Genomic DNA, 54,294 nt, shown 5'->3' with positions numbered 1-54,294 from the left:
CGACATCACCGGCGGCCTGCGCGGCGACTTCAACCTGATCGGCCAGAATTGGCGATGGGAGGTGTTCGGGCAATATATCCGCGACCGCGAGGACACGCGCGGCATCGGCACGGTCAACCAGTCGCGGCTCTCACTGGCGCTCGACGCGACCACCAATTCGTCCGGGCAGGTCGTGTGCCGTTCCGGCGTGAGCGGCTGCGTGCCGGTCAATCTGTTCGGCGTCGGTTCGCTCAGCACGGCGGCGGCGGGCTTCCTCACGCCCGAGCGCGACAGCTACAATACGTTCGTGCGAACGGTGGCGGGCGGCTCGCTTTCGGGCGCGTTGTTCGATCTGCCTGCCGGTCCGGTCGCGGCGGCGGTGGGTGTCGAATATCGACGCGATTCCTTCTCGGGCAATCCGAGCCCGTTCGACATTGCCGGCGACTACGGCTCGGCATCCAGCGTCGCCGTCTCGGGCGCATATGACGTCAAGGAGGCGTTCGGCGAGGTTCGCGTGCCGCTCCTCAAGGATCTGCCGTTCGCCAAGTCGCTGTCGCTGGAAGGCGCGGTCCGTTACTCCGATTACTCGTCGGTCGGCGGCGTCGTCGCCTACAAAGGCGGTGCCGAATATGCGCCGATCAGCTGGGTCCACTTCCGTGGCGCCTATAACCGCGCGGTGCGCGCGCCGAACGTGGGCGAACTCTACACGCCGATCGCGACCGGCTATACCGGCGGCACCGATCCCTGCGACAAGAGCCAGACGCGCAGCGCCGCCCGGCTGGCGCTCTGCGTCGCCCAAGGCATCAACCAGGCGGACATCGCGGGCTTCACTCAATCGGCGCTGGGTCTGACCTCGCGCGGCGGCGGCAATCCCAACCTCAAGGCCGAAAAGTCCGATACCTATACGATCGGAACGGTCATCTCGCCGCCGTTCATCAAGCGGCTCAACCTGACGGTCGACTATTTCAGCGTGCGGGTGAACGACGCGATCGTCCAGCCGAATGTCAGCCAGGTGCTGAACGACTGTTTCGCGACGCTCGACCCGAGCAATGCGAGCTGCCGCGGCATCGTGCGCGATTCGAGCGGGCAGATTCAGTATGTCACCACGCAATATGAGAATGTCGGCTATCTGAAGACGTCGGGTATCGACGCGCAGCTCGACTATCGGGTGCCTTTGCCGAGCGGCTTCTCGCTGCTCAGCGAATCCTCGCAACTGTCGTTCCAGGCGGTGGCGAGCTGGCTGTTCCACAAGACGCAGAAGACGCTGGCAAGCACCCCGGCGCAGGATTGCGCCGGCTATTATGGCGCAGGTTGCTCGTCGGGCTCGGGCGGCTTCATCCTGCCCGACTTCAAGCTCAACATGGCGGCCACCTATAGCAGCGGCCCGCTTTCGTGGCGCTGGCAGGCGCGCATGATCGGCGATCTCAAGCTGTATCCCACCGCCGTGGCCTACGTCACCCACGTGCCCGCCGTCTGGTATGTCGACTCGACGGTGGCGCTGGACGTGAGCAAGACGCTGCGGCTGTTCATCGGCGTCAACAACATCGCCGACAAGCAGCCGCCGATCCTTGGCACCACGCTGGTGGGCGATGCGAACGTCGACGTGTCGCTCTACGATGTCGCCGGGCGACGCTTCTTCGGCGGCGTCACGATGAAGTTCTGAGCGATCGAGACAGCGGCCGTGTCGATCCTCAATTGGGGGTCGGCGCGACCCGCTTTCATACCCTTGCCGGAACGCGCGCCTCGCCGGTCCGGGCGCCGAGCAGCACGCCGGCCGCGACAAGGCCCATCATCCCCGCAGCGACGAACGCCGGCAGGTAGCTGCCGGTCTCCTGCCGCACGAGGCCCGCGCCGAATGCCGCGACGGCGGCGCCGAGCTGATGCCCGGTCTGGATCCAGCCGAACACGATCGGCGCCTCCGCCTCGCCGAACGCCTGGTTGGCGAGCTTGACCGTCGGCGGCACCGTCGCGATCCAGTCGAGCCCGTAGAAGATCGCGAAGACGACCAAGCTAACGCTGTCGAAGCTGAGGAACGGCAAAGCGATGAGCGAAAGCCCGCGCAGGCCGTAATAGACGATCAGCAGCTTGCGCGGATCCGATCGGTCGGTCAGCCAGCCCGAGGCGGTCGTGCCGATCAGATCGAAGAAACCCATCATCGACAGTAGCCCCGCCGCTGCGACCGGCGCCACGCCATGATCGCCGCAAAAGGCGATCATGTGCGTGCCCACCAGTCCGTTGGTGGTCAGCCCGCAAACGAAGAAAGTGCCGAACAGCAGCCAGAAGACCGGCCGCCTGCCCGCCCGCATCAGCACGGCGATGGCGAGCCCGAACGTCCGGGCCTGCCGCATCGGTGGTGGCGGCGCGTCATCGGCGGCCTCGCCGAAGCGGCGCGTGCCGATGTCGCCGGGATGCTCGGGCACGACCAACGCGACGATGGGCACGAGGATCAGACAGGCAAGGCTCACGGCCAGCACCACCGGCCGCCACGCGCCATCGCGCGACAGCCAGGCGAGGAATGGCAGGAAGATCAGCGCGCCGGTCGCGGTGCTGGCGCTGAGCAGCCCCATCACCAGCCCCTGCCGCGTCGCGAACCAGCGATTGACCACCGCCGCGCCGAGCACCGAGGCGACCGCGCCGCTGCCGATGCCGGAGAACATGCCCCAGCTCAGCACATAGTCCCACGGCGTCCGCATCCACAGGCTGACAAAGGTCGCCACCGCCATCAGCGCTAGGCCGCCCAGCATCGTGCGCCGGATGCCGATCGACAGCATCAGCGCCGCCGCGAACGGGCCGACCAATCCATAGAGAAAGATGCCGACCGCCGCAGCGAAGGAGATGGTCGCACGATCCCAGCCGAAGTTGAGCTGGAGCGGACCGATCAGGACGCCCGGCGTCGCGCGCAGCCCTGCCGAGATCAGCAGGGCCGCGAACGTCACCGCCACGACCAGCCCGACATGGACGCGCGGCGAGACCAAGCCCGTGCGATGAAGCAGCCGGCTCATCGCCTGCATCCCGCGGACATATGTGCCGCCGCCAGCCTATGATCGAGCATCATATCTCAACCTAAACTGGCGAGCGGCGGCCGCGCAACGCCGCGGCGCGCGGTCAGAAGCTGTGCGAGACGGTGAAGCCGAAGGTGCGTGGATCCCCCGGCTGGCCGACGACGAGCCCGGTGCTGCCCGACTGGGTCGCCAGCAGTTCATAGTAATTCTGGTTCCAGACGTTGCGCACCCACCCGAACAGGTTCCAGCGCCCGCCTTCGCGATAGCCGACGCGGATGTTGCCCAGCGCATAACCGTTCACGTCGGTGTAGAGCGAGCGCGACGGGTTGGACGAGAATTTGGAGCGGTAGCTGCCGTCATAGCCCAAATAGAACTCGCCGGGCAGGCCTACCCCGGTCGCCGGCAGATCATATTCCGCGCCATAGGATGCCGCCCAACGCGACACGCCCGGCAGCCACTGGCCCGAGATATCGCAATTGGCCGGGCTGACCGTGCCGGTGCCGGCCGGGCTAGCCGGGATGGCGGCGGTCGCGGTGGTGCCGCCGGACAGCTCCGGCGGGCACGGCGCATCGCGGAAGTGAATATACTTCGCGTCGGTGAAGGCACCGTTGAAGTAGAGGTTCAGGCGATTGGTGGGTCGCACCGCGGCATCCACTTCGACGCCGCGCGTACGCACCTTGCCGGCATTGGCGAGATAGCCGCGCAAAACGCCCAGCTGGCCGTTGGTGACGGTCGCCTGATAATCGTCGATGTCCGTCCAGAAGGCCGCGACGTTGATCGTCGCGTGCAGCGGCGGGATCTGCGTCTTCAGGCCCAGCTCGTAATGGTTGACCTTCTCGGGCCGGACCGTCGCAGAGGAGAGGATCGGGTTGTTGTTCGCGTCGAGCGGCAGGCCCGACAGGTTGATGCCACCCGATTTGTAGCTGCGCGCATAGGTCGCATAGCTGTTGATCGTCGGGCTGATCGCATAGGCGAGCGTGAGGTCGCCCGATACGTTCCAGTTGTGGAACTGCGGATCGTAGCTTTGCGGCGCCAGCACGCCGCGCTGGTCGCTGGTGAGCGTGGTGCTGCCCGTGCCGGTGGTCACCACCGAGAGGTAGTCGCCCTTCTTCTCATCGTAATTGACGCGCAGCCCCGGCGCGAGCGACAGCTTGGGCGTGATATGCCACGTCACCTTGCCGAAGGCGGCGGCGCTGGTGTTGTCGAAGCCGATCGTGTTGCGCGCGGTGAGCCCGTTCAGCGTCGCCGGATCGCGACCGCCCGCGCTGGTGGGGTTGAGCAGGAAGGCGCTCGCCGCCGAGCCCTGCACCTGCAGCCCCTGCGTATCGACGCGTTGATGGAAGAAGAAGACGCCGAACACATAATCGAGCGCGTGCGTGCCGTTCGAGGCGACACGCAGTTCCTGGCTCACCTGCCATTGCTGCGACGGGTTGGCGGAGACGGTCGTGATCGGCAGGCCGATGAAATCGCGGTCGTTCGATGGCTTCCAATCCCAGAAGCGCCAGGCCGAAACCGAGGTGATCGTCGCCGGACCGATGTCCCAGTTCGCCAGCAGCGAGACGCCGCCGAGCTTCTGCTTGGCGCGGAGTGCCGTATCGACGTCGGTGATGCGATCGAACGCGTCGGTCGAGGGCACCGCATAATTCTGCGCCGCGGCGAGTGCCGCATATTGGCGGTTGAGCGGGCGCTGGGTCGCGCCGACGCGCGCATAATATTGCACGCAGCACCGCGGGTTCTGCTGATTGAAGTCGCCCGACAGGGTCAGATCGAGATTGTCGGTGGCCTTCCACAGCAATTGCCCGCGGAAACTCTGATTGTCCTGGCTATTCTCCCACTCGTCCTGCCGCACGTTATAGACCGTGCCGCGCCGGGTGGTGATCGAGGTCGACAGGCGGATGGCGAGCTTGTCGTCGATCAGCGGCCCCGACGCCGAAGCCTTGCCCTGGAAGAAATCGTAATTGCCGCCGCTCAGCTCGACGCGCGCCTCGGGCGTGAAGCTCGGCGGCCGAGTGATGATGTTGATCGCACCGGCGGTGGTGTTCTTGCCGTACAGCGTGCCCTGCGGCCCGCGCAGCACCTCGATACGCTCGGTATCGGTGAAGTCGAACGTCGCCGATGCGATCCGGCTATAATAGACCTGATCGACATAGATGCCGACGCCCTGCTCGATCCCGTCGTTGGTCAGGCCGAACGGCGCGCCGAGCCCGCGGATATTCGCGGCAGAGTTGCGCGGGTTGGTCGAGTAGAATTGCAGCGTCGGCTGGATCTGCGTCAGCTTGTTGACATTGTAGGTGCCCGTTTCCGCGAGCGCCGTGCCGCCGACCACCGACATGGCGATCGGCACGCGCTGCACGGACTCGTTCCGCCGCCGCGCGGTGACGACGATATCGCCCGATGCGTTGGCGGTCGCCGGGCCGGTCCGCCCGGTCTCCTGGGCCTGCGCACCGGACGCCGGCGCGGCGCCGGGAGTCTGCGCAGCCGTACCGGCGCCGGCCGCGATCTGCGCGGCAAGCGCCAGGGTCATTGCGATGGTCACGAACATTGCCTCCCTATTTCGCCGACGACTACCCGTCAGTCCGATGGGAATTAAGGCAATGCTGCTTGGCGCCGCCCAAGCTGACGTTTAGCGCAATGGCCCTGGCGAGCAGCGCCTGCCGATCAATGCGCCGAGGCGGCCTCGTAATAAGCCGGCTGGGCGATATCGGTAAGGAAGTCGGGCCCGGTCGGCTGCCACCCGAGCAGGCTGCGCGTGCGCGCGCTGGATGCCGCCATATCGCGACCGGCGAACATCGCGAACCAGCCGAAATAGGCCTGTGCCTCCTCGGGCGACTTGGCGACCACCGGCAGCCCGAGCCCTAGGCCGATCGCCTCGGCGATCGCCTTGAACGGCACCGCTTCGTCCGCGACCGCATGATAGGGGCCACCCTCGGCACCATGCTCCAGGGCCAGCCGATAGGCGCGTGCCGCATCCTGCCGGTGCACGCCCGACCAGCGGTTGCTGCCGTCGCCGATATAAGCGGCCGCACCCTGCTCGCGCGCGATGCCGATCAGGATCGGGATGAAGCCGTGATCGCCCTTGCCGTGGACCGACGGCGGCAGCCGCATCGCGGCGGCACGCACGCCGGATGCGGCGACGGCCTCCGTCGCCACCTCGGACATGCGCGGCAGATGCTCGGACGGCGCCGGCGAGCGATCCTCTTCGGTTGCGAGCCGGCCGGTGCCGAGCAGGCCGACGCCCGACGTGGTGATGAACGGCCGATCGCTGCCGCGCAGCACCTCGCCGATCGCCTCGATCGCGCGGCGATCGTCCTCGGCATTGGCGGCGAAGCGGGAGAAATCGTGATTGAAGGCGGTGTGGATCACGCCGTCGGCGCCCTCCGCACCGGCGCGCAGCACATCGAGGTTGGCGAGCGCGCCGCGCAGCACTTCGGCGCCCGTCGCGACGACGCCCGCCGCGCCCTCGTCCGAGCGGGCGAGCCCGACGACCTGATGGCCGTTCGCAAGCAATTCGGTGACGACGGCCGATCCGACCCAGCCGGTCGCGCCGGTAACGAAAACGCGCATGATCTATCTCCATTCGATCGTTGCACGCGGCATATGCGGATCGCGAACATCCTGTTACAGTAGTGATCTTATCCTGTTATAAGAGCTAATCGGCTGGCTATGGCGACATCCGAACCAAACCGCCTCGGCGACTATCTCCGCGCACGACGGTCGCGCCTCGATCCGATCGCACTGGGGCTGCCGGCGAGCCGGCGGCGTACGCCGGGGCTGCGCCGCGAAGAGGTGGCGCAGCGCGCCAATATCAGCCCGACATGGTATACCTGGATCGAGCAGGGGCGCGGCGGCAATGCCTCGGCCGACGTGCTCGACCGCATTTCCCGCGCGCTGATGCTGACCGAGGTCGAGCGCGAGCATATCTACCTGCTCGGCCTCGGCCGCCCGCCCGAGGTCCGCTATCGCGGAAGCGAGGGCATCTCCCCGCGGCTTCAAGGCGTGCTCGACGCCATGGTCTACACGCCGGCGACGGTGCGCACCGCGACGTGGGACATTGTCGGCTGGAATCGCGCGGCCGCGATCATTCTCGGCGATTATGGCGCGCGGCCGCCGGGGCGACGTAACGTGCTGCGCATGATCTTCTGCGATCCCGCCGTCCGCGCTGCCCAATATGACTGGGACAGCGTCGCGCGCACATTGGTGGCGTCGCTCCGCGTCGATGCGGCGCGCGCCGGCGCCGATGCCGAGGTCGCGCCGTTGGTCGAGGAACTATGCCGCGCCAGCGCGGAGTTCGCCGCAATGTGGCGTGACAACGACATTGCCGGGCACGCACATGGCTTCAAGCGCCTGCGCCACCCAGTCCTCGGTGTGCTGGAGATGGACATCTCGTCCTTCGCGGTCGAAGGGCGCCCCGACCTCAGCATGGTGGTCTACGCGCCCAACACCCCCGAAGGCATCGCGGCCGTCCGCGCGCTGATCGAGCGCAGCGACGACGGCCCCGCCGGATCGGATCAGCGCAGCGGCACGGTGTAGATGAAGAAGGGGCCGGCATCCTGCCCCTTCATCTCGGGCGTGCGATAGCGCAGCTTGGCCACGGTGGCGTAGACATTCCCGCGATACGCAACGGCGGACGTCGTGCCCGGCTTGCCTCCTGTCACCGTGCGGATTTCCAGCCGGTCGCCGGCGATCGTCGCTTCGGAAATGCCGCCATGATCCCCGGCCTCGCCGAACAGCAGCCGGCCGGGCGCCACGAAGCGCATTCCGTCGGGGCGGTCGAGCGGGCGCGACGGCGTCAGCTCGACCAGCGCGCCGGGATCGCCCGTTCGATCCAGCGGCAGGCGGAAGAGGCGATTGGTGCGCACCGAGCTGAGGTACATCGTCCCGTCGCGATCGAATGCGATCCCGTCGAGCCCCTCGAGGCGCGGATCGGCCAGCCAGACGTCGAGCGCGGCCGCGCCCTTCTTCAGGCGGATGATCCGCCCGCCCGCGGTCTCGCTGATGTAGAGATTTCCCGCGCGATCGACCGCCATGTCGTTGCAGGTCGATTTGGCGCCGCCCGGCATCGGCCAACGCCCCTTCGGCGCCGCTGTCCGGATATCGAATGCGAGCAAGGCGGATGCGTGGTCGCGGACCTCGTCCGGATCGCCGATCTTCGGCCGCCCGCACGCCCACAAGAGCCCCGCGCGATCGTCGGCGAACACGCCGAGCATGCCGACCATGCCGCTCCGCGCCGGATCGAGCCATTCGGTCGCGGCTGCATCGCCCGGTCGCGCATGCCAGATCGCGCCGTCGTCCGCCCCGCTGGTGAACAACTCGCCGCCGCGCGTGACGGTGATGCTCTCGGGAAAGATGCGTCCGCGCGGAAACGCGATGTCGCCCGGCGGCGCCGCGCCCAGCAATGCCAGGGCAGCGCTCATGCCCAGCAACGGCCGTCCGAACCGCATCTTCGCACCCTCCCCGCTTGTGGCCGGCAATCTGTCGCATCGCGGGTGGCAGGGCAAGCGCCGCGCGGTCCCGCCATAGCACCGCTTGCCAAACCCCCTCCGCTCCCGGCATGACCGGCATGCGGCAAGTCGTCGCGCTGGCCGGGAGCCGAAACGATGCCGTCGCCAACGCCCCGCCTGCCGCGCATGGCGCTGATCGCCGCGATCCTCGCGCTCGTCATCCTGGTCTTCGCGTGGGTCGGGGGCTTTCTGTCGCCGGGCCGCGTCGGCGGCGGCGGGCTCGCCGACGCGCTCCAGGCCGCCAACGGCAAGGTTTATCCAGGCTTCCGCCGCGCCCATGCCAAGGGATTGTGCGTCAGCGGCCGGTTCGAGGCGAACGGTGCCGGCGCGGCGCTTTCGCGCGCCAGCCTGTTCCCCGCCGGATCGGTGCCGGTGATCGGCCGCTTCTCGACCGGCGGCGGCAACCCGATGGCGCCCGATGGCCGCGTCGTATTCCACGCGCTCGGGTTGCGCTTCGTACTGCCCCATGGCGAGCGCTGGCACATGGCGCTCGATCATACGCCGATCTTCATCGCCTCGACCGTCGCCGATTTCGTGGCGCTCCAGAACGCCGCCATTCCCGATGCCAAGACCGGCAAGCCCGATCCGGCGAAGATGAAGGCGTTCGCGGCCTCGCACCCCGAGACGCAGGCGTTCCTCGATTATATGAAGACCGCGCCGCTGCCGTCGAGCTTCGCCAACGGCACCTATTACAGCATCGATGCCTTCCGCTTCGTCGATGCCCAAGGGCAAAGCCGCCTCGTCCGCTGGCAATTCGAGCCCGAGACGCCGTTCGCCGCGCTCGACAAAGCGACGCTCGACAAGCAGCCGAGCGACTTCCTGTTCGACGATCTGCTCGCACGGACGAAGCAGGCGCCGCTGCGGTGGCATATGATCCTGGTCGTCGCCAATCCGGGCGACCGCACCGACAATGCGACGGTGCGCTGGACCGGCCCGCATCGGCAGATCGATGCCGGCACGCTGATCCTCGATCATGCCGCGACCGAGACGCAGGGCGATTGCCGCGACTATAATTACGATCCGCTGATCCTGCCCAAGGGCGTGGCGGCATCCGACGATCCGATCCTCGCCGCCCGATCGGCCGCTTATTCGGCCTCCTTCCGGCGACGCACGAAGGAAGGGCCGCGGGTGGACGCCGTGACGAGCGCGCATGCGACGGGAGGCGGCCAATGACGACCGAACGTTTCGCGCTGCCCGCGCGCATCCTCCATTGGCTGATGGCGGCGCTGATCCTCGCCATGCTGCTGATCGGCGCGGGCATGGTCTCGACCGCGACGTCGCGCTATCCGGAGCTGCTGGCATGGCATCGCCCGATCGGCATCGCCATCCTGATCCTCGCGCTGATCCGGCTGGCGGTGCGGCTGACGCATCGCCCGCCGCCATTGCCCAGCGACCTGCCGCCGTTGCAGGTCGCCGCCGCCAAGGGCTCGCACTATCTGCTCTACGCGCTGATGATCGGCATGCCGCTGATCGGCTGGGCGATGCAGTCGGCCGGCGGCTATCCGATCATCCTGTGGAAGGGCGTGGTGCTGTTTCCGATCCTGCCGCACGATGCGCTCGCTTATGGCTGGCTGCGCTTCGCGCACGGCCTGCTCGCTTACGCTTTCTTCCTGCTGATCCTCGGCCATCTCGGCGCGGCCCTGTTCCACGCGCTGATCCGTCGGGACGGGGTGTTCAGGAGCATGGCCGGCTGAGATGTAAGACCATGCAACCGGTGACAACAGAGCATCGGCGTTTAAGATGAGAACCAAACATAGGAGAGGAAATGCCGATGGTCCGCACATTCTGCGCGCTCGCGCTCGCCCTGCTGGCATTGCCGGCTGCCGCCGCCACCGATAGCCGACCGCCCATCACGGGCATCTCCCACCTCGCGGTCTATTCGACCGACATGGCCGCCACCGAGCATTTCTATGCGGTGATCCTCGGCGGCCGAAAGGCCAGCGATCCCGAGGATGCGGCCGGCGTCCGCTATTATTTCAGCCCGCGCCAGTTCGTCGAGGTGCTGCCGGCACCCGCCGGGCATGGCCCCAGCATGCTCGCCCACGCCGCCTACGTCACGACCGATGCGGCGGCATTGCGCGCCTATCTCGTCGCCCACGGCGCGACCGGCGTATCACCCGTCAAGCGCGGCGATGGGGGCGACCAATGGTTTTCGATGAAGGATCCGGAGGGCAATCTCATCCAGCTCGTACAGCCGGGATCGAGCGATACGACGCCCAGCGCCGGTGCGATCAGCGGCCGGATCATCCATGTCGGCTATCTCGTCCACAATCGCGCCGATCAGGACCGCTTCTACCGCCAGTTGCTCGGCTTCCGTCCTTATTGGTACGGCGCGATGCGCACGGACGCGGTCGACTGGATCTCGCAGCAGACGCCCAAGGGCAGCGACTGGCTGGAATATATGATGGTCGGACCGGGCTCGACCACGCCGCTCGACCATGTCGACGCGCGCGAGCTGGGCGTGCTCAACCACCTGTCGCTGGGCGTGCGCAACATGGAGGCGACGATCACCCAGCTCATCGCCGAGGATCGGCTGAGCCCGCGCCACGACGGCCCGCAGATGGGCAAGGACGGCAAATGGCAGGGCAATCTCTACGACCCCGACGGCACGCGGGTCGAGCTGATGGAGTTCCAGCCGGTCACCAAGCCGTGCTGCTCGGGATTCACGGCGCCTAGCCCGACGAAATGACGCAGGCCGATCAAGCCCTGGCGCGCGTCCCCGAGCGCGCCAGGGCAAAGGTCTCGACGATCCGGTCGAGTTCCTTCGCCCGCGCGCCGGTCTCCGCCATCGTGAGGTTGAGCCGTTCCACCAGCGCCGAATTGTCGACGGTGAACTGATCGACCTGCCCCACCGTCGCGTTGATTTCCTCGATCGCCTGCGCCTGCGCACGATTGGCGTGGGCGATACTCTGGAGATGCTCGGCATTGTCGTGCGCGGCGGTCATCATCGCGCCCAGACTGTGCGTGACCTCGGCCATCATGCGGGATCCGCTGGTCATCTCCAGCCGGGTCTGGTCGATCAGCAGACCGGCCTCGCTGGAGGCCTGTGCGGCGCGTTCCGCGAGGCTTTTGATCTCGATTGCCACCACCGCGAAGCCACGGCCCGCCTGACCGGCACGCGCCGCCTCGATCGAGGCATTGAGCGCGAGCAACGAGGTTTGCGCGGCGACCTGATCGATCATGTCGATCACGTCGGAGATGGTCGCCGACGATGCGTTGAGCCGCTCCATCGTCGCCTGCGCGTCGGCGAGCACCATGTTGCCCGCTTCGGCCGAGCTGGCTGCCTCGCGCCCCTTGCGGCTGGCCAGTTCCGCCTGTGTGGCATTGTCGGCGACGGTTGCCGACAGGCGCTGGATCGCGCCCGACGCGCCGCGGATCGCATGCGACTGCCGCTCGGTTCGGTGCGAAAGCTCGCCCGCATCCGACAGCAGGGCGCCGGTTGCAGCCTTCAACTGCCGCGAGGTGCCGTCCAGTTCGTCGATGATCTCGCCCAGCCGATCGGCCACCGCGTTGGTATCCGCCTTCAGCTTGGCGAAGGCGCCCCCATGGTCACCCTCGACGCGACACGAGAGATCCGTCCGGGCGAGTGCCGCGAGTACCCTCCCCGTCTCTCCCAATCCGCTTTCCATCGTTGCGACCAGCTGGTTGATCGAGCGGGCCAGCATGTTCAGTTCCGGATCGGGGAAACTTTGCGCCACGCGCGGCGAAAGGTCGCCTGCAAGCGCTGCATCGACCACCCTGCCAAACGATCGCTGCAGGCTCGCCGTCATCTCGGACCGCGTTCGTGCCTCGTCGGCCAATCGGGTGACCTCCGCCTCGGTCAGCTCGACGATCCGCGCGCGATCCGCGCGGAACACGCCGACAGCGCGCGCCATGCCTCCAATCTCGTCCGCGCGGCGATCCATGCCGTCGGGCAATGCCGTCGTGCGTCCATCGACGATATCGTTCATGCTGCGGACGATCGCCTTGAGCGGCAACAGCACGAACCGGGCAAGGATAGCCCAGATGATGATGAGCGCCGCAAGCATCACTCCGGCACTGAGCACGATATCGTGCCACACCGATGCATAGAGATCGGAATATGCCGCCGCGCGGTCGATCGCGACACCGACGAACCAGTCGGCTCGGGGTAGACCGGGCACATGGGCGAAGGTGACCAGCTGGCGCCTGCCCGCGGCGGTCACCTCGGACACGCCTGAGCCGATCGGTGGGGGGTGTCCGTCGAACAAGCGTGCAAGTGGCTGGCCCGTCGCGCTTTTGTCCGGATGGATCAAGACCGTCCCGTCGGCATCGACCATGAACACCTGGGTGTGGCGCAGATGGTCGCCTTGCAGCATTCGCGTAAGCGCGGCGATGGAGAAGTCCGCTCCGGTCACGCCGACGACATGATCATTACGCCGCAGGGGTGTTGCGATGGTAACCACGTCGGCGGCGAGCGACGCGTCGGGATAAGGGCGCGTGACGATCGTGTCGCCCTGCGCCACCGCCTGCCGATACCAGGGCCGCTTGCGCGGGTCATAGCCACGCGGCAACTCGCGAATATGGGGATAATTGTAGAAGCGGCCGTCCTCGGCGCCGAAATAGGTGCCGAGGAAACTGTTCAACAGCACCTTATGCACGAATGCAGCGTCAGGCGCGCTGCCGGGCGGCAATTGCGCGACGTCCTCGTTGGCCGAGACCACCAGCATCCGCCGGCCGTCGAACCATAACCCGACGGTCCGCGCCTGCATCTGGGTGAAGCGGTCGAGCCGCTGGCTCACCTCGCGCTGAAGCTTTGCGCTGCCATGTTGATAGGAGATGATCGCGGCGATCGCGAAGATCGCAATTCCGACCGTCGTCGTGGCGATAAGCACGCGCGCCACCAGGCTTCCCGACGCCTTGTCGAGAAAAGCGGCCACTCCCCCCTTGGCAAGCCCGTCGAGCATCCGCCAATATTGCGGAAAATGTGTAAAAACGCGCTTAACGGCGGATTAGGAGTGGGACGGCGATGCGGACGAGGATTTTTGTACTTACAGCAATGTTGATCCTCGGTACGCCTGCGGCGTCGGCGGAACCGGATCCTGCGCCTGTTGCCCCGATCGCTCTTACCACAATCGACTTATGGCCAAACGGCGCGCCGGGCGTGACGAAGCGCAAGGACGAGGCCGAGATCGGCCGCGATTATTGGGTGCGCAACGTCCATCGCCCTTCGCTGCTCGCCTTCCCCGCCAAGGCCGACCACAATAATGGCGCGGCGATCGTGATCTTTCCCGGCGGCGGCCATCGCCTGCTCGTCTGGACCAACGAGGGCACGAAGGTGGCAACCGCGCTCAACCGCATGGGCGTCTCGGCATTCGTGCTGAAATACCGGCTCGCGCGCGAGCCGGGCTCGCCTTACTCGATCGAGGGCGACGCCGCGGACGATGCCCGGCGCGCGATCCGCTGGGTCCGTGCCCATGCCGCCGACTATGGCATCGCGCCGGATCGGATCGGGGTAATGGGCTTCTCCGCCGGCGGCGAACTGGTGTCGCTGGTCGCCGACAATCCGGAGCCTGCCGGACGACCGACGACCGATACGATCGACACGGTCAGCGCACGCCCCGATTTTCAGGTGCTGGTCTTCCCCGGCCCGCTCGGCATCCCGGCGAAGGCGATCGAGCATGCGCCTCCGGCCTTCATCACCGCGGGCAGTCTGGACAAATGCTGCGCCACGCCGTCGGTCGCGCTCTACGAGCAGCTCCGCAAGGCCGGCATCCCGGCCGAGCTGCACATGTATGCCGAGAGCGATCACGCCTTCAATCTCGACGAATCCAACCGCATCTCGATCCTGCACTGGCCCGACCGATTGAATGACTGGCTCGCCGACGGCGGCTGGCTGGAACCGCGCCGACCGCCCTCGCCACCCCATCATTAACCGGATGCTTACGCGCCGACCCTAAGCTGACTGAACGGCGCGAAGGAACGGGACGCGATGAAGAGTTGCTTGGTGGTCGACGATTCGAAGGTGATCCGCAAGGTGGCGCGCCACATCCTCGAGACCATGGATTTCGCCGTGTCGGAGGCCGGCGACGGCCAGGAGGCGCTCGATCGCTGCCGCGAGGCGACGCCTGACGTCATCTTGCTCGACTGGAACATGCCGGTGATGAGCGGGATCGAATTCCTGCGCGAACTGGGCACCGTCGACCTCCCGCATCGTCCCAAGGTGGTGTTCTGCACGACCGAGAATGGCGTCGCCCATATCCGCGCCGCGATCGAGGCGGGCGCCGACGAATATGTGATGAAGCCGTTCGATCGCGAAACCCTGGAAAGCAAGCTCCAGATCGTCGGCATCGCCTGAGCGCGCGGCCGATGGCGCGCGCGCTCCCCTTATTGCGCGGAGAACCGCCGCAGCCCGAGGTGCGGGTGATGATCGTGGACGATTCCGCGGTCGTCCGCGCGGTCCTCGCCCGCATGCTGGCGGCCCACGAAGGCTTTCAGGTCGTCGGCTCCGCCGGCAGCGCCCCCGAGGCGCTGGGGCTGCTCGGGCAACTCGACGTCGACATCATCCTGCTCGACCTCGAAATGCCGGGCATCGGCGGCCTGGCAGCGCTCCCCGATCTGCTTGCCGCGGGACATGGCGCGAAGGTGCTGATCGTGTCCTCGGCCTGTGCCGAGGGCGCGGCCGCGACCGTTTCCGCCTTGCGGCTGGGCGCGGCCGATACGCTGGTCAAGCCGGGTGCGGTCGGCTTCGCCGGCCACTTTGCCGAAGAATTGGTCGAGCGGATGGCGCGCATTGCGCATCCCCGTACGCACGTCGCGCCGCATCACGAGCCCACCCACAGTTTTACCCCGGCGCCGGTCGTGCCGATCGCATGCATCGGCATCGGCGCATCGACCGGCGGCGTGCATGCGCTCGCCACCTTCTTTCACGCGCTGCCCGCCAGCGTGACCGCGCCCATCCTCATCACTCAGCACCTGCCGGCGCCGTTCATGCCCTATTTCGTGCCCCAGCTGGCGGAAATGGCCAGCCGCCCGGTACGGCTCGCCGCGGCTGGGCTGCGACCGACCGAGGGCGAGATCATGCTCGCGCCCGGCGACGGCAGCCTGTCGCTCGCGCGTTTCGGTGGAGAGGTCCATATACGGCTCGATCGTCGCCGCTCGGCTTCGGGCTTCCTGCCCTCGGTCGATCCGATGATGGCGACGATCGGGGAATGCTACGGTCCCGCTGCCGTGGGCGTGATGCTCAGCGGCATGGGGCGTGACGGCGCGACCGGCGCCGAGACGCTGGTGGCAGCCGGCGGCACGCTGTGGGCGCAGGATGCCCAGACATCGGTGGTGTGGGGAATGCCGGGCGCGGTGGCGAATGCCGGTCTGGCGCAAGATGTCTTGCCGCCCGAGGCGATCGCCAGCGCCATCGCCTATCGCAGCGGAGGCGGTGGGGCATGGAGATGACGCCGCTCGCGGTCCGCGCTCTATCCGGCCTGTTCGAGCAGATGACGGGCCAGCAGCTCGCCGATGGCCGCCGCTGGCGGATCGACGTCGCGCTGCAGGCGGTGATGCGCGCGCGCGACATTGGCGGCCTGGACGCGCTGGCGGCCCAGGTTGCCCATCCCGGCGCCACCGAACTGCGCGCGACGGTGGTGGAAGCTTTGCTCAACCACGAGACGTTCTTCTATCGCGACATGGCCGCCTTCCGCACGCTGGTGGATGAAGGCCTGCCGCATCTGGCCGAGCGGCGCGGCGCGGCGCGGCGGCTGCGCATCTGGTCGGCGGGCTGCTCGACCGGTCAGGAACCTTATTCGATCGCGTTCGCACTCGCAGCGGCCGAAACGCGCTGGCGCGGCTGGACGATCGAGATCGTCGGCACGGATGTCTCTCCCGTCGCCATCGGTAAAGCGCGCGCGGGCGTCTATTCCCAGTTCGAGGTACAGCGCGGCCTGCCGGTCAGGGATCTGATCACGCGCTTCGACCCGGAGGGCGAGGCCTGGCGGGTGCGCCCCGCCGCGCTGGAGGGCGTGTCGTTCGCGGTGCATAACCTGCTCGACCCGCCGCCTGCCGGCGAATTCGACGTGATCCTGTGCCGCAATGTCCTGCTCTATTTCTCGGCGGCGCGGCGGCGCGACGTGTTCGACCGGCTCACCACGGCGATCGCGCGCGACGGGGTGCTGATGCTGGGGGCGGGTGAGACCGTGCTGGGCCAGACCGACGCCTTCCGCACCGATCCGGCGCTACGTGGCCTCTACCGCCCCGCAACGGCTCCCTAGGCGGCATCGGGCGCGTCGCCCGGAATAGCGCTGGCGTGACCGCCGCTGCCGACGCTATGCGGAGTGCCGATGCCCGACGCGATCCTCGATTGCCCCTCGCCGAACTTCGACACGCGCGCTTTGCCGGTCAGCATCATCGTGCTTCATTATACCGGCATGACCGACGGGCCGTCGGCGCTGCGCCGGCTGTGCGATCCCGAAGCGAAGGTCTCCAGCCATTATCTGGTCGCCGAGGATGGCCAGGTCGTGCGGCTGGTCGACGAGGACAAGCGCGCCTGGCATGCCGGCAAGGCGCATTGGCGCGGCATCGACGACGTCAACTCGGCCTCGATCGGGATCGAGCTCGTCAATCCCGGCCATGAATTCGGCTACCGGCCCTTCCCCGCGCCACAGATGGAGGCGCTGATGCCGCTGATGGCGGACATCGCCGCGCGCTACGGCATCACCCGCGGCAATATCGTCGGCCATTCCGACGTGGCGCCGGCGCGCAAGCAGGATCCGGGCGAACTGTTCGAGTGGGAGCGGCTGGCGCGGGTCCGGCTTGCCCTGCCCCGCCCCATCAGGCACCTGACCGATCCGCACTGGTCCGACAGCGGCTTCCTGCTGGCGCTCGGACGCTTCGGCTATGACGTGGTCGATGGCGAGGCGGCGGTACGCGCCTTCCAGCGCCGCTTTCGGCCCGAGACGATCGACGGCGTCGTCGACGGCGAAACGCGCGCCATCCTGCTCTCGCTGCTCACCGGCGGCGACAAGGGCGCGGAAAAGCGGCTCACCGCCGGCTGAGACGCACGCTCGACTTCGCTGCTCGTTACGCCTAGGACCGCCGCGCCAGAGGGCCGGGCGGCCGCCGGCGCGGGTTTCCGCGCGGGAGGAAAGTCCGGGCTCCGAAGAGTGACGGTGCCGGGTAACGCCCGGCGGACGGCCTGGCGACGGGCCGTTCAGGGACAGTGCAACAGAAAGCAGACCGCGTGCCGGGCCTCGGCTGCACGCAAGGGCGAAAGGGTGCGGTAAGAGCGCACCGCGCTGCCGGCAACGGTGGCGGCACGGCAAACCCCACCGGGAGCAAGACCGAATAGGGACGGCATATGGGCTGACTCGGCCCCGTCGTCCGGGTTGGTTGCTTGAGGCGGCGCGCGAGCGTCGTCCTAGAGGAATGGTCGCCCATCCGGCTTCGGCCGGTGGACAGAACCCGGCTTACAGGCCCTCTGGCGCACGTCCTGCGGTAGCGATTCACGCGCCGTTGCACTATCTGGGTCGCGATGGCGCGCTTCACGAGATCGAACGACTGGGGCTTCCCCCGCTGGCGGAGCTACGGCAGCGAGCGCGGGGCGACGCAGGTCCGGATCTGCGACCGGCATGGTTGCGACCGGCCGGGCGACTGCCCTGCCCCCAAGTCACCCAACAGCCCCGAGCGCTGGTATTTCTGCGCCGATCATGCCGGCGAGTATAATCGCGGCTGGAACTATTTCGAAGGGCTCTCGGCCGAAGAGGCCGCCGCACGCGAGGGTGCGGAGCGGCGCGACGCCTCGGGCTTCGAGCAATCGCGCCACTATCAGTGGGGCGGCGCTGGTGACGGCAGCCGCTCGCGCGACGAGATGCGCGCGCTCGACGTGCTCGGGGTCGAGGCCGATGCCGGCTTCGACGAGATCAAGGCGGCGTGGCGCCGGCTGGCAAAGGCCAACCATCCCGACGTGCGGCCGGGCGACCAGGATGCCGCCGATCGCTTCCGCGCGGTCCAGGCGGCGTGGGATGTGTTGCGCACCGCCGAGGAACGTCGCGCCGCATGATCCGCCACGCCTCGGCGCGGTGGCGCGCCGCGATCCTCGTCTGCGCCAAGTGCGAGAAGAAGCTGGGCGGCAGGGGTTTCGGCCCCGACGGGCGCAAGCCGCTCTCCAAGGTGCTGCGCAAGCATGCGGGCGGGGGCAAGGGGCGCAAGGCGTCGATCGGCGTGATGCAGACCAAATGCCTGAAGATCTGCCCCAAGAATGCCGTGACGGTGGTCGACGGCGCCCGCCCGCGCGACTGGCTGATCGTCGCCGCCGGCACGCCGATCGAGGATGTCGAAGCGGCGCTGGACGCGGCCGACGCCGAGCCACGCGCCGGTCGTCTGGCCGCAATCTAGCGCGACCGGCCCGCCTTACGCGAGGCGGGCGGCGGTTTCCCGGATCAGCGCAATCATGTTGGGGATGCCCTGTGTGCGGTTCGAGCTGAGCTGGCGCGACAGATCGAACGGCGCGAGCGTGGCGGTGATGTCGGTCGCGAGGATATCCGCGGGCGCATGATCCTGCACGCTGGCGAGGACCAACGCGATGATCCCCTTGGTGATCGCCGCATTCGAATCGGCGAGGAAATGCAGCCGCCCGTCCGGCAGCCGCGTCGGATAGACCCAGACCGAAGCCGAGCAGCCCCGAACCAAGGTGGCGTCGGTCTTGAGCGCATCGGGCATCGGCTCCAGCGCACGACCGAGGTCGATCAGCAGGCGATAACGGTCATCCGCATCGAGGAACTCATACTCTTCCAGCAGCGCGGCGATTTCGGGGGCGGTCGACATGCAGGCGCGGCTATCAGACGAAGAGCCGGGCCGGAAGCGATCAGTGGCGATGCTCGCGCCGCAACTCGTACCGCCCGTCCGCGAATTGGCCGAACAGCCCGTCGATCGCGGGGTGATCGACCGGTTCCTCGGTATCGTCGCGTTCCAGGTTCTGCTGGCTCACATAGGCGATGTAGCTGCTCTCCGCATTTTCGGCGAGCAGGTGGTAAAAGGGCTGATCGCGGCGCGGGCGCACGTCCTCGGGAATCGATTCGTACCAATCTTCGCTGTTGGCGAAGACCGGATCGACGTCGAAGATCACGCCGCGGAACGAGAACAGCCGATGGCGCACGATGTCGCCGATGCTGAACCGGGCCTCCGCGACCGGAGGCATCGCCGGCAGCGCCTGCCCGGCGGGAAAGGAAACGCGATGTGAAGGCATGCCGTCCTATTTAGTACCGGCGCCCGGTGAAGCAAGCGGCGCTTGGCAAGCGCAAAACCTTCCGCTAGGGCGCGCTCTCCGTCGGCCGGACCCCCATGCGGAGAGGTGCCAGAGTGGTCGATTGGGACGGTCTCGAAAACCGTTGTGGGTTTGCGCTCACCGTGGGTTCGAATCCCACCCTCTCCGCCACTTTCTCTTCAAAGGTCCGGCCCGGAATACCCTCCGAAAGCGATGCCCAGCCGCGCTCGCCCGCCGCGTAGACGCGCAGCGGCTGCGGCGAGCCTGTTGATGGGTGTCGGCGGCCTGCGCTGACGCATGGCCCACATGCTCAGCAGGAACGGCGGCGGCAGCGCCGTCCGGAAGGGCCAGACATCGCCCGGCAAAGTGCCAGGCGATGTCCGGAGAGCGTGACTTAGAAGCTCAGGTCGATCTTGCCGTAATAGAAGCCGCCATTGGCGCCGACCTGCTGGATGATGTTGGAATATTGCAGCACGCCAAGGTAGCGCGCCTCGACCGGAATCCGGTTCGGATGCGCGCCGAACAGATTGTTCGATCCGACCGCCAGACGCACGCCCTTGAAGATCTTGTAGCCAAGTTCGATGTCGGTCAGCCAGCGCGAGTTGGCGGTATAGGGGATGAACAGCGTGTTCGAATAGGCGTTCGGGCCGACCGTATAACTCAGCTCCTGGCTCGCCTTGCCCCACTCGGTTTCGCGCAGGTTGAGGTCGAGCAGGCCATGCGTCCAGTGCGCGCCGAGGATGACCTTGTTCCGGGGCGTGGCATCGACGAGGTAGGATATGCCCTGCGCATTCAGCAGCGGCTTGCCGTTGGCGTCGTTGTTCAGCTTGCGCAGCGACGTCTTGTTGAAGGTCGCGGCCACGCTCCAGTCGATCACGCCGGCGTTGCCCAGATCGGTGCGGTAGTTGGCGGTGACGTCGATACCGCGCGTCCGCGTGTCGGCACCGTTGGCGAAATAGGTGGCGGACACGTTGTTGGGGTCGAGGCCTGACGGCAGGGAGATGCCCTGGGCGGTCAGCGCGTTGATGGCGGTCTGGCCGTTATAGTCGCCGCCGCCGATGATGCGCTTCTTGATGTAGATCTGGTAGGCATCGACCGTCACGGTCAGACGATCGATCGGCTCCAGCACCAGGCCGGCGCTGATGCTGGTCGACTTTTCGGGCTTCAGCGGCGTCGCACCGAGCAGCTTGGCCGCGACCGAACTGACGGCGAGCTGGCCCGATGCGCCGGTCGGCGACACGAACAGGTTGGTGAAATGCTCTTCGGCCAGCGTCGGCGCGCGGAAGCCGTTGCTGAACGTGCCGCGGATCGCCGCCTGCGGGATGATCTGGTAGCGGGTCGAGATCTTGCCCGTCCAGGTGTCGCCTGCATCGCTATAATCTTCGTAGCGGCCGGCCAGATCGACGTCCCATTTGCTCGTCAGATGCGCTTCGATATCGCCCCACCCGGCGTAGACATTGCGGCTGAAATTGCCCGTGCTGACCGGAGCGATGCCGACGAGCGCCTGCGTACCGCTACCATAATAGGAGTCCGGATCGCCCGCGCCGATCTTGTAATAGTCCTTTCGGAATTCGCCGCCGAGCGCCACGTGCAGCGGCGAGGCCAGCCCGATGTCGACGTCGCGCGACAGGCCGAGATCGTTGGTCCATTGCGAGAAGCGGAAGTGCTGCAGGTCGAGCGCGGTCGGCGTCGAGCCTGTGGCGGTAAGCAGATCGAGGTTGACCGTATCGCGCATCGACACGCGAAGCTGGTCGCGCCCATAGGTCGAGCTCAGATCCCATTTGAACCCGAGCAGATTGTCGCCCCGCAGACCGAGCGTACCGGCATAATCGTCCTCGTGCGTGATCTCTCGCGGCGAGAAACCGTTCGGGAAGACGCTGGGTGCGACCGTGGGCAGGCGGTAATTCTCATAGGCGTCGGCATAACGATGCGCGTAGGTTGCGTTGCCATAGAGTTCGATACCGTCGGTGATCGGCTTCATGAAGTTGAGGCCGACATTCTCGCGCGTTACCTTCGGATCGCCGAACACCTTGTTGTCGTGCTTGCCGGTACGGGAATCGTCCAGGCCGCGGTCGGTATGGTCGTTATGCGTGAATTCGGCGGCGATATGGACGAAACCGTCGCTGCCGAGCGCCATGCCGTAATCGGTGCCGACATTGCTCGACCAGCCATCGCCGTGACCGTAGACGCCCGTCAGGCCGTGCGCGCCGAAGCCGTAGGCTTCATGCTTGAGGATGATGTTCACGACGCCCGCGATCGCGTCCGATCCATATTGCGCGGCGGCGCCGTCCTGAAGGATCTCGATATGATCGATCAGGTTGGTCGGGATCATGTCGAGATCGACCGGCGTGCTGCCTTGGTCGGGCCCGGCCGGCGCGTAGATATTGGCGGTGTTGTGGCGGCGCACACCATCCACGAGCACCAGCACATGGTTGGGGTTGAGACCACGAAGACGGATCGAATTGGTCAGCGCACCGACGTCGGTGCCGTTGTTACGACGCGAGACGGAGGGGTTGAGCGTCGTCAGCGCGTCGGTGAGGTTGGTCTGCGAACTGGCCTTGAGGGCATCGGCCGACAACACCTGGATCGGGCTGTTGCTGTCCACCGCCCGCTTGCTCGCGCGCGTGCCGGTGACGATGATCTCGTCCTGCGACAGCTTGGGCGAGCCGTCCGCGGCCGCCGGATCAGGTCCGCCGGTTTGCGCATGTGCGAGCGTCGAGAGCGGAAGAAGCATGGAGCCTGCAAGCAATCGTGCAAGCAAGGGTGAGCGATTGACAGTCATTGCGCAGAATATCCCTTTTTGATGTTCGTCGCTCTCCTGTCCTCCTGACGTTTTTATCTTTGTTTTATCAAAATTGGCCGGTCGTCACGCGGATCAGGCCGGGCGACGTGAGGTTGAGGCCGAAATCGGTTTCGTCGCCGTTGAGCCAGCGGCGTGCGTGCCAGGCACCGTCGACATAGGCGCCGTCTTCAGCGCGCAGCAGCTGGCCGTGGCCCGCGCCCGAGCGCTGGAACTCGACGCGCACGTCGCTGCCGCCGACCAGCCACTGGTCGGCCGCGAGCCGGATCATGAAGATGCGACCCGACAGCGTCTTGGAATTAGGAATGATCGCGGGCGTGGCGCCCCATGCCGGTGGACCGAACGACACGACCGCCTTCCAGCCGTCGGGCAAATCGATCGTCTGCCGCGCCCGCCCCGGCTCCTCGACGGCTGCCCAGATCCGCTTCTCGGCGGCGGCCTGGGCGATCAGCGAGGATATCGGCGCGAGCAGGCCGTAATTGAGGCGATGCACGACCGTGCCGGCCTGCTCGTCCGGCGAGGGATCGGGATTGTCGATACCGAACACCGACATGCCGACGCCGCCGAGCGCCAGGACGTTGTACAGCAACGGCGCGGTCTTCGGGGAGAAGTCGGTTTCGGATACCCAGGTCGGATTGTCTGCCCGATGATATTGATCGAGGACCTTGCGATATTCGACCGGATCGGTCGTGTAGACGTCGGTGCCGATCATCTCGACATTGGGCGCCGCTGCCCGCCACAGGTCGAGCATCGTCCAGACCGCCCCGCCGCTGGGATAGTCGACGCCGGGGCTGTTGAAGCCCTTGTAGCGCATCCAGCAGTTCACATAGACCGGCAGCGGATAGACGGCGCGCCCCGCCGCCGCGATCCGATCGATATAGGTGGCGGTGGCGTAGGCATTGAACGCCTCGGCCGCATCCGGCCCGAACAGCATCGGCCACGTGCCCGTACCCTTGCCGAGCTTGGCGGCGAGCGCGGGCGGCACGGGGGCGGCGAACGCCCGCTCCGCATCGGGGCCATGATCGCGCACCGCGCCGATCGCGCCGGGCTCGTTCTCGACCTGCATCATAATGACCGTGTGGCGATCGCCGTCGACGGCCTTCAGGTGGCGCAGCAGCGTAACATAAGCGCGCTCGTCGGCATCGCGCGTCGCCACGCTGAACGGGCTCTGGACATCGGCGGGCTCGCCACGCTCGTCGATCGTGCGCGGATAATGCGCAGGATCGCTGCGCATCCACGCCGGCGCATAATGGTTCTGCCCATTCTTCCACGTGCCGAACCACAGCAGCACGAGCCGCGTGCCGTTCGCCCGCGCGGTCGCGATCAACTGATCGACGCTGGAGGTGTCGTATCGGCCGGGCTCAGGCTCTAACTGCTCCCAATAGACCGGCACCTCGATCGTATTGGCGTGAAGGTCGGCGGCAGCCTTCATCGACTGGGCCATCACGTCCGGCCACGCGCTCGAATTGTGGATCTGCGCCGCGAGGACGAAGAACGGCTTGCCATCGACGTAGAGGGTGCGCTGGCCGTTTGCGGCGACTGCGAGGCGTGGGATTTCGGTGCCGGACGCAGCCAGCGCCGGGGCCGACAGATGGAAAGCTGCAACAGCGCCGGCCACGCCGAACGCGTCCCGAATCCGGCGTCCCAGGTGCGTCCTGCGATAATCTCCGACCGGCATCCGAGGCACCTCCACAGTGGGATCGGATACGGTATACGTTCTGCTTTATGTTATTGTCGAGCCAATAAAAAACGGCCGAAACGGGCGCTAAATTGCGCGGATAACGCGCACGCGGCGCGGGAAATCCTTGTCGTCGCCATGCACGCGACCGCCGTCCGCGAAATCGACATGGCTGGCCATGTCCGCGGACAGCTGGGTGGACGCCCAATATTCGCAATTGTCGACGAGCGGCCGGACATGGAAATCGCCCACCCCCGGCGCGGCCAGCGCGGTGTACAGCAGACTGAGCTCGTCCCGCGACGGGATGAACCATCCGCCGATGCCGTTCAGCCGATAGCCTTCCGCGATACGCGCGGCACTGCCGGGCTCGAGCCCCGCGGCGAGCATGTCAGCGGTGTTGCAGCGCCCCGCGCCGATCGCCGTGCCACCCGCACCCGCGATTTCGCGCCGGAAGCCGCCCCACGGCGCGCCGAGGCTCTGATCGGCGGGTGCTGCCTCCAGATAGCGCCAGCCGTCGCGCGCGGCATTCGGATTGCGGTAGAAAATCAGCCCGCCGGCTGGACCGACATCGCCGACCTGGAGGTCGTCGCTGAGCAGCCAGACGCTCATCTCCCCCGCGCCGCGATTGGCCCACAGATGATAAGGGATCAGTCGGACAGGTTTGGCCGCCTCGTCCGGCCGGGTCGTACGACGGCCGACCGTATCGATCAGCACCGCGCCGCCCATGAAGGCCGGGTCGAAACGTGCCGACAGCGGGGCGTCCTTGTCGACGAGCAGGTCGAGCACCTTGCCGTCCGCCGCTTCGGGCCATTCCGCGCAATAGACCATCGGCCCGCGCTGAAAGGCGTGACGCCGCCCGCAGGCGCGCACGCGCGGATCCGCGGCGATCCGGCGTACCGGCATGGGCAAGTGCATCTCGATGCGGTCGTCGGGCTGCCACGTGCGCGTCAGCGTGACATAGCCCTTCGCATCGGGCGTGACCGGGATCGCCCGACCGTTGAGCGCGATCGATACGCCCCCCGCCTCTCCATCGATGAAGTGGTAGAGGTTGCCCGGCGCCGCTTCGCCCCGCGCCCATCCCGGAATCCGCAGCTTCAGCGTCGCGGTCACCGGATCGGTCGACGACACGCGCAAGGTGGATGCGCCGTCCCATGGCATACCCGACGTCATCGTCAGGCGCAGCGTGCCGGCGGACACCGCGAAACTGGCCTCGCTGCTGGCGTAGAGATTGACGAAGATCGCGCCGCTTGCGTCCTGCGCGAACAGATAATCCGCCATCGATGCGAAGAAGCGCACGAGATTGGGCGGGCAGCATTCGAGCGAGGCATTCTGCCAGCGCTGATCGCGCCCGCTACCCGCACTGGCGAGCCGGTTGACGTAGAAGAAGTGGCCGCCATCGGCCGACACCCCGGCAACCGCATTATTATACAGGCTGCGTTCCAGCACATCGATGAAGCGCGCCTCGCCCGTCGCCAGATGCAGCCGATGGTTGAGGCGGCTGAACATCAGCACAGCGCAGCTTTCCGAATAAGCCGACAGGTTCGGCAGATCATAGGCCGGCCCGAACCCCTCATTCCCGGTCGAGCCGACCCCGCCGGTGACGTACATCTTGGACGAGACGATGTCGGTCCACATCCGCGTGGCGGCGTCGCTGTAGCGCCGATCGCCGCTCAGCAAGCCGACCTCGAGCATCGAGAGAATGAGCGTGACGCAATTGACCGCATGCCCGACCGCCTCGCGCTGCTCGATCACCGGCGCGTAGGACTGATTGTGCCGGCTGCGCCCGACCGCGTCGCCACGGCCGCGAATGTCGAGATAGTGCGTCGCCAGCGCCAGATGGCGCCGATCGCCGGTGACGCGATAGAGAGCGGCGCAGCACATCGCGTCTCGTTCGCCACCAGCGAACGGCGGATCGCTACGCGCGAAATCCAGCCGCAGCGCCTCCGCGCGCTCCAGCGAGCGCGACAGCGTCGTGCGGTCGCCCAACGCCGTGACGTCGGCTTCGGTAATCTCGAAATCGCGATGTTCGGGCAATTGGCCGGGGATGGCATTGATCGCGCCGGCAAGCTGCCGGATCTTCGCGGCGCGAGCTGGATCGGGCGCCGTCCGCTCAGTGTAGATCGCCGCTTCCAATATGCCGCCGTCGAGCATCCAGTCGATCGGCCGCCGGTCGAGCTTTGCAAGCTCCAGCGGCAGGGTCACCTCGCGGTTGCGCGCGACCTTCGGCGCCCAGAATCGATCGGTAAGCGCCACCGACCAGAATGGAATCCGCGCCAATTTGCCGTCGAGCGCGATTGCCGCCTGCGGCGCGGATCCGGCCGCGTCCGGCGCCATGCCACGTGCCGCCGCTACGCCGAGGGTCGAGGACGAAGCTCCAACAAGAAACTGCCTGCGCCGCATCGTCATTCACACCGCCTCATTTTCAGATACCGTATACGGATCAGCATGCAATGCCGATGGCGCGCTGCATAGTCGACATGCCGTCACCCGCTCCAGGCGAGGCCGAAGCTCGAATTGGGGCCGGCCGTCGGATTCCCTGATGTTAGTCGTCCGGCCGGCGCAGCAAGATTCAAGCCGCAGCTTTTCCAAGGCATCGGCTGCAAAGTCAATGACTTGCGAACCACTCAAGTCGACGTTTGCGAGAATGTGCTTTGATTGGCGGCATATTCGACCGGTTTAGCGAAGGTCGGCCGCCTGCCGAGCGCCCCGAGAGTGATCGTTCGTTTCCTTCTGGGACTTTCTATTGTTGGCCATGTCCAAGGCAACCGCTCTATTCTGGAGCCCCAAAATCCAACAACTAATAGTTCAATGCGTGAAAACGGGAATAATTTGGTCCCGGCGGAAAGTTATCCACAGCACTTATGTGTCAACAAAGACACTATTCCCGTAAACATGATGCGCAGCCTGAGGCCGCGTTGACAGCTTTCGAAACCCGCGTAACTTTTCGGTAACAAAACAATTCCGGAGAGAATGCGAAGGGCGGGCTTTTTCAAGGTCTCAGGGGGATAATATGAAAAAGAACGATCGCATCGGGCTTAAGAAGACATGGCTGTATGCATCGACATGCGCTGCAGCTGCACTTGCGTTTGCAAGTAACGCGTCGGCGCAAGATACCGCCGCACCGGCCTCAGCTACGCCGGCCGCTACTGCGGATACTGGTGAAGTCGTCGTCATCGGCACGCGACGGACTGACCGCACCCTCGTAAATTCGGCATCGCCGGTCGATGTCATCAGTTCTGCCGAGTTGCAGGCGCAGCCAGCCGCGAACATGCTGGACTCGATCAAGAACATCATCCCGTCCTTCTTCGTCGCGCAAAACACGATCGCAGACGCGTCGAGCTTCGTCCGCTCCCCTTCGCTGCGCGGCTTGCCGGGTGACGAAGTGCTCGTGATGCTGAACGGCAAGCGCTTTAACCGCTCCGCGCTCGTGCAGGTCTATTCGGGCGGCGATACCGGCCTGTCTTATGGTGCCCAGTCGTCCGATCTTTCGGCGATCCCGTCGATCGCCATCGGCAACCTGCAGGTGCTTCGCGATGGCGCGACCGCGCAATATGGCTCGGATGCGATTGCGGGCGTGCTCAACTTCGGTCTGCGCAAGGACGCCGGTTTCGAGCTTCAGGGTCGCTGGGGCCAATATTATCCGAGCGACGGCGACAGCCGGCAGATCGCCGGCGACGTCGGCGTCAAATTGGGTGAACGCGGGTTCGTCAACGTGGCGGCTGAATATGATAACGACCTCGGCACCAGCCGCGGCAAGACCCGCCCGACGGCTGCCACGCTTGCGACGCTCAACCCGAGCCTTGCCAGCCAGATCCCCAATTATCCCGGGCCGGCGCAGATCTGGGGTACATCGCCGTCACACGGCTGGAAGGTGCTGGTCAATTCCGGCTACGAAGTCACGCCGAACAGCGAAATCTACTTCATCGGCAACGCCGCCAGGACGCACACCGACGAAAGCTTCAACTACCGCCCGCCGATCACCGTCGCCGGCCTCGTCACCAACACCGGCAGCGGCACCAGCACCGCCACCAACAGCCGCAACGGCTCATATGCTCCCGTCTATCTGACCCCCTGCCCCGCCGGCAATGCAACCTGCCCGAGCGGCGGCTACGTGCTGGATGGCAACACGTTCAGCGCCGCAAACCTCTATCCGGCGGGCTTCACGCCCCGCTTCGTGGGCGTGACCAAGCAATTGTACGGGACTGCGGGCTACAAGGGCAAATTGGACAACGGCCTGACCTGGGATCTGTCGAGCTCGCTGAGCCGCAACACCCTGTCGCTGTCGATGTACGACTCGATCAGTCCATCCTATGGACCGCAGACGCAGACGCGCTTCAACTTCGGAGATCTCATCCAGAAGGAGCTCGACGTCAATCTGGACCTGACCTACCCGCTGCAGGTCGGGCTCGCGAGCCCGATCACCTTGTCGGGTGGCGGCGAATTCCGGCGCGAAACCTACAAGGCGACCGCGGGCGATCTGCAATCCTATGGCGCGGGCCCCTATGCGTCGCAGGCGCTCTACTCGCTGGTTTCGCCCGGCGTCTATGTGCGCAACGGCAGCGCGAGCCAATCGCCGGCGGCCTCCGGCTATGGCGGCACCAGCCCGCAATCGGCCGGCCAATGGAGCCAGCGCAGCTTCGCCTTCTACGGTGGTGCCGAAGCCGACATCATCGAATCGCTGACCGTTGGCCTCGCCGGCCGCTACGAGCATTACAGCAACTTCGGCAGCGCCGAAGTCGGCAAGGCGAATGCGATCTGGAAGGCAACGCCGTGGCTGTCGATCCGCGGCACGGTCGGCACCGGCTTCCATGCGCCGTCCCCCGGCCAGTCGCACGATTCGATCCTGACCACGAACTTCATCAGCGGAAATCAGGTGCAGACCGGCACCTACCCGGTCGATAACCCCATCTCGCAATATTATGGCGCCAAGCCGCTCAAGCCGGAAAAGTCGACCAACTGGGGCGCGGGCGTCGTGCTGCAGCCGGTCAGCCGCGCGACGCTGACCATCGATTACTACAACATCAAGGTCCGCAACCGCATCTTCATCTCGCAGCCCTTCTCCGTCACGGCCGCCGACGTTCTGGCCAATTCCGGGCTGGCCGCTGTGGGCGCGGGCGGCAACGTCAGCTACTTCACCAACGGCCTCGATACACTGACGCGCGGTATCGATGTCGTCGGCTCCTACCGCATGCCGTTCGCGGGCGGCACGCTCAACTGGACGCTCGCCTACAATTACAACAAGAGCACGGTCTCCAAGTCCGATCCGAACGTCATCAGCACCGCGCAGATCATCGACGTGAAGCGGCTCGCGCCAAACCATCGCGCCAACGTCGCGGCGACGTGGTCGGGCAGCGGCTTCACGATCAACGCCCGCGAGAATTTCTATGGCTCGTGGATCAATGCGGTCGATTATCCGACGGTCAAGGACGCCGCCGGCAACACGATCGCCGGGCAGACCTTCGGATCGCGCTTCACCAGCGATCTCGACGTCAGCTACACCTTCCACGAGCATTTCACGCTCACGCTGGGCGGGAACAACCTGTTCAATACCCACCCGGAGAAGATCGCGGCGACGACCTACAACCCGATCTATGCGCTCACCGGAAGCACGTCCGACGGGCAGGTCTATCCACGCAACGGCGGCCCGTTCGGCTTCAACGGCGGCTTCTATTACGTCCGCGTTCGCGTCAAATACTGACGTCTTTCTATGTTCGACCGCGTGGGAGGGGCCTTTGGCCTCTCCCTTTTTTGTCTCGGTCGCCTCAATGCTCGAACATCACCGGCAGGATCGACGCCACCAACAATGCCGCCATCGTCCAATTATAGGCGCTGCGCCGGCGTGGTGAGATGAGATAGCGGCGGATCATCTGGCCGAACATCACCCAGGTCGACCCGCTCGCCGCACCGACGACGGCGAACACCATCGCCAGCAGCGCCACCTGCAGGCGCAGATCGTCGTGCAGCGTCGTGTAGGTCGCCACTGCCGTCAGCGTCATGACCCACGCCTTGGGGTTGACCCACTGGAAGGCTGCCCCCTGCAGGAATCCCATAGGCTTGACCGCGCCGGGGCCAGCGCCGCGTGCCTCGACCGTCACGATCTTCCACGCCAGCCAGAAGATGTAGACGATGCTCGCGATCTTCATCGCGCGGTACAGCGCCGGCTCGGCCACGATCAGCGCGGAAACGCCCAGCCCGACGCACAGCATCATCAGCGCAAAGCCGATCAGCACCCCCACCTGATGCGGCAATGTCCGCACGAAGCCGAAGCGCGCACCGGAATTGGCAAGCATCAAATTATTGGGGCCGGGCGTGAACGACATCGCAATCGCGAATGGCGATACGGCAGCCAGGAACGCGATCGTCGTCATGAGCCCGCCCCGGCCGACTGCTGCAGCGACGTCCGGCCATGGCGCCCGGCAAATGCCGCGGCGAGGACCGGATCGCCGATGCGATCCACGACATCCGCCATGCCATCGCGCCAGCACATCGAAGCCTTCGCATCGGCCTGCACCTCGCGCAGGCTGAAGGACGATGCGCCGCACGCCTCCAGCGCCGCATCGCTCAATCGCGCCAGCGTGACCTGCGCCGCGCGACGCGATTTCGGGTGCAGGTCCAGATGACGAAGCGTGACCGCGTGGACGGAAGCGTCTGCAACCGGGCCGCGCGCGCGTGCCGACGCGGGGGCGATCAGCGCGAATGCAGCGAGCATGGCCACGGCTGCGCGAAGATGGGAATGCGTCATGGATCACCTCCGTCATTGAGGCGGTCCTGATCGATCCTGGCCGCTGGTCACGACAGAGACAGTTCGGTACGATCACGCTGAACTGTACTGCCGGGATGTACCGTACAATGGCGACGATGATCGAAACGGAGGCTGGCCGCACCGAGCAGGTGATGCAGATGATCCGCGATCGCGTGGAACGGCGCGCGCTCACGCCGGGCGCGCGGCTGCCGTCGGTGCGCGCGATGGCCGGCAGCAGCGGTTTCTCCAAGTCGACCGTGGTGGAGGCCTATGACCGCCTCGCGGCGGAAGGCGTGATCCGGTCGCGGCCCGGATCGGGCTTCTATGTGGCCGCCCCTCTGGCGCCACTGGCGCTCGACCGGCTGGGCCCGGCTGTGGAGCGCGAGGTCGATCCGCTATGGATGCTGCGGCAGTCGCTCGCCTCGGGCACCGGCATGCTGACGCCGGGCTGCGGCTGGCTACCGGAAAGCTGGATGGCGGAGGACGCGATCCGCCGCAGCCTGCGCACGGCCGCGCGCAGCGGCAGCATCGCCACGCTCACCTCCTACGCGCCGGTGCTCGGATCGGAGGCACTGCGCATCCTGCTCGCGCGGCGGCTGGCGGAGCAGCATGTGCCGGTCGGGCCGGACCAGATATTGCTTACCGACAGCGGTACGCATGCGCTCGATCTGGCGTGCCGCTTCCTCATTCGGCCGGGCGACACGGTGCTGGTCGACGATCCCGGTTACTTCAACTTCCTGTCGCTGCTGCGCGCGCATCGTGCCCAGATCGTCTCGGTGGCGATGACGCCGACCGGGCCGGACGTCGCCGCGCTGGAGGCCGCGCTGATCCAGCATCGGCCGCGTTTCTACATGACCAATTCGGCGATCCACAATCCGACCGGTGCGACGCTTTCGGCCGCAACCGCGCATCGCGTGCTGAAGCTCGCCGAAGCGCACGATCTGGTGATCGTCGAGGACGATATCTTCGCGGATTTCGAGCATGAGCCCTCGCCGCGCTATGCGGCATTCGACGGGCTCGATCGCGTGATCCGTGTCGGCAGCCTGTCCAAGTCGCTCTCAGCGTCCATCCGGTGCGGTCATATCGCCGCGCGCGGCGACTGGATCGAGGCGCTCGCCGATCTCCGCATCGCGACGTCGATGTCGGGCAATCCGCTGTCGAACGAACTGCTCCACACGGTGCTGACTGACGGCAGCTACAAGCGCCACATGGAGAAGGTCCGCGCCAATCTCGCGCGCGGCATGGCCAGGACGATCAAGCAGCTGCGGGCGATCGGCATCGAGCCGTGGATCGAGCCGCAGGCCGGCATCTTCCTGTGGGCGCGGCTGCCCGGCGGCGTCGATACGGCAGCGTTGGCGCGCGCCGCGCTGGCCGAGAATATCGTGCTGGCGCCCGGCAACGTGTTCAGCCAGTCCGAAAGCTGGGCCGATCATCTGCGGTTCAACGTGGCGATGTGCGAGGATGCCCGCATCTTCCGCTTCCTCGGCAATGCGATCGGCGGCTGAGCGCCGCGCTTCACGCCGCGGCGTTGGCGAGTCGCTTGCGCATTCGGGTCATCGGCACGATGACGCCGGCGACATCCACAGGGCAGTCCTCGGCTGCTTCATATCCGCATGCGACGTAGAGCGGCCGACCGCTCATCGTCGCCATCAGCTCGACCGATGCGAATCCTTCTGCCGCGGCCGCGCGTTCGCAGCGATCGAGCAACATGCGACCTATCCCCCTGCGCGCGTGATCGGGATGCGTGTACATCGCCCGGATCCGCGCCGGATCTTTCGACGGATCGAGCAGCACTGGATTGCGCAGCTCCCGACTATGATCGCCGCCATAGAGCGTGGCCCTGCGGCTCCAGCCGCCACAACCGACGATGATGCCCGCATCCTCGACGATGAAATAGGATCCGTCCTCGACCAGCTGGGTATCGAGGCCCATGATCTGTCGGCTGGCGACCACCTGGGCGGGCGTGAGAAACGCATCCTGCAGCCGGGAAATGGCAAGCTCGATCAATTTGCGCAGGGCGTCCAGGTCGCGTTCCAGCGCCGTGCGCAGCGCCAATCCTTCAGTCATGGGTGGCTTGATACTCCAGATGAGCCGGGCGGCCGAGCATAGCCCGATCGCCGACGCAGAACTGCGCTCTTTTCGTGCGACGACGTATTGACCTAAGCCGCACCCATGTCCCGCATCCTGATCGCCGCCCGCACCAATCCCGAAGGGTTTGCGACCCTGTTTCGCGCCGAACTGCCCGAGCACGAGGTGGTGACGACTTTGCCGGACGACGGTGCGCCGACGCCGTATGTCGTGGTCGGCCTGCCGCCGCCGGGCCTGCTCGCCTCGCGCACGGGGCTGGAGGTGATCGTGAGCACCAATGCCGGTGTCGAGCAGCTTCTGGCGTCCGGCGAGGTGCCCGATGGCGTGCCGGTGGTGCGGATGGTCGATCCGGGACTGCGCGCGGGCATGGTCGAGTGGGTCGCGGGGCGGGTGCTCTCCTGGCATCGCAACCTGTTCGCCTATCTCGACCAGCAGGCGGAAGGACATTGGGCGCAATTGCCGGAGGTATTGGCCGCCGAGCGGATCGTGACCGTGCTTGGTGCCGGCGCGCTCGGCGGACCCGTGGCGACGATGCTGGCGAGCCTTGGCTTCGTGGTGCGGACGTGGAGCCGCACGCCGCGCACCGTGCCGGGCTGCACGGGCTTTGCCGGGCGCGACGCGCTGGACGATGCGGTCGCCAGCGCGGACGTGCTGGTCAATCTGCTGCCCGCGACGGCGCAGACGATCGATCTGATCGACCACGGCCTGCTGTCGCGCATGCGGTCGGGTGGCCTATTGGTGAATGCCGGGCGCGGTTCGGCGGTGGTCGATGCGGACCTGCTGTGCGCGCTCGATGACGGCTCCCTGGGCGCGGCCGCGCTCGACGTGTTCCGGCAGGAGCCGCTGCCCGCCGACCATCCTTTCTGGCGCCACCCGCGCATCTTCATCACGCCGCACAGCGCCGCGATCACGCACCCGCGCACATCGGTCGCGGTGATGGCCGAGACGATACGCCGTCACGAACGCGGCGAACCGCTCGTAAACGTCGTCGATCGGGCGCGAGGCTATTGAACGGTCGCCGGGCTGACCGGCGACCGGGCTGCGCCGAGGCGCTCACTTGGGTTAAGGCGATGTCGGCATTGGTGCCCTACCCGTCGCGCACCATGACATGAGGGTGCATTGACGACGCAGGTCGTGCGATTGATCGCAACCAGCCGCGGGCACGGCCGCAGGGCGAGACGATCAAGGCGCGACGCGGTACGACCTTGGTACGCACCCTCTCGCCGCCGAAGCGAGCGCCACTGCCGCTGTCGCCGACCTCCACGAGGTTTGATTGAAGGAATATGGGCGCTACGCTTCCGCGCCGTGCGAAGCTGCGACCAATGCCCTTCGTGCCGCGCCGACCATGCTGGCGGCCAATATCGTGTAGAAGCGTCTTCTGAAGCGGAAGTCGACCGGCTAGGCCCATGTCATGATCAGTGAAGAGGAAGAGCAACGATCATCAGTGGCGGTCGGAGACGAAGCCGTCTTATTGCCGTTCGCCATCGTCGGGGTCGGCGTCTGCGCGGCCTCGCTCGGCTCGTTGCGACAATTGTTCGGCGCGATCGCGGCCGGCAGCGGGACTGCCTATCTGATCGCGGTTCGGCGGGCGCGCGGCCTCGACGTCGCTTCGGTCGTCGATGCGCTGCGCGAGGCGTGCGCGCTGCCGATCCGCATCGCCGAGAATGACGAGCAGATCGAGCCCGACCATGTTTACGTCGCGGCGCCCGACGACATGATCGCGATCGAGCACGGCCGCATCCGCACGCGTCCCGCCGTCGAACCAGCCAGTCATCGCGGCACCGTGGACAGCCTGATGATCTCACTGGCCGAACAGGCACACGATCGCGCGGTCATCGTGCTGCTCAAGGGCTTGGATGGCGAGGGAGGCGCCGGTCTCACTGCCACCAAGAACTATGGTGGCCTTTCGATCGTGGAGCGCGATGCGGGCGACGATCCGACGGCGGAAGGATCGACGGCACCATCGTCCGTGGCCGACATGGACCTCCCGATCGAACGGATCGCGCCCGAGATCGCGCGCTATGCGCGCAGCCTGAAGCTCGTTGCCGAACGCGACGGCCAGGAACAGCTGTCGGAGGATATCGAGGCCGAGGTCACCCAGGTCGCGACCATCCTGCGCAACGTGACCGGGCACGATTTCCACGGCTACAAGCGCGGCACGTTCATCCGACGCATCCATCGCCGCATGCAGGTGCTGCAGATCGGCGAGATCGATATCTATCTCGACACGCTGCGGCAGGATCGGGAAGAGGTGCAGCACCTGTTCCAGGATCTGCTGATCGGCGTCACGCAATTCTTTCGCGATCCGGCCGAGTTCGACCTGCTCGAACGCGAAATTCCCCTCTTGTTCGAGGGTAGGGGCTCCGAGGATCAGTTCCGTGTCTGGGTGCCGGGATGCGCGACCGGCGAGGAAGCCTATTCGATCGCGATCCTGCTGCGCGAGCATATGGCGACGCTCGATCGGCCGCCCGAGGTTCAGATTTTCGCCACCGATCTCGATGCGCGCGCGCTCAATCTGGCGCGTGCCGGGCGCTACACCAGCGCCATCGCCCGCCATGTCCGGCCCGATCGGCTGGAACGCTGGTTCGTGCGCGAAGGCGACACCTTCTGCGTCGCGAAGGAGCTGCGCGAGATCTGCATCTTCTCGCCGCATAACATCGTCAAGGATGCGCCGTTCAGCCGCGTCGATATCCTGTCGTGCCGCAACCTGCTGATCTACCTGAACACCGAGCTGCAGAACCGGGTCATCCCGATCTTCCATTTCTCGCTGCGGGCAGGCGGCGTGCTGTTCCTCGGGGCGTCGGAGAATGTCATCCGGCATCAGAAACTGTTCGGACCGATCGACCGCCGCAACCGCGTGTTCCGTCGGCTGGAGACCGCCACGCGGATCATTCCCGACTTCCCGCTGGCCCCCCACATCCACGATCGCGGCGCCGCGGACGGCATGCTCGTCGTGCCCGCCCACGGTGCGCGCCTCGCACCTGCAGTCGGCCGGCAAGCGGAGGCGGTCGCCGAGCGTTATGCGCCGGCCTACGTCGTCGTCGATGGCCATGGCGAGGTGCTGCACTTCTCCGGGCGCACCGGCCGCTATCTGGAGCCGACCGCGGGCGTGGCGACGCTCAATCTGACGAGCCTGATTCATCGCGACCTGCGGCTGGACCTGCGGACCGCGCTGGGTCGGGCCATTGCGGAGGGGCGCCGCGTCGAAGCGCCCCGCCTGGTGATCCGGCAGGATGATCGCGCATTCGGCGTGACGATCGCGATCGAGCCGATCGGTGGCGGCGACGCGACTTCGTTCGTCGTCGTCTTCCAGGATCTCGGGCCCGTCGGCGACGGGTCGGGCACCGACGACGGCCAGCCGGCCACCGACGAGCACGCCCAGCGGCTCGGGGCCGAGCTGCGCATCACGCGCGATCGCCTGCAGGCCACGATCGAGGAACTGGAGTCGACCAACGAGGAACTCAAAACCTCGAACGAGGAATATCAGTCGATCAACGAAGAGCTCCAGTCCGCGAACGAGGAGATGGAAACCTCCAAGGAGGAACTCCAGTCCGTCAACGAGGAGTTGCAGACGGTCAATGGCGAGCTGTCGCACCGCGTGCAGGAGCTGGGTCGCATCAATTCGGATCTCAAGAACCTGCTCGAATCGACCCAGATCGCGACGGTCTTCCTCGACAACGATCTGCGGGTTCGCAACTTCACGCCAGCGGCGACCGACATCTTCCACCTGCGCGAAGCGGATGTCGGCCGGCCGCTGGATCACGTCGTATCGCGCGTCTCCTATCCCGAGCTGCAGGAGGACGTGCGTCGCGTGTTGAAGACGCTCGTCCCCACCGAGCGATCGGTCGTGGATAGCGCGGGCGACTGCCATTATGTCGCGCGCGTGCTGCCCTATCGCAGCATCGACAATTATATCGGCGGATCGGTCGTCACCTTCACCGACATGACCGCCGTCTACCAGGCGGAGACGGCGCTGCGCGAAAGCGAGCAGCGGCTCGCGAGCGAGCTGGCCGACCTCAAGACGCTGCAGGGCGTGAGCGTCGAACTGGTGCACGAGCAGGACATCCCGACCCTGCATCTGCGCATTCTCGATGCCGCGATGGCACTGATGCGATCGGATGCCGCCAGCGTGCAACGCTTCGACGAGGGCGAACGCACGTTGCGGCTGCTCGCGTCGAGCGGATTTCATCCTTTGTCCGAGCAATTCCTGTCGGTGATCGAGGCGGGCCCGGACAACACGTCCGGCGGGGTGCTGGTCCACAACGAACGGCTCGTCGCGCCCGACATCGAGACGAGCCTGCGGATCGGCGGCACGCACCTGCACGAATATCGCCGGTCCGGTCTGCGCGCGATGCAATCGACTCCGTTGATGTCGCGCTCGGGCAAGGTGCTCGGCATCATCTCGACCCATTGGCGCGAGCCGCACGAGCCGCTGGAACGCGAGTTCGCCCTCTTCGACGTCCTAGCACGCGAGGCCGCCGACTTGATCGAACGATCGCATGCCAAGACGGCATTGCAAGACATCTCGCGTGAGATGAAGATCCTGCTGGCCGGCATCCCACAGCTGGTTTGGCGCGCGAACAGTTCCGGGCGATGGACCTGGGTCAGCCCGCAATGGACCGAATATACCGGCCAGCACGACGCGGCCAGCCTCGGCCTCGGCTGGCTGGAGCAGATCGACCCCGCAGATCGCGACGAAGCCTTGGGGAGCTGGAGCCGCGCCGAGGAGGAAGGCGGCCTCGACGTGCAGCTGCGCATCTATCACGCCGCCGAACAAAGATATCGCTGGTTCCACACGCGCGCCACCCCGGCGCGCGACGAACAGGGCACGATCGTCGAATGGCTGGGCACCTCCACCGACATCGACGATATTCGTGCGCTGCAGGCGCGCCAGGAGGTGCTGGTCGGCGAGTTACAGCACCGCGTCCGCAACATGCTGGGGGTCGTGCGCTCCGTCTTCACCCGCACCGCGCAGACCGCGACCGATGTGGAAGAGATCGTCGATCATTTCACCGGCCGGCTCGATTCGCTGGCCCGCACGCAGGTGGTCGTGACCCGCAGCATCAACGGACTTGTGGATCTTGAGGATCTCATCCGGGATGAATTGCTCAGCATCGGCGCGAGCGACGGCTCGAAGATCCGGATCGAGGGACCGGACGTCTCGCTGAGCTCGAAGACCGCCGAGGCGATCGGGCTCGCCATCCACGAACTGACGACCAACGCCTTGAAATATGGCGCGCTCAGGGTTCCGGGTGCCAGGCTTCATATTGCGTGGAATACTAACCCAGGTGAGGGTGGAGCGCGCCGGCTGGACCTAGTATGGGAGGAACAGGGTGTTCCCACGATCTCTGTCAATCCGACCCGAGCAGGGTTTGGACGCGAGCTGATCGAAGAGGCGCTGCCGTACCGGCTAGGGGCCGAGACAAGGCTGGAGTTCCGGGGCGGCGGGGTGCGCTGCTTTATTTCGATCCCACTTGGCTCCAAAGCGTTGGGGCAGGAGGAGATCAGGGAGGCGCGCTGACCGATGGGCAGGGAACTTACTGGCAAACGCATCCTCGTCGTAGAAGACGAATATTACATCGCATCTGATCTGAAGCGTCTTCTGACCAGCGCCGATGCGACCGTGATCGGGCCGGTGGCGGCGTTGGAAGCCGGCCTGTCGCTGATCGAGTGCGAATCGCTCGATGCCGCGGTGCTCGACGTCAATCTCGAGGGCATCTTTTCTTACGCAATTGCCGACCGGCTGACCGAGCGGGCCATCCCCTATCTCTTCCTGACCGGCTACGATGACTGGGCGCTTCCCGCCGCTTACCGCCCCATCCCGCGCGTCACCAAGCCGTTTCTGGAGCGGACCATGCTGCTGACGGTAGAGCGGCTATGCGCCGCGACGGCCGCCGCATGAGCCGCCTGCTGGAAGCAGAGTTCGGCACGGAGCCCGCGTTTCGCCGTCTCTCGGCACTCACCGCGCTGGACGAGCCCGCCCGAACCGCGTTGCAGCGCGCCATGAACCGCGCACGCATGGTCGCGGCGCGGCGCGACGTTCTGGCCGAGGGCGCCGAGATCAACGAGACCCTGCTCGTCCTCGACGGCTGGGCGGCGCGGTTCCGACAATTGGAGGATGGCCGCCGGCAGATCATCGGCCTGCTCCTGCCGGGCGATCTCATCGGGCTGTGCGATCAGGAACGCCCGCTCGCAAGCTGCTCGATCGTGGCGATCACCGATCTCCAGCTGTGCGTCGCGCCGGATCGTGCCGCATCTCCCACGCTCGCGCGTGCCTACGCGCTCAGCCGCGCGCTGGACGAGGTGCATCTGATCGGACACATCACCCGGCTCGGGCGGCTCGACGCGCATGAGCGCATGATCGACCTGATGCTCGAGTTGCTCGAGCGAATGGACCTCGCCGGCCTGACCGAGGGCGGACAATATGCCCTGCCGCTCACGCAGGAGGTGCTGGCCGATCTGCTCGGCCTCACGGCGGTCCACGTCAATCGAACGCTTCAGGCCATGCGTCGCGCGGGCGATATCGCCTCGCACGGGCGGGCGCTTGCCATCGCCAATCCGCCCGCCCTCTATCGTCGGATCGCACGAACGTCGCCCAGGGTTTCCGCCCTCGAACGGAGTGCAACGGGCCGCCTCAACTTTATGGGTGGCCTAACCTGATTAGGTGCGACCGCATCGGAAGCGCCATAATCTCCAGACGAGATAGGAGAGCATTGAGTGATGCGTGACGATCGGGCCTATTTCGAAAGGCGGGCCGACGACGAGCTGGGAATGGCCCAGAAGGCGACCGATCCCGCCGTGGTGAAGATCCATTATGCCCTGCTCAAGTCCTACCTGAAGCTGCTTCATGCGCTCCGCGATCGGCCGGGCCGCATCGCATAGCCGGTCCCGCGCAGCGGCCCGTCACCCCGAATGCAGCAACCCCACCGCCGCATCGCGCTCGAACAGATAGAGCGCGGTGCGCGCCGCCTGCCCGCGCGGCGCTTCCAGCCCGCCGTCGCGGTCGATCAACAGGCGGGCATCGTCGGTCGCGGCACCGATGAAGGCGGAGGTCTGCTCGACATTCGCCAGACGGAACGCAGCCTCACCCGATTGACGCGTGCCGAGGATCTCGCCGCTGCCGCGCAGGCGCAGATCCTCCTCGGCGATGCGGAAACCGTCATTGCTCTCGCGCAGCAGCGCCAGCCGCGCGCGTGCCGTCTCGCCGAGCATCGCCCCGCGCAGCAATACGCAGACCGAACGCCCCTCGCCCCGCCCCACCCGCCCGCGAAGCTGGTGAAGTTGGGCGAGGCCGAAGCGGTCGGCATGTTCGATCACCATCAGCGTGGCGTTGGGTACGTCGACGCCCACCTCGATCACGGTCGTCGCAACGAGCAGCCCGAGCCGGCCGGCGGCGAACGCCGCCATCACCGCATCCTTCTCCGGCCCCTTCATCCGCCCGTGGACGAGGCCGACCGCATCGCCCAGCCGCGCGCGCAATGCCGCGGCCCGGCTCTCGGCGGCGGCGAGGTCGCTCACCTCGCTTTCCTCGACCAGCGGGCACACCCAATAGGCCTGCGCGCCGGTGGCGAGATGGCGGGCGAGCCCGTCGGCGACCTCGCCGAGGCGATCCTCGGAGATGACGCGCGTCTCGATCGGCTGGCGGCCCGGTGGCAGCTCGTCGAGCCGGCTCACGTCCATCTCGCCATATTGGCTGAGCGTCAGCGTGCGTGGGATTGGCGTCGCGGTCATGGCAAGCAGGTGCGGCGGCTTCTCCGCTTTCTGCGTCAGCAGCATGCGCTGGGCGACGCCGAAGCGGTGCTGCTCGTCCACCACCGCCAGCCCGAGCCGCTTGTAGCGTACCGCCTCCTGGAAGATGGCGTGGGTGCCGACGAGGATGTCGATCGATCCGTCGGCGAGCCCCATCAACGTCGCCTCGCGGCCGCGGCCCTTGTCGCGGCCGGTGAGGATGGCGACGCTGACCCCCGTCGGCCCCAGCAACCGCGTGAGATTGTCGTAATGCTGGCGCGCGAGGATCTCGGTCGGGGCGAGCAACGCGCCCTGCGCGCCCGCCTCGACTGCGATCAGCAGCGCCATGAGCGCTACCAGCGTCTTGCCTGCCCCGACATCGCCCTGCAGCAGCCGCACCATCGGCGCGGACTGCACCAGATCGCCCTCGATCTCGGCGATGGTGCGCGTCTGCGCGCCGGTCGGCGTATAAGGCAGCGCCAGCCGCGCGCGGAGTCGCCCGTCGCCGACGAGCGGCGATCCACGCCGCCGCCGCGCCGATGCCCGGACGAGGCTGAGCGCAAGCTGGTTGGCGAACAGTTCGTCATAAGCCAGCCGCTCCCGCGCCTTGGCGTCGGCGGGATCGGCATGCAGGCTGACCAAAGCGTCGCGCCATGCGGGCCATTGATGGCGTGCGCGCAGGCTCGGCTCGATCCACTCGGGCAGATCGGGCGCACGCTCGATCGCCTGCGCGATGAGCGCGGCGAGGCGCTTGCCCGACAGCCCCTCGGACAAAGGATAGACCGCCTCGCGCGGCGGCAAAGCGGCGGCCTCGTCGCGCGTCATCACCTCGGGATGGACGATCTGCAACCACTGGTCGTAGCGTTCGAGCTTGCCCGACACGGTGCATGTCTCGCCGAGCGGCAACAGCTTCTTGGCATAGCCCGAACCACCGCCGAAGAAGACGAGGGCGACGACATTGCCCGCGCCATCCTGCGCGATCACGCGCGCCGGCGCGCGCGCGCTGCCACCAAGGCGATAGTCGGTCGGCGTGACCGCGAGCGTCACCACCGCGCCCACGTCGGCCTCGTCCAGCGCATCGACCGCCTTGCGGTCGATCCAGCCGGTCGGAAGGTGGAACAGCAGGTCGACGACACGCTTCAACCCCAGCCGCGCCAAAGGCTTGGCCAGTGCCGGGCCGATGCCCTTGAGCACCTCCACCTCGGCGAACAGCGGATTGAGAATGTCGGGCCGCATGACTAGATGCAGCAGCCTTAGCCCCCGTCACCGGCGCCGCATAGCGGCTGCCGGCATTGCCCCATGGAGTTTCCTCTGGATCGCACCGTCCGCCTCAAGCGCCTGCGCTTCCGCGCCTGGCATCGCGGTACCAAGGAAGCCGATCTGATGATCGGCGGCTTCTGCGATCGCTTCGCCGAGGCGTGGGACGAGCCCGAGCTCGCCTGGTTCGAGGCGCTGCTCGACGAGGAGGATGTCGAGATCATGGCGTGGGCGATCGGAACCCTGCCCGTGCCCGAACGCTGGCAGGGATCGCTGATGCAGCGGATGCAGCAGCTCGATTATATTCCGGTGGAGCGGTAATGGCTGAAGGCAAGGACGCGCTGGTGCTGGAACGCAAGGCGGCACCGCACATGCCTGACCTGGGTCGCATCCTGAAGGCCGGCGAACCGCTTACCCTCGCCGGTGCGCCGGCGGGCTTCCTGCCGTGGCTGATGGCGGATCTCGCCCGGGCCGCGAAAGGCCGCGCGGTGTTCATCGCCCCCGACGAAAGCGCGATGCGTGGGCTGGCCGACGCCGCCCGTTACTTCGCACCCGAGCTGGAGACGGTCACCTTTCCCGCATGGGATTGTCTGCCCTACGACCGCGCCTCGCCGTCGCTGCGCAGCACCTCGGAACGATTGGCGGCGCTGCATGCGCTCCAGCGCAAGACCGACAAGCCGCAGCTGCTGGTCACCACGGTCAACGCCGCGACCCAGCGCACGCTGACGCCATTCCGCCTCCGCCAATTGTCCGCCACGCTCGCGCCCGGCGAGCGGATCGATCGCGACGCACTGGCCGAGCTGCTCCAGGCCAACGGCTACGTCCGCGTCGATACGGTGCACGAGGCGGGCGATTACGCCGTACGCGGCGGCTTGGTCGACCTGTTCCCGGCGGGCGAGAGCCTCGCGCTCCGGCTCGACTTCTTCGGCGACGAGATTGAGAGCCTGCGCCAGTTCAATCCCGAGGACCAGCGCACCACCGCCCAGATCGACGGCTTCACCTTGCTGCCCGCGTCGGAGGCTTTGCTCGATCCGGAGGGGATCAAGCGCTTCCGCACCCGCTATCGTGAGAAGTTCGGCGCCAACGCCACCGGCGATCCGCTCTACCAGGCGCTGTCGGAGGGCCGGCGCCTCGCCGGGATGGAACATTGGCTGCCGCTGATCGAGGAGCGGCTGGCGACCCTGTTCGATCACCTCGCGTCTGACGATCTGATCGTGCGCGATGCGGGTGCCGACGGCGCCGCCGATGGGCGCTTCGACAGCATCGAGGATTACTACCAGAACCGTCAGCGCGCGCTGAAGGCCGATCCGGGCAGCTATCGCCCGCTCGGGCCCAGCGAACTCTATCTGATGAGCCGCGAGTGGAAGACGGCGATCGCCGATCGCCCGATCCACCTGACCACCCCCTTTCACGAGCCCGACAGCGAGCGCGTGATCGACTTCGGCGTCGACGGCCCGCGCGATTTCGCGCCCGAGCGCGCGCAGAATGCCAACGTCTACGAGGCGGTGGTCGAGCATTGCCGCGCGCTCGGCCGATCCAAGCACAAGGTCGTGCTGGCGAGCTATTCCAACGGCGCGCGCGACCGCCTGCGCGGGCTGCTCAACGATCACGGGCTCGATGGCGCGATGCTGGCCGAGGACTGGCACGATGCGTTGGGCTCGGCGTTCAAGCCCGGCTCGGTCGCGCTGGCGGTGCTGCCGCTCGATCACGGCTTCACCACCCCCGACGTGGCGCTGCTGACCGAGCAGGACATGCTCGGCGATCGGCTGGTGCGGCGCCAGCGCCGCCGTAAATCGGCCGACGCCTTCCTCGCCGAGTTGGCGACGCTTTCACCCGGCGATCTCGTCGTCCACCGCGATCATGGCATCGGCCGCTACGAAGGACTGATGCAGATTCCGGTCGGCAAGGCGCCGCACGATTGCGTCGCCCTGTCCTACTCCGGCGGCGACAAGCTCTACGTGCCGGTCGAGAATCTCGAAGTGCTCTCGCGCTACGGCAGCGAGGAAGGCGGCACGCTCGACAAGCTCGGCGGCGAAGCATGGCAGCGGCGCAAGTCGCGCATGAAGGAGCGCATCCGCGAGATTGCGGGCGAGCTGATGGCGACCGCCGCCCAGCGCGCGCTTCGCGTCGCCGACGCCGCGCATACCGACAGCGCCTACATGGCCTTCGCCGACCGCTTCCCGTACGAAGAGACCGACGATCAGGACAAGGCGATCGGCGAGGCGCTCGAAGATCTCGCCGCGGGCAAGCCGATGGACCGGCTGGTCGTCGGCGACGTCGGCTTCGGCAAGACCGAGGTGGCGATGCGCGCCGCCTTCGTCGCGACGATGGCCGGCATGCAGGTCGCGGTCGTCTGCCCGACCACCCTGCTCGCCCGCCAGCACGCGACCAATTTCGCCGAGCGGATGCGCGGTTTTCCCATCGAGATCGGCCGCATGTCGCGCCTCGTCCCCGCCGCCGAGATGAAGCGCACCAAGGAGGGGCTGGCCAACGGCACGATCGATATCGTCGTCGGTACGCATGCGGTGCTGGCCAAGGGCGTCGAGTTCAAGCAGCTCGGCCTCGTCATCGTCGACGAGGAACAGCGCTTCGGCGTCACCCACAAGGAGCGGCTGAAGAACCTCAAGGCCGACGTCCACGTCCTCACCCTCACCGCGACGCCGATCCCGCGGACGCTGCAAATGGCGATGAGCGGCCTGCGCGAGCTGTCGGTGATCCAGACCCCGCCCGTCGACCGCCTCGCGGTGCGCACCTATGTGGCGCCGTGGGACCCGGTGGTGATCCGCGAGGCGTTGCTGCGCGAGCATTATCGCGGCGGCCAGAGCTTCTTCGTGGCGCCGCGCGTCGCCGACCTGCCCGACATCGAGGAGTTCCTGCGCAAGGAGGTGCCCGAGGTCCGCTTCGTCGTCGCCCACGGCCAGATGCCGGCCGGCGAGATCGAGGGACGGATGAGCGCCTTCTATGACAAGAAGTTCGACGTGCTGCTGTCGACCACGATCGTCGAGAGCGGGCTCGACATCCCGTCGGCCAACACGTTGATCGTGCACCGCGCCGACCGCTTCGGCCTCGCCCAGCTCTATCAGCTGCGCGGACGCGTCGGCCGCTCGAAGACGCGCGCTTATGCCTATCTCACTACGCCGGCGAACCGGATCGTGACCGAGACGGCGGAGAAGCGGCTGCACATCCTGCAGAATCTCGATTCGCTGGGGGCGGGCTTCCAGCTCGCCAGCCACGATCTCGATATTCGCGGCGCGGGCAATTTGCTCGGCGACGAGCAATCGGGGCATATTAAGGAGGTCGGCTTCGAACTCTACCAATCGATGCTGGAGGATGCGATCCTCGAGGCGAAGGCCGGCGGCATCGCCGAGGCGGCGCGCACCAAGGAATTCTCGCCGCAGATCACCGTCGACGCGCCGATCCTGATCCCCGACGATTATGTGATCGATCTCGATCTGCGCATGGGCCTCTATCGTCGGATGAACGAGCTGGAGGACAAGGGCCAGATCGAGGCGTTCGCGGCCGAGATGATCGACCGCTTCGGCCCGCTGCCCGAGGCGACGCAGAATCTGCTGACCGTGATCGAGACCAAGCTCAACTGCCGCACGGCGTGCATCGCCAAGATGGACGTCGGGCCGAAGGGCGCGCTCGTCAGCTTCTTCGAGAACAATTTCCCCGATCTGCCGGGGCTGCTGGCCTATGTCGAGCGGCTGAAGGGCACGGCCAAGCTCCGCCCTGACAGCAAGCTCGTCATCACCCGCGCGTGGGAGACGGGCGAGCAGCAGCTGCACGGCGCCTTGCAACTGTCCAAAGGGCTGGCAAAGATCATCGCGTGATGATGCGACGACTTGGGCTTGCGCTGGCGGCCGCGCTGATGGGGGGAGCCGCGGTGGCGGGAACGCTGACCTGGGCCGATCTGACCAGCCGCCCGCGCCCGACCGGTGCGGTGCGGATCGCCTATGGCGCCGATCCGCTGCAGTTCGCCGATTTGTGGCTGCCCGCGTCGAAGGGGCCGCACCCGGTGGTGCTGATGGTGCATGGCGGCTGCTGGCAGACCGACATCGCCGAGGCGAAACTGATGGACTGGGCGGCGGCCGATCTCGCGCGGCGCGGCATTGCGGTGTGGAACGTCGAATATCGCGGGGTCGACCGGCCCGGTGGCGGTTATCCGGGCACCTTTCACGACGTGGCAGCCGGCGCGGATGCCTTGCGGGACGCGGCGACGCGTTATGGGTTGCGGCTCGATCGGGTGGTCGCGGTCGGCCACTCGGCCGGCGGCCATCTCGCGCTGTGGCTGGCGGCGCGCGCGGGACTGCCGAAGAATAGCGTGTTGCGATCGTCCCATCCGCTGCCGCTCCACGGGGTGATCAGCCTCGGCGGCCTGCCCGATCTCGAGGCTGCCGCCCAGCCGCCCGGCGATACATGCGGGCCCGACGCGGTGCCGCGGCTGGTCGGTGCGCCGGGTACGGCCCGGCCGGACGTCTATGCCGATACCTCGCCGGCGCGGCTGCCCCAGCCGGCGATCCTGCTGGTCGCGATCAACGGCGCGGTCGATCGCATCGCCCCACCCGCCACGGCCGAAGCCTATACCCGCCGCACCGGCGCGCCCCTCCGCCGTATCGTCGTGCCGGCCGAGGGGCATGTCGAAGAGATCGCGCCCGGCAGCAAGGCGTGGGCCGCGGCCGTCGAGGCGATCGAAACGGCGCTGCGCTAAGCGCGGCGTCAGCGGCGGCGCATGATCGCGTAGATCAACGCGCTGCCCGCCAATACCCCGGCCAGCGCAGCGACCTCAGCCAGGCGTCCGAAGGCAACCAATGCGATCGTACTCGCCATCCCGACCAGCGCCACAACCGGCAGCGCCGGCAATCGCAACGCCTCGCCCATGACCGCCACGTCGCGCCGACGCAGCACCCAGGCCGAGGCGCAGGCGCCGAAGTAGAGCGGCGCGATCGTCAGCGTCGAGAGGATCGCCAGCGCCTCGTAAGTGCCGCTGAGCGCGAGCAGGATGGCGAGCCCGGCGTGGAAGAGGATCGCCACGTGCGGCGTATGCCAACGCGGGTGCAGCCGCCCGAACGCGGCAGGCAGCAGGCGATCGCGCGAGAGCGCGAACAGCACGCGCGGCGCGCCGAGCAGGTCGCTGCCGATCCAGAACAGCATCGACAGGAATGCGCCCGCCAGCAACGGCACGCGCCAGCCCGCCCCGATCGTCCCCATCGCATCCGCCAGCGGTGTCTTCGAGGCGGCCAGTCCTGCCCCCAGCAGTCCGTCCGCCACGATCTGCACGCCGATATAGAGCAGGCCGATGCCGCCCATCGCCAGCAGCAGCGCGCGCGGCACGTTGCGCGCCGGATCGCGCACCTCGCCCGAGGCCGAGAGCGGCGTCTCCATTCCGGACAGCGCGAAGAAGGCGAGCAATGCGGCACGATCGATCGTCGTGACCGGCGGCGCCGTGACGGCGGTGGTGGCGCCGTGCCCGCTCGCCAGCGCGATGCCGCCAACGATGAGGAACAGGCCCAGCGGCACCAGCTTGATGAGCGTGGTGACGCCGATGAAGCGCGCCGCCGTATCCGCACCGCGAATGTTCACCCACGCCATGCCGCCGAGCAATGCGACGATGAACAGGCCGCGCGGCAGCGCGTCGCTGAGCGCGGGCACGGCAGCGCCTAGGATGTCGGCCACCGCTGCGGCGACTCCGCCGCAGGCGAGCAGGGCCGACAGCCAGACGAGCACGCCCGCGACGAAGCCGGCCAGCGGCCCGAACGCCGCCTCGACATAGCCATAGGGGCCGCCGCTGGTCGGCACGCGGCTGCCCGCCTCGGCGAAACACAGCACGATCGCGCCCATCGCGATCAGGCAGGCGACATAGGCCAGCGGCGCCGCGGCACCCGCCGCCGCCGCCATCGACGCCGGCAGGCGGTAGACGCCCGATCCGATCACCTCGTTGGTGATCGCCGCGGCCATGCCGAATATGCCGATGCCGCGGACCAGCCCGTGATCGCGCCCCTGCTCCTCGACCGCGACCGTCCGCGCACCCGCCATGACGTCTCCCTTATCAAGCACGTGCTTGCCCGAGCGCGACGCAGGCCGCAACAGGGAGCCCATGACGACGCTCGACGAGGCACGCGACTGGGACGCGACCGATCCGCTCCGCAAATTCCGCGCGCGCTTCGCATTGCCCGACGGCATCATCTATCTCGACGGCAATTCGCTTGGAGCGCTGCCCCACGCCACCGCCGCACGCCTGGGCGACGCGGTCGCGCGCGAATGGGGCGAGGGTCTGATCCGCAGCTGGAACGATGCCGGCTGGGCCGAGGCGCCGCGACGGGTTGGCGCGAAGATCGCGCGGCTGATCGGCGCGGCCGAGGACGAGGTAGTCGTGGCGGACTCGACCTCGGTCAATCTCTACAAGCTGCTGATGGCCGCCGCGGCCGATCGCGATGGAGCGATCGTGGTCGAGGCGGACGGCTTCCCCACCGACGCCTATGTCGCCCGCGCCGTCGCCACGCAGCTCAGCCGCCCGTTTCGGGTCATACCCGCCGCCGATCTGGCCGGCGCGTTTACGGACGACGTATCGGCGGCGGTCGTCACCCATGTCGATTACCGCACCGCCGCGCGCCACGATCTGGCCGCGCTCACGGGCGCAGCGCGCGCACAGGGTGCGCGGATCGTCTGGGATCTTAGCCATAGCGTCGGAGCAGTGCCGCTCGATCTGGGTCGCGACGGAGTCGAGCTGGCGGTCGGCTGCGGTTATAAATATCTCAATGGCGGCCCCGGCGCGCCGGCCTTCCTCTACGTCGCGCGCCATCTGCAGGCGCGCTTGGCCTCGCCCATCGCCGGCTGGTGGGGCCATGCCGCACCGTTCGACTTTACCGCCGACTTCAGACCGTCGATCGATATCGGTCGCTTCCAGGCAGGCACGCCGCCGGTTCTCGGGCTGTTGGCACTGGAAATCGGGGTCGATCTGATGCTGGAGGCCGACCGGCACGCAATCTGGGCGAAGGCATGCCGGCTCTACGACCTGTTCGCCGAGCGACTACGCGCGTGCTGCCCCGGCCTCGCCCTGATCGGTCCGACCGATGCGGGGCAACGCGGCAGCCACGCCGCCTTTCGTCATCCGCACGCCGTCGAAATCGTGCGCGCGGCGATCGCAAAGGGTGTGATCGGCGACTTCCGAACGCCCGATATTGCCCGTTTCGGACTTACCCCGCTTACGCTTCGTTATGAGGATATATGGCAGGCCGTTGAAATCCTTGGCGAGACGATCGCCAGCGAGGCGTGGCGCGACGAGCGCTTCGCGCGGGGCGGCGTGGTCACATGACGATTGTTGCCGCACGCCGGGCATGGCATTGAGCATTCGGGGCAAGAGGCGAGGATCGCGTGGAAACAGTTTATGATTGGGTGACGGTCGCGATCTTCGCGGGCCTTATCGTGCTGTTTCTGCAGCGTTCGTCGGGCGAGGGCGAGCCGCAGGACAGCATCTGGCAATATCTCGGCGCCTCGATCGGCTGCGCCGTCGCCAACTGGCTGGGCAACAATGCGGTCAAGAACGGCGCCGCATCGGGCACGCCTGACTATGTCGAGCATATCGCCGCCGTGGTCGTGCTGGGCGCGACCGTCGCCTATATCTGGCTCTATCTGAAGCCGTTCAAGCGCGCGTGAGCGCCTGAGCCTCGCATCAGCCTGTGCTCCGGCGAAAGCCGGAGCCCAGATCGTCGAACGCTACAGCCGGCAATACTGGGCTCCGGCTTTCGCCGGAGAATGGCGCAGATGCCCTATAGCTGGCCGTGGCAATGCTTGTACTTGCGGCCCGTTCCGCAGGGGCACGGCGAGTTGCGGCTGACCTTGCCGACCCAATCGGCCGGATCGCTGCCGAGTTCGGTCGGCATGTCCGGCTGCGCGATCTGCAGCGGCGGCATGCTCGCCGTGATATAGCCCATCGTGCCCGCATCGCGATCGAACGTATCATCCAGCCCGCTGAGCGGATCGAAGTGGGTCGTCACGAAATCCGGCATCGGCGGCAATTGCGCGAAGTCCGCCGGGGGTGCGAAGTTGAAGCGGATCGTGCTGATCGTCCGCGTCACGTCCTCGCGGATCGCCGACAGCATGCGCTCGAACAGCGCGAACGCCTCCTGCTTATATTCGTTGATCGGCGTCTTCTGCGCATAAGCGCGCAGGTGGATCACCTGGCGGAGCGCATCGAGCGTCGACAGATGCTCCTTCCAGTGATGATCGAGCGTCTGCAGCAGCACGCTCTTCTCGATGCCGCCCCAGCTTTCGGGGCCGACCTCGGCCTTGCGCGCGTCGAGCACCTCGGCCGCCGCCTCGGCGATGCGGGTGGCGAGCAATTCGGGCTCGAGCATCTCCTCCTTTATCCAGTCGTCGATCGGCGGCTGGAGGTCGAAGATCGAGCTGACCGACTCCTTCAGGCCCTCGATATTCCACTGCTCGGGATAGGAGCCGGCGGGGCAGGCATCGGCGACGATCGCGTTGATCGTCTCGGCGCGCATGTCGGCGACGACGTCGTCGACCGCCTCGGCATCCATGATGTCCGAGCGCTGCTCGTAGACGACTTTGCGCTGGTCGTTCATCACGTCGTCATACTCGACGACCTGCTTGCGGATATCGTAGTTGCGCGCCTCGACCTTGCGCTGCGCGGTCTCGATCGCCTTGGAAATCCACGGCGAGACGATCGCCTCGCCATCCTCCAGATTCTTGTTCAGCATCTTGGCGAACATCGTCTGCGGGCCGAAGATCCGCATCAGATCGTCGTCGAGACTGAGGTAGAAGCGGCTGAGGCCCGGATCGCCCTGCCGGCCCGAACGGCCGCGGAGCTGATTGTCGATACGCCGGCTCTCGTGCCGCTCGGTGCCGAGCACGAACAGGCCGCCGGCGGCGAGCACCGCCTCCTTCTCGACCGCGATCTCGGCCTTGATGCGCGCGGCGGCGGCGTCGAACTCCGGCGTGCCGATCTCGAGATCGGCATGCTCGTCGATCAGCCGCATCTCGAGATTGCCGCCGAGCTGAATGTCGGTGCCGCGACCGGCCATGTTGGTGGCGATGGTGACGGCGCCAAGCCGGCCCGCCTGCGCCACGAGGTGCGATTCCTGCTCGTGATGGCGCGCGTTGAGCACGTTGTGGCGGACGCCCTCCGCCGTCAGATATTCGGACAGCAGTTCCGACTTCTCGATCGACACGGTGCCGACCAGCACCGGCTGGCCGCTATCCTGCTTGCTGCGGATCGACTTGGCGATCGCAGCATATTTGTCGCGGATATTCTTGTAGAATTCGTCTTCCTCGTCGATCCGCTTGACCGGGATGTTGGTCGGGATCGAGACGACGTTGATCTTGTAGATCTGGTAGAATTCGTGCGCCTCGGTCGCGGCGGTGCCGGTCATGCCGCCGATCTTCGGGTACATGCGGAAATAATTCTGGAAGGTGATCGAGGCGAGCGTCTGGTTCTCGGGCTCGATATTGACGCCCTCCTTGGCCTCGACCGCCTGGTGGAGCCCGTCGGACCAGCGCCGCCCGTCCATCATGCGGCCGGTGAACTCGTCGATGATGACGACCTTGCCGTCCTTGACGATGTAATCGGTGTCGCGCTTGAACGCGACATTCGCCCGCAGCGCCTGGTTCAGATGGTGGACGACCTGCGTATTCTCGAAATCGTAGAGATTGTCGCCCTGGAGCAGCCCGGCCGCCTCCAGCGCGCGCTCCATACGCTCGGTGCCGTCCTCGGTCAGGATCACCGAGCGCGCCTTCTCGTCATGCTCGTAATCGCCCGAATCCATCACCTTCACGATGGCGTCGACCTGCATGTACAGCTCCGATCGATCCTCAGTCGGGCCGGAGATGATGAGCGGCGTGCGTGCCTCGTCGATCAGGACCGAGTCGACCTCGTCGACCACGGCGTAGGCGAACGGCCGCTGCACCATCTGCGCGCGGTCATACTTCATGTTGTCGCGCAGGTAATCGAAGCCGAACTCGTTGTTCGTGCCGTAGGTGATGTCGCTGTTATAGGCGTCGCGCCTTTGTTCGTCCGACAGGTTGGGCACGATCACGCCCACGGTAAGCCCGAGGAAGCGATAGACCTGGCCCATCCAGCCCGCGTCGCGGCTGGCGAGATAATCGTTCACGGTGACGACGTGGACGCCCTGCCCCGTCAACGCGTTGAGGTAGACCGCCAGGGTTGCCACCAGCGTCTTGCCCTCGCCGGTGCGCATCTCGGCGATCTCGCCGCGATGGAGCGTGATGCCGCCGATCATCTGGACATCGTAATGGCGCTGGCCAAGCACGCGCTTGGCGGACTCGCGCACGGTCGCGAACGCCTCGGGCAGCAGCGCGTCGAGCGTTTCGCCCGCCGCCAGCCGCTCGCGGAAGCGCACCGTCTGCGCGGCCAGCTCATCGTCCGACAGCGCCTGCACCGCCGCTTCATAGGAGGCGATCTTGGCCACGACCGGCTGCATCGACTTGACGTAGCGGTCGTTGGACGACCCGAAGATGGCCTTGGCAATGCCGGCGAACATGCGATTTCCCAAAAAAAGATGACACGCGGAAGCCGGAAGAACCGGGTCCGCGTTCCCAACGTCAGAACCGCGCGGAGATAGGGTCGCCGGGGTGCCGCGTCAATTCGGGCACGTGGTGAACGACGCTCACGCCGCAGGGTTCAGCCGCCCGCCTGCCTCGCCGTCGGCGCTCGCCTGATCCTGCGCCGCCTCCGCCTCGATCGTCGCGCCGACCAGCCCACGCGCGCGCCAGTTGCCATAGCGATAGTAGAGCACCGCCATCACCGCCGTGATGCTCGATCCGAACGGGAAGCTCCACCACAACACCTCGGTGCCGAAGCGCGGCATCAGCGCCCAGGCAAAGGCGATGCGCGCGACGAACACGCCGAAGGCGAGGATCAGCAAAGGCGCGAACACCGCGCCGTTGGCGCGCACGGTGGCGAACAGCACCAACGTGATGCCGAACAGGATGAAGCTCCAGCTCGCGATCTTCTGGATGTGGATCGCGATCGGGATGGCGGGGCTGCCACGGCCGACGAACAAGGCCATCGTCGCATGATCCGACACGAAGATCACGAGCAGGATCGCCGCGGTCATGGCGACGTTCACCGCTACCCCCACCGTGGTGATGCGGCCGACGCGATCCCAGCGGCGCGCACCGATATTCTGCGCAGCCATGGCCGAGACCGCCGCGCCGATCGCCATCGCCGGCATCTGCACATAGGTCCATAATTGCTGCGCGACGCCATAGGCGGCGGTCGTCTCCACGCCCGCGCGGTTGACCAGCCCGATCATCACCAGCGCGGAAAAGGACATGACCAGCATCTGCAGGCCCATCGGCAGCCCCTTGACCACGATCACCCTGAGCAAGGCCGGATCGGGCAGCAGGAAGCGCCATTCGCTTCCGCGCAGGCGGATCGGCAGGTTGCGCGCGTAGATGTAGATCGTGACGCCGATCAGCACGACATAGTTGGCGATCAGCGTCGTCATCGCAGAGCCGGCGATGCCCAGCGGCGGCAGCGGGCCGAAGCCGCGGATGAAGAAAGGGTTGAGCCCGGCGTCGATCGCGACGTTCAGGATCATGAACCAGAAGGGCGTGATCGAATCGCCGGTGCCGCGCAGCGCCATCGAGATCATCAGGCCGAGGAACATCGGCGGCAGCGCGAGGAAGATCACGCGCAGATAAGCGAGCGCGAAGGCCTGCGCCGCCGGCGGCGTCGACAGCAGCCGCAACAGGTGCGGCGCGAGCAGCCAGCCGGCGACGGCGATCACCACCGAGACGATCGTGAACAACCCCATAGCGGTGCCGAAGGCGCGCCGCGCGCCGACGATGTCGCGCGCACCCATGCTCTGGCCGACGAGGATCGTCGCCGCCATGCCGAAGCCGAAGCCGAGCGAGAACATCAGAAACATGACGAGATTGGCGTTGGAGGTCGCCGCCAGCGCGCTCTCGCCCAGCAGCCGCCCGATCCAGATGGCGTTGATCGAGCCGTTGAGCGACTGCAGCACGTTGGCGCCCAGCGTCGGCAGTGCGAACAGCAGCAAGGTGCGGCCGATCGGCCCGCTGGTCAGGTCGCGCGCTTGCGGTCTCGTCTTGGGCGGTGTCGCCATCTCGTCATTCCCCTCGGCCTATGCTTTGCCGTGCACGGCCGCTTTTGGCCAGCCACGCTCCGCGCTATTGTGCGCGCGACGACGAAGCGATCGAGGAGGATGCATGCGGACGCTGGTTCTGGTGCTGACTTTGATGCCCGCGGTGGCGCAGGCCGCCGACACGCCACCGCCCCGGATCGTCGTCAGCGCGAACGGCC

At 66.8% G+C, this 54,294-nt stretch carries 42 protein-coding genes, 1 tRNA gene and 1 other RNA gene (2 of these 44 only partly in view); 27 read left to right on the top strand and 17 right to left on the bottom strand.

The annotated features are described in order from the left end of the window. On the top strand, nucleotides 1-1,642 hold the 3' portion of the coding sequence (locus K8P63_RS09405) for a TonB-dependent receptor domain-containing protein (protein ID WP_223799538.1). 1,319 nt of this gene lie to the left of the window's left edge; the window shows 1,642 of its 2,961 coding nt (coding positions 1,320-2,961); the start codon falls outside the window, past its left edge; the stop codon is at nucleotides 1,640-1,642. Nucleotides 1,643-1,697: 55 nt separating this feature from the next. Here K8P63_RS09405 and K8P63_RS09400 read toward each other — a convergent pair whose 3' ends face one another. The 3 genes from K8P63_RS09400 to K8P63_RS09390 form a co-directional block, all read right to left on the bottom strand. Next, nucleotides 1,698-2,981, bottom strand: coding sequence for an MFS transporter (locus K8P63_RS09400; protein ID WP_223799537.1), 1,284 nt, complete (start codon nucleotides 2,979-2,981; stop codon nucleotides 1,698-1,700). 103 nt (nucleotides 2,982-3,084) lie between these two features. Further along, nucleotides 3,085-5,505 (bottom strand): TonB-dependent receptor, encoded by a 2,421-nt coding sequence (locus K8P63_RS09395; protein ID WP_398288875.1) that lies wholly within the window; start codon nucleotides 5,503-5,505, stop codon nucleotides 3,085-3,087. A 134-nt stretch (nucleotides 5,506-5,639) separates the two neighbouring features. Further along, nucleotides 5,640-6,545, bottom strand: a complete 906-nt coding sequence (locus K8P63_RS09390) for an SDR family oxidoreductase (protein WP_223799535.1) — start codon at nucleotides 6,543-6,545, stop codon at nucleotides 5,640-5,642. Between the two features lie 99 nt (nucleotides 6,546-6,644). Here K8P63_RS09390 and K8P63_RS09385 point away from each other — a divergent pair, with 99 nt between their 5' ends. Further along, nucleotides 6,645-7,511, top strand: coding sequence for a helix-turn-helix transcriptional regulator (locus K8P63_RS09385; RefSeq protein ID WP_223799534.1), 867 nt, complete (start codon nucleotides 6,645-6,647; stop codon nucleotides 7,509-7,511). On the opposite strand, the gene K8P63_RS09380 is transcribed toward K8P63_RS09385, so the two are convergent. Next, nucleotides 7,490-8,422, bottom strand: a complete 933-nt coding sequence (locus K8P63_RS09380; RefSeq protein ID WP_223799533.1) for an SMP-30/gluconolactonase/LRE family protein — start codon at nucleotides 8,420-8,422, stop codon at nucleotides 7,490-7,492. The two genes, K8P63_RS09385 and K8P63_RS09380, sit on opposite strands and share 22 nt — an antisense overlap. A gap of 156 nt (nucleotides 8,423-8,578) precedes the next feature. Between K8P63_RS09380 and K8P63_RS09375 the strand changes: the two genes are divergently transcribed. From K8P63_RS09375 to K8P63_RS09365, 3 genes are all read left to right on the top strand, one after another. Beyond that, the gene (locus tag K8P63_RS09375) at nucleotides 8,579-9,655 is read left to right on the top strand and encodes a catalase family peroxidase (RefSeq protein WP_223799532.1); all 1,077 of its coding nucleotides are present in this window, start codon (nucleotides 8,579-8,581) and stop codon (nucleotides 9,653-9,655) included. Further along, a complete protein-coding gene (locus tag K8P63_RS09370) occupies nucleotides 9,652-10,176 on the top strand; it encodes a cytochrome b (protein ID WP_223799531.1) in 525 nt (174 codons plus the stop codon). The genes K8P63_RS09375 and K8P63_RS09370 overlap by 4 nt, the downstream gene beginning before the upstream one ends. 77 nt (nucleotides 10,177-10,253) lie before the next feature. Further along, entirely contained in the window at nucleotides 10,254-11,171 is a 918-nt protein-coding gene (locus tag K8P63_RS09365; RefSeq protein ID WP_223799530.1) for a VOC family protein, read from the top strand. Nucleotides 11,172-11,181: 10 nt separating this feature from the next. Here K8P63_RS09365 and K8P63_RS09360 read toward each other — a convergent pair whose 3' ends face one another. Continuing rightward, complete coding sequence (locus K8P63_RS09360; protein WP_223799529.1) at nucleotides 11,182-13,407, bottom strand: methyl-accepting chemotaxis protein; 2,226 nt, start codon at nucleotides 13,405-13,407, stop codon at nucleotides 11,182-11,184. A 197-nt stretch (nucleotides 13,408-13,604) separates the two neighbouring features. Here K8P63_RS09360 and K8P63_RS09355 point away from each other — a divergent pair, with 197 nt between their 5' ends. The 8 genes from K8P63_RS09355 (at nucleotide 13,605) to K8P63_RS09320 (ending at nucleotide 18,826) form a co-directional block, all read left to right on the top strand. Next, nucleotides 13,605-14,375, top strand: a complete 771-nt coding sequence (locus K8P63_RS09355) for an alpha/beta hydrolase (RefSeq protein ID WP_223799528.1) — start codon at nucleotides 13,605-13,607, stop codon at nucleotides 14,373-14,375. 57 nt (nucleotides 14,376-14,432) lie between these two features. Then, nucleotides 14,433-14,798, top strand: a complete 366-nt coding sequence (locus K8P63_RS09350) for a response regulator (RefSeq protein WP_223799527.1) — start codon at nucleotides 14,433-14,435, stop codon at nucleotides 14,796-14,798. A gap of 11 nt (nucleotides 14,799-14,809) precedes the next feature. Continuing rightward, complete coding sequence (locus K8P63_RS09345) at nucleotides 14,810-15,892, top strand: chemotaxis protein CheB (RefSeq protein ID WP_223799526.1); 1,083 nt, start codon at nucleotides 14,810-14,812, stop codon at nucleotides 15,890-15,892. Further along, a complete protein-coding gene (locus K8P63_RS09340) occupies nucleotides 15,883-16,704 on the top strand; it encodes a CheR family methyltransferase (RefSeq protein ID WP_223799525.1) in 822 nt (273 codons plus the stop codon). The genes K8P63_RS09345 and K8P63_RS09340 overlap by 10 nt, the downstream gene beginning before the upstream one ends. A 69-nt stretch (nucleotides 16,705-16,773) precedes the next feature. Then, entirely contained in the window at nucleotides 16,774-17,487 is a 714-nt protein-coding gene (locus K8P63_RS09335; RefSeq protein WP_223799524.1) for an N-acetylmuramoyl-L-alanine amidase, read from the top strand. A 45-nt stretch (nucleotides 17,488-17,532) separates the two neighbouring features. Beyond that, nucleotides 17,533-17,917, top strand: an RNA gene (gene rnpB, locus K8P63_RS09330) — RNase P RNA component class A. A gap of 46 nt (nucleotides 17,918-17,963) precedes the next feature. Then, nucleotides 17,964-18,491, top strand: a complete 528-nt coding sequence (locus K8P63_RS09325) for a J domain-containing protein (RefSeq protein ID WP_223799523.1) — start codon at nucleotides 17,964-17,966, stop codon at nucleotides 18,489-18,491. Next, the gene (locus tag K8P63_RS09320; protein WP_223799522.1) at nucleotides 18,488-18,826 is read left to right on the top strand and encodes a hypothetical protein; all 339 of its coding nucleotides are present in this window, start codon (nucleotides 18,488-18,490) and stop codon (nucleotides 18,824-18,826) included. Before K8P63_RS09325 ends, K8P63_RS09320 begins: the two co-directional genes overlap by 4 nt. Nucleotides 18,827-18,841: 15 nt before the next feature. On the opposite strand, the gene K8P63_RS09315 is transcribed toward K8P63_RS09320, so the two are convergent. Continuing rightward, nucleotides 18,842-19,255 carry a SufE family protein gene (locus tag K8P63_RS09315; RefSeq protein ID WP_223799521.1) on the bottom strand — a complete coding sequence of 138 codons (414 nt, stop codon included), beginning with the start codon at nucleotides 19,253-19,255 and terminating at the stop codon, nucleotides 18,842-18,844. Nucleotides 19,256-19,295: 40 nt separating this feature from the next. Further along, a complete protein-coding gene (gene hspQ, locus K8P63_RS09310; protein WP_223799520.1) occupies nucleotides 19,296-19,676 on the bottom strand; it encodes a heat shock protein HspQ in 381 nt (126 codons plus the stop codon). A 99-nt stretch (nucleotides 19,677-19,775) separates the two neighbouring features. On the opposite strand from hspQ, the gene K8P63_RS09305 reads away from it, so the two are divergent. Beyond that, a tRNA-Ser gene (locus K8P63_RS09305) sits at nucleotides 19,776-19,865 on the top strand. Nucleotides 19,866-20,088: 223 nt separating this feature from the next. Here the strand turns inward: K8P63_RS09305 and K8P63_RS09300 are convergent. The 3 genes from K8P63_RS09300 to K8P63_RS09290 form a co-directional block, all read right to left on the bottom strand. Further along, nucleotides 20,089-22,428, bottom strand: a complete 2,340-nt coding sequence (locus K8P63_RS09300; RefSeq protein WP_223799519.1) for a TonB-dependent receptor plug domain-containing protein — start codon at nucleotides 22,426-22,428, stop codon at nucleotides 20,089-20,091. Between the two features lie 115 nt (nucleotides 22,429-22,543). Continuing rightward, on the bottom strand, nucleotides 22,544-24,112 hold the full coding sequence (locus K8P63_RS09295; protein WP_223799518.1) for a DUF5597 domain-containing protein: 1,569 nt from the start codon (nucleotides 24,110-24,112) through the stop codon (nucleotides 22,544-22,546). A 147-nt stretch (nucleotides 24,113-24,259) separates the two neighbouring features. Further along, nucleotides 24,260-26,506 carry a beta-L-arabinofuranosidase domain-containing protein gene (locus tag K8P63_RS09290; RefSeq protein ID WP_223799517.1) on the bottom strand — a complete coding sequence of 749 codons (2,247 nt, stop codon included), beginning with the start codon at nucleotides 26,504-26,506 and terminating at the stop codon, nucleotides 24,260-24,262. Nucleotides 26,507-27,182: 676 nt separating this feature from the next. Here K8P63_RS09290 and K8P63_RS09285 point away from each other — a divergent pair. Then, nucleotides 27,183-29,870, top strand: a complete 2,688-nt coding sequence (locus tag K8P63_RS09285; protein ID WP_223799516.1) for a TonB-dependent receptor plug domain-containing protein — start codon at nucleotides 27,183-27,185, stop codon at nucleotides 29,868-29,870. A 64-nt stretch (nucleotides 29,871-29,934) separates the two neighbouring features. Here K8P63_RS09285 and K8P63_RS09280 read toward each other — a convergent pair whose 3' ends face one another. Continuing rightward, nucleotides 29,935-30,540 carry a LysE family translocator gene (locus K8P63_RS09280; protein WP_223799515.1) on the bottom strand — a complete coding sequence of 202 codons (606 nt, stop codon included), beginning with the start codon at nucleotides 30,538-30,540 and terminating at the stop codon, nucleotides 29,935-29,937. After that, entirely contained in the window at nucleotides 30,537-30,914 is a 378-nt protein-coding gene (locus K8P63_RS09275) for a UrcA family protein (protein WP_223799514.1), read from the bottom strand. The genes K8P63_RS09280 and K8P63_RS09275 overlap by 4 nt, the downstream gene beginning before the upstream one ends. A 107-nt stretch (nucleotides 30,915-31,021) precedes the next feature. On the opposite strand from K8P63_RS09275, the gene K8P63_RS09270 reads away from it, so the two are divergent. Continuing rightward, nucleotides 31,022-32,419, top strand: coding sequence for an aminotransferase-like domain-containing protein (locus K8P63_RS09270; protein ID WP_223799513.1), 1,398 nt, complete (start codon nucleotides 31,022-31,024; stop codon nucleotides 32,417-32,419). Nucleotides 32,420-32,429: 10 nt separating this feature from the next. On the opposite strand, the gene K8P63_RS09265 is transcribed toward K8P63_RS09270, so the two are convergent. Further along, nucleotides 32,430-33,164, bottom strand: a complete 735-nt coding sequence (locus tag K8P63_RS09265) for a GNAT family N-acetyltransferase (RefSeq protein ID WP_317629366.1) — start codon at nucleotides 33,162-33,164, stop codon at nucleotides 32,430-32,432. Here K8P63_RS09265 and K8P63_RS09260 point away from each other — a divergent pair. From K8P63_RS09260 to K8P63_RS09240, 5 genes are all read left to right on the top strand, one after another. Beyond that, the gene (locus K8P63_RS09260; protein WP_223799512.1) at nucleotides 33,087-34,013 is read left to right on the top strand and encodes a 2-hydroxyacid dehydrogenase; all 927 of its coding nucleotides are present in this window, start codon (nucleotides 33,087-33,089) and stop codon (nucleotides 34,011-34,013) included. The genes K8P63_RS09265 and K8P63_RS09260 overlap by 78 nt on opposite strands. 433 nt (nucleotides 34,014-34,446) lie before the next feature. Beyond that, complete coding sequence (locus K8P63_RS09255) at nucleotides 34,447-38,523, top strand: CheR family methyltransferase (protein ID WP_223799511.1); 4,077 nt, start codon at nucleotides 34,447-34,449, stop codon at nucleotides 38,521-38,523. 3 nt (nucleotides 38,524-38,526) lie between these two features. Then, entirely contained in the window at nucleotides 38,527-38,904 is a 378-nt protein-coding gene (locus tag K8P63_RS09250; RefSeq protein WP_223799510.1) for a response regulator, read from the top strand. Then, on the top strand, nucleotides 38,880-39,662 hold the full coding sequence (locus K8P63_RS09245; RefSeq protein WP_223799509.1) for a Crp/Fnr family transcriptional regulator: 783 nt from the start codon (nucleotides 38,880-38,882) through the stop codon (nucleotides 39,660-39,662). Before K8P63_RS09250 ends, K8P63_RS09245 begins: the two co-directional genes overlap by 25 nt. Before the next feature lie 60 nt (nucleotides 39,663-39,722). Beyond that, a complete protein-coding gene (locus K8P63_RS09240) occupies nucleotides 39,723-39,884 on the top strand; it encodes a hypothetical protein (protein WP_223799508.1) in 162 nt (53 codons plus the stop codon). 21 nt (nucleotides 39,885-39,905) lie between these two features. Here K8P63_RS09240 and recG read toward each other — a convergent pair whose 3' ends face one another. Continuing rightward, nucleotides 39,906-41,966 (bottom strand): ATP-dependent DNA helicase RecG, encoded by a 2,061-nt coding sequence (gene recG / locus K8P63_RS09235; RefSeq protein WP_223799507.1) that lies wholly within the window; start codon nucleotides 41,964-41,966, stop codon nucleotides 39,906-39,908. A gap of 63 nt (nucleotides 41,967-42,029) precedes the next feature. Between recG and K8P63_RS09230 the strand changes: the two genes are divergently transcribed. From K8P63_RS09230 to K8P63_RS09220, 3 genes are read left to right on the top strand one after another with little or no spacing between them, the layout of a single operon-like run. Next, entirely contained in the window at nucleotides 42,030-42,308 is a 279-nt protein-coding gene (locus tag K8P63_RS09230; RefSeq protein ID WP_223799506.1) for an FAD assembly factor SdhE, read from the top strand. 50 nt (nucleotides 42,309-42,358) lie between these two features. Beyond that, nucleotides 42,359-45,820: a transcription-repair coupling factor gene (gene mfd, locus K8P63_RS09225; protein ID WP_223799794.1), complete on the top strand. Its 3,462-nt coding sequence runs from the start codon at nucleotides 42,359-42,361 to the stop codon at nucleotides 45,818-45,820. Next, nucleotides 45,820-46,698 carry an alpha/beta hydrolase family protein gene (locus K8P63_RS09220; protein ID WP_223799505.1) on the top strand — a complete coding sequence of 293 codons (879 nt, stop codon included), beginning with the start codon at nucleotides 45,820-45,822 and terminating at the stop codon, nucleotides 46,696-46,698. The genes mfd and K8P63_RS09220 overlap by 1 nt, the downstream gene beginning before the upstream one ends. Nucleotides 46,699-46,706: 8 nt before the next feature. On the opposite strand, the gene K8P63_RS09215 is transcribed toward K8P63_RS09220, so the two are convergent. Next, nucleotides 46,707-48,023, bottom strand: a complete 1,317-nt coding sequence (locus K8P63_RS09215; protein WP_223799504.1) for an APC family permease — start codon at nucleotides 48,021-48,023, stop codon at nucleotides 46,707-46,709. 61 nt (nucleotides 48,024-48,084) lie between these two features. Here K8P63_RS09215 and kynU point away from each other — a divergent pair, with 61 nt between their 5' ends. Next, a complete protein-coding gene (gene kynU / locus K8P63_RS09210) occupies nucleotides 48,085-49,302 on the top strand; it encodes a kynureninase (protein ID WP_223799503.1) in 1,218 nt (405 codons plus the stop codon). Nucleotides 49,303-49,361: 59 nt separating this feature from the next. Beyond that, the gene (locus K8P63_RS09205) at nucleotides 49,362-49,643 is read left to right on the top strand and encodes an XrtV sorting system accessory protein (protein WP_223799502.1); all 282 of its coding nucleotides are present in this window, start codon (nucleotides 49,362-49,364) and stop codon (nucleotides 49,641-49,643) included. Between the two features lie 113 nt (nucleotides 49,644-49,756). Here K8P63_RS09205 and secA read toward each other — a convergent pair whose 3' ends face one another. Beyond that, nucleotides 49,757-52,507 (bottom strand): preprotein translocase subunit SecA, encoded by a 2,751-nt coding sequence (gene secA / locus K8P63_RS09200; RefSeq protein ID WP_223799501.1) that lies wholly within the window; start codon nucleotides 52,505-52,507, stop codon nucleotides 49,757-49,759. Between the two features lie 126 nt (nucleotides 52,508-52,633). Next, a complete protein-coding gene (locus tag K8P63_RS09195; protein ID WP_223799500.1) occupies nucleotides 52,634-54,097 on the bottom strand; it encodes an MATE family efflux transporter in 1,464 nt (487 codons plus the stop codon). A gap of 103 nt (nucleotides 54,098-54,200) precedes the next feature. Here K8P63_RS09195 and K8P63_RS09190 point away from each other — a divergent pair, with 103 nt between their 5' ends. After that, on the top strand, nucleotides 54,201-54,294 hold the 5' end (the start) of the coding sequence (locus K8P63_RS09190) for an SIMPL domain-containing protein (RefSeq protein WP_223799499.1). The gene runs 665 nt beyond the window's last position; the window shows 94 of its 759 coding nt (coding positions 1-94); its start codon is at nucleotides 54,201-54,203; the stop codon falls past the right edge of the window.

This window comes from Sphingomonas nostoxanthinifaciens (assembly GCF_019930585.1).
GTDB lineage: Bacteria > Pseudomonadota > Alphaproteobacteria > Sphingomonadales > Sphingomonadaceae > Sphingomonas_I > Sphingomonas_I nostoxanthinifaciens.
The sequence above is the reverse complement of the archived record's forward strand: the minus strand, read 5'-3'. Positions and strand labels throughout refer to the sequence as shown.

Bases quoted from the DNA above. Each gene is read 5' to 3' on its own strand.
- K8P63_RS09400 (WP_223799537.1), bottom strand. From the start codon at position 2,981: ATGAGCCGGCTGCTTCATCGCACGGGCTTGGTCTCGCCGCGCGTCCAT.
- K8P63_RS09395 (WP_398288875.1), bottom strand. From the start codon at position 5,505: ATGACCCTGGCGCTTGCCGCGCAGATCGCGGCCGGCGCCGGTACGGCT.
- K8P63_RS09390 (WP_223799535.1), bottom strand. From the start codon at position 6,545: ATGCGCGTTTTCGTTACCGGCGCGACCGGCTGGGTCGGATCGGCCGTC.
- K8P63_RS09385 (WP_223799534.1), top strand. From the start codon at position 6,645: ATGGCGACATCCGAACCAAACCGCCTCGGCGACTATCTCCGCGCACGA.
- K8P63_RS09380 (WP_223799533.1), bottom strand. From the start codon at position 8,422: ATGCGGTTCGGACGGCCGTTGCTGGGCATGAGCGCTGCCCTGGCATTG.
- K8P63_RS09375 (WP_223799532.1), top strand. From the start codon at position 8,579: ATGCCGTCGCCAACGCCCCGCCTGCCGCGCATGGCGCTGATCGCCGCG.
- K8P63_RS09370 (WP_223799531.1), top strand. From the start codon at position 9,652: ATGACGACCGAACGTTTCGCGCTGCCCGCGCGCATCCTCCATTGGCTG.
- K8P63_RS09365 (WP_223799530.1), top strand. From the start codon at position 10,254: ATGGTCCGCACATTCTGCGCGCTCGCGCTCGCCCTGCTGGCATTGCCG.
- K8P63_RS09360 (WP_223799529.1), bottom strand. From the start codon at position 13,407: ATGCTCGACGGGCTTGCCAAGGGGGGAGTGGCCGCTTTTCTCGACAAG.
- K8P63_RS09350 (WP_223799527.1), top strand. From the start codon at position 14,433: ATGAAGAGTTGCTTGGTGGTCGACGATTCGAAGGTGATCCGCAAGGTG.
- K8P63_RS09345 (WP_223799526.1), top strand. From the start codon at position 14,810: ATGGCGCGCGCGCTCCCCTTATTGCGCGGAGAACCGCCGCAGCCCGAG.
- K8P63_RS09340 (WP_223799525.1), top strand. From the start codon at position 15,883: ATGGAGATGACGCCGCTCGCGGTCCGCGCTCTATCCGGCCTGTTCGAG.
- K8P63_RS09335 (WP_223799524.1), top strand. From the start codon at position 16,774: ATGCCCGACGCGATCCTCGATTGCCCCTCGCCGAACTTCGACACGCGC.
- K8P63_RS09325 (WP_223799523.1), top strand. From the start codon at position 17,964: ATGGCGCGCTTCACGAGATCGAACGACTGGGGCTTCCCCCGCTGGCGG.
- K8P63_RS09320 (WP_223799522.1), top strand. From the start codon at position 18,488: ATGATCCGCCACGCCTCGGCGCGGTGGCGCGCCGCGATCCTCGTCTGC.
- K8P63_RS09315 (WP_223799521.1), bottom strand. From the start codon at position 19,255: ATGTCGACCGCCCCCGAAATCGCCGCGCTGCTGGAAGAGTATGAGTTC.
- hspQ (WP_223799520.1), bottom strand. From the start codon at position 19,676: ATGCCTTCACATCGCGTTTCCTTTCCCGCCGGGCAGGCGCTGCCGGCG.
- K8P63_RS09300 (WP_223799519.1), bottom strand. From the start codon at position 22,428: ATGCTTCTTCCGCTCTCGACGCTCGCACATGCGCAAACCGGCGGACCT.
- K8P63_RS09290 (WP_223799517.1), bottom strand. From the start codon at position 26,506: ATGGCGCCGGACGCGGCCGGATCCGCGCCGCAGGCGGCAATCGCGCTC.
- K8P63_RS09285 (WP_223799516.1), top strand. From the start codon at position 27,183: ATGAAAAAGAACGATCGCATCGGGCTTAAGAAGACATGGCTGTATGCA.
- K8P63_RS09280 (WP_223799515.1), bottom strand. From the start codon at position 30,540: ATGACGACGATCGCGTTCCTGGCTGCCGTATCGCCATTCGCGATTGCG.
- K8P63_RS09275 (WP_223799514.1), bottom strand. From the start codon at position 30,914: ATGACGCATTCCCATCTTCGCGCAGCCGTGGCCATGCTCGCTGCATTC.
- K8P63_RS09270 (WP_223799513.1), top strand. From the start codon at position 31,022: ATGGCGACGATGATCGAAACGGAGGCTGGCCGCACCGAGCAGGTGATG.
- K8P63_RS09260 (WP_223799512.1), top strand. From the start codon at position 33,087: ATGTCCCGCATCCTGATCGCCGCCCGCACCAATCCCGAAGGGTTTGCG.
- K8P63_RS09250 (WP_223799510.1), top strand. From the start codon at position 38,527: ATGGGCAGGGAACTTACTGGCAAACGCATCCTCGTCGTAGAAGACGAA.
- K8P63_RS09245 (WP_223799509.1), top strand. From the start codon at position 38,880: ATGCGCCGCGACGGCCGCCGCATGAGCCGCCTGCTGGAAGCAGAGTTC.
- K8P63_RS09240 (WP_223799508.1), top strand. From the start codon at position 39,723: ATGCGTGACGATCGGGCCTATTTCGAAAGGCGGGCCGACGACGAGCTG.
- recG (WP_223799507.1), bottom strand. From the start codon at position 41,966: ATGCGGCCCGACATTCTCAATCCGCTGTTCGCCGAGGTGGAGGTGCTC.
- K8P63_RS09230 (WP_223799506.1), top strand. From the start codon at position 42,030: ATGGAGTTTCCTCTGGATCGCACCGTCCGCCTCAAGCGCCTGCGCTTC.
- mfd (WP_223799794.1), top strand. From the start codon at position 42,359: ATGCCTGACCTGGGTCGCATCCTGAAGGCCGGCGAACCGCTTACCCTC.
- K8P63_RS09220 (WP_223799505.1), top strand. From the start codon at position 45,820: ATGATGCGACGACTTGGGCTTGCGCTGGCGGCCGCGCTGATGGGGGGA.
- K8P63_RS09215 (WP_223799504.1), bottom strand. From the start codon at position 48,023: ATGGCGGGTGCGCGGACGGTCGCGGTCGAGGAGCAGGGGCGCGATCAC.
- kynU (WP_223799503.1), top strand. From the start codon at position 48,085: ATGACGACGCTCGACGAGGCACGCGACTGGGACGCGACCGATCCGCTC.
- secA (WP_223799501.1), bottom strand. From the start codon at position 52,507: ATGTTCGCCGGCATTGCCAAGGCCATCTTCGGGTCGTCCAACGACCGC.
- K8P63_RS09195 (WP_223799500.1), bottom strand. From the start codon at position 54,097: ATGGCGACACCGCCCAAGACGAGACCGCAAGCGCGCGACCTGACCAGC.